At 72.5% G+C, this 50,138-nt stretch carries 24 protein-coding genes; 13 read left to right on the top strand and 11 right to left on the bottom strand.

Translation table 11 applies throughout. From position 1 onward, the window contains the following. The 3 genes from ACFYYR_RS25965 to thrS all read left to right on the top strand — a co-directional run. Positions 1-2,189, top strand: a 2,189-nt coding sequence (locus ACFYYR_RS25965; protein WP_388858182.1) for a beta-ketoacyl reductase, incomplete at its 5' end; no start/stop codon positions are given. A gap of 50 nt (positions 2,190-2,239) precedes the next feature. Then, on the top strand, positions 2,240-13,978 hold the full coding sequence (locus ACFYYR_RS25960; RefSeq protein ID WP_388858199.1) for a type I polyketide synthase: 11,739 nt from the start codon (positions 2,240-2,242) through the stop codon (positions 13,976-13,978). A gap of 335 nt (positions 13,979-14,313) precedes the next feature. Beyond that, positions 14,314-15,543, top strand: coding sequence for a threonine--tRNA ligase (thrS, locus tag ACFYYR_RS25955; protein ID WP_388858179.1), 1,230 nt, complete (start codon positions 14,314-14,316; stop codon positions 15,541-15,543). 39 nt (positions 15,544-15,582) lie between these two features. On the opposite strand, the gene ACFYYR_RS25950 is transcribed toward thrS, so the two are convergent. Continuing rightward, positions 15,583-16,356, bottom strand: a complete 774-nt coding sequence (locus ACFYYR_RS25950; protein WP_388858176.1) for a TetR/AcrR family transcriptional regulator — start codon at positions 16,354-16,356, stop codon at positions 15,583-15,585. 180 nt (positions 16,357-16,536) lie between these two features. Between ACFYYR_RS25950 and ACFYYR_RS25945 the strand changes: the two genes are divergently transcribed. Both ACFYYR_RS25945 and ACFYYR_RS25940 read left to right on the top strand, forming a co-directional pair. Then, positions 16,537-16,923, top strand: a complete 387-nt coding sequence (locus tag ACFYYR_RS25945) for a VOC family protein (RefSeq protein WP_388858173.1) — start codon at positions 16,537-16,539, stop codon at positions 16,921-16,923. A 54-nt stretch (positions 16,924-16,977) separates the two neighbouring features. Beyond that, entirely contained in the window at positions 16,978-19,263 is a 2,286-nt protein-coding gene (locus tag ACFYYR_RS25940; RefSeq protein ID WP_388858170.1) for an ATP-binding cassette domain-containing protein, read from the top strand. Positions 19,264-19,388: 125 nt separating this feature from the next. On the opposite strand, the gene ACFYYR_RS25935 is transcribed toward ACFYYR_RS25940, so the two are convergent. Then, the gene (locus ACFYYR_RS25935) at positions 19,389-20,624 is read right to left on the bottom strand and encodes an RNA polymerase sigma factor (RefSeq protein ID WP_388858167.1); all 1,236 of its coding nucleotides are present in this window, start codon (positions 20,622-20,624) and stop codon (positions 19,389-19,391) included. A 2-nt stretch (positions 20,625-20,626) separates the two neighbouring features. After that, positions 20,627-20,974 carry a YciI family protein gene (locus ACFYYR_RS25930; protein ID WP_388858164.1) on the bottom strand — a complete coding sequence of 116 codons (348 nt, stop codon included), beginning with the start codon at positions 20,972-20,974 and terminating at the stop codon, positions 20,627-20,629. A 911-nt stretch (positions 20,975-21,885) separates the two neighbouring features. Between ACFYYR_RS25930 and ACFYYR_RS25925 the strand changes: the two genes are divergently transcribed. Beyond that, the gene (locus tag ACFYYR_RS25925; protein ID WP_388858161.1) at positions 21,886-23,394 is read left to right on the top strand and encodes an FAD-binding oxidoreductase; all 1,509 of its coding nucleotides are present in this window, start codon (positions 21,886-21,888) and stop codon (positions 23,392-23,394) included. 91 nt (positions 23,395-23,485) lie between these two features. Here ACFYYR_RS25925 and ACFYYR_RS25920 read toward each other — a convergent pair whose 3' ends face one another. Both ACFYYR_RS25920 and ACFYYR_RS25915 read right to left on the bottom strand, forming a co-directional pair. Next, positions 23,486-24,211, bottom strand: coding sequence for a DUF2470 domain-containing protein (locus ACFYYR_RS25920; RefSeq protein ID WP_388858158.1), 726 nt, complete (start codon positions 24,209-24,211; stop codon positions 23,486-23,488). 185 nt (positions 24,212-24,396) lie between these two features. Next, entirely contained in the window at positions 24,397-35,658 is an 11,262-nt protein-coding gene (locus tag ACFYYR_RS25915; protein WP_388858155.1) for an Ig-like domain repeat protein, read from the bottom strand. Positions 35,659-36,921: 1,263 nt separating this feature from the next. On the opposite strand from ACFYYR_RS25915, the gene ACFYYR_RS25910 reads away from it, so the two are divergent. Then, positions 36,922-37,452 carry a transglycosylase SLT domain-containing protein gene (locus ACFYYR_RS25910; protein ID WP_388858152.1) on the top strand — a complete coding sequence of 177 codons (531 nt, stop codon included), beginning with the start codon at positions 36,922-36,924 and terminating at the stop codon, positions 37,450-37,452. A 240-nt stretch (positions 37,453-37,692) separates the two neighbouring features. Here the strand turns inward: ACFYYR_RS25910 and ACFYYR_RS25905 are convergent, their stop codons facing one another. Then, positions 37,693-38,346 (bottom strand): hypothetical protein, encoded by a 654-nt coding sequence (locus ACFYYR_RS25905; RefSeq protein WP_388858149.1) that lies wholly within the window; start codon positions 38,344-38,346, stop codon positions 37,693-37,695. 673 nt (positions 38,347-39,019) lie between these two features. Between ACFYYR_RS25905 and ACFYYR_RS25900 the strand changes: the two genes are divergently transcribed. Then, complete coding sequence (locus tag ACFYYR_RS25900) at positions 39,020-40,126, top strand: PleD family two-component system response regulator (protein WP_388858146.1); 1,107 nt, start codon at positions 39,020-39,022, stop codon at positions 40,124-40,126. A 245-nt stretch (positions 40,127-40,371) separates the two neighbouring features. Next, positions 40,372-40,608 (top strand): chaplin, encoded by a 237-nt coding sequence (locus ACFYYR_RS25895; RefSeq protein WP_388858143.1) that lies wholly within the window; start codon positions 40,372-40,374, stop codon positions 40,606-40,608. Positions 40,609-40,721: 113 nt separating this feature from the next. On the opposite strand, the gene ACFYYR_RS25890 is transcribed toward ACFYYR_RS25895, so the two are convergent. Next, a complete protein-coding gene (locus ACFYYR_RS25890) occupies positions 40,722-41,942 on the bottom strand; it encodes a phosphatidylserine/phosphatidylglycerophosphate/cardiolipin synthase family protein (RefSeq protein ID WP_388858140.1) in 1,221 nt (406 codons plus the stop codon). 288 nt (positions 41,943-42,230) lie between these two features. Between ACFYYR_RS25890 and ACFYYR_RS25885 the strand changes: the two genes are divergently transcribed. After that, positions 42,231-42,953 carry a restriction endonuclease gene (locus tag ACFYYR_RS25885; RefSeq protein WP_388858137.1) on the top strand — a complete coding sequence of 241 codons (723 nt, stop codon included), beginning with the start codon at positions 42,231-42,233 and terminating at the stop codon, positions 42,951-42,953. A 239-nt stretch (positions 42,954-43,192) separates the two neighbouring features. After that, the gene (locus ACFYYR_RS25880; RefSeq protein ID WP_388858196.1) at positions 43,193-43,543 is read left to right on the top strand and encodes a PRC-barrel domain containing protein; all 351 of its coding nucleotides are present in this window, start codon (positions 43,193-43,195) and stop codon (positions 43,541-43,543) included. Between the two features lie 240 nt (positions 43,544-43,783). Here the strand turns inward: ACFYYR_RS25880 and ACFYYR_RS25875 are convergent, their stop codons facing one another. Further along, complete coding sequence (locus tag ACFYYR_RS25875; protein WP_388858134.1) at positions 43,784-44,662, bottom strand: LysR family transcriptional regulator; 879 nt, start codon at positions 44,660-44,662, stop codon at positions 43,784-43,786. A 442-nt stretch (positions 44,663-45,104) separates the two neighbouring features. Here ACFYYR_RS25875 and ACFYYR_RS25870 point away from each other — a divergent pair, with 442 nt between their 5' ends. After that, the gene (locus ACFYYR_RS25870; protein WP_388858131.1) at positions 45,105-45,548 is read left to right on the top strand and encodes an NUDIX domain-containing protein; all 444 of its coding nucleotides are present in this window, start codon (positions 45,105-45,107) and stop codon (positions 45,546-45,548) included. Between the two features lie 249 nt (positions 45,549-45,797). Here the strand turns inward: ACFYYR_RS25870 and ACFYYR_RS25865 are convergent, their stop codons facing one another. Next, positions 45,798-47,369 (bottom strand): GMC family oxidoreductase, encoded by a 1,572-nt coding sequence (locus tag ACFYYR_RS25865; RefSeq protein WP_388858129.1) that lies wholly within the window; start codon positions 47,367-47,369, stop codon positions 45,798-45,800. A gap of 445 nt (positions 47,370-47,814) precedes the next feature. Here ACFYYR_RS25865 and ACFYYR_RS25860 point away from each other — a divergent pair, with 445 nt between their 5' ends. Next, the gene (locus tag ACFYYR_RS25860; RefSeq protein WP_370443954.1) at positions 47,815-47,892 is read left to right on the top strand and encodes a 50S ribosomal protein bL37; all 78 of its coding nucleotides are present in this window, start codon (positions 47,815-47,817) and stop codon (positions 47,890-47,892) included. Positions 47,893-48,254: 362 nt separating this feature from the next. Here the strand turns inward: ACFYYR_RS25860 and ACFYYR_RS25855 are convergent, their stop codons facing one another. After that, complete coding sequence (locus ACFYYR_RS25855; RefSeq protein WP_388858126.1) at positions 48,255-48,686, bottom strand: protein phosphatase; 432 nt, start codon at positions 48,684-48,686, stop codon at positions 48,255-48,257. Positions 48,687-48,806: 120 nt separating this feature from the next. Next, positions 48,807-49,700, bottom strand: a complete 894-nt coding sequence (locus tag ACFYYR_RS25850; RefSeq protein ID WP_388858123.1) for a D-alanyl-D-alanine carboxypeptidase family protein — start codon at positions 49,698-49,700, stop codon at positions 48,807-48,809. Positions 49,701-50,138 lie beyond the last annotated feature (438 nt).

Here is a 50,138-nt window from a genome sequence, read left to right as displayed (position 1 = left end):
TGTCGTTGCATGCTGCGGGTGCTTCGGTGCTGCGGGTGCGGTTGGCCCCGGTGGGGACGGACGCGGTCTCCCTCCACGCCGTCGACACCACGGGCCAACCCGTGCTGTCCGTCGAGTCGCTGACCATCCGTCCGATGTCCACCGAGCTCCTGCGTGCGGCCGACACCTTCCGGCGGGACGCGCTGTTCCGTCTCGACTGGCACGCACTGCCGCCATCGACGACCGCCGTTGCTGCCGATACGGACGCCTGGGCGGTACTGGGTACTGCGGAGCACCTCCCCACGGACCTGCTCGGCTCGTCCACCGAAGACCTCCGTGTGGTCCGTGACCTGGACGTACTCCGTGCCGACAACGAGGTGCCGAGCATCGTCGTCGTGCCGTGCGGCCTGTCCGCAACCGACACATCGACTACCGACACATCGACTACCGACACATCGACCACCGACGCACCATCGATCACCGACACCACAGTGCTCGCCAACACCTCGGTGAGCACAGCAGAAGCCGCACGGACCGCCACACATCGCATGCTCGACCTCCTGCAGTCGTGGTTGGCGGACGAACGGTTCGCGTCCTCGCGTCTCGTGGTGGTGACGCGTGGTGCGGTGGCGGTTGATCCGGACGAAGGTGTCGCGGATCTGGCGCATGCCGCGGTGTGGGGTCTGGTGCGCTCGGCGCAGTCGGAGAACCCCGACCGGTTCCTGCTGATCGACGTGGACCCCGACACCGGAGCCACCGCACCGGCGGACACGATGCAGGGGCTGCTGCCCTCGATGATCGCGTCGGGCGAACCACAGGCCACGGTGCGCGCCGGCACCGTACGAGTCCCCCGCCTGGTGCGTGCGGCAGTGCCTTCGAACCCAGAGCCTTCGATGGTCTGGGATGTTGCGGGTACGGTGCTGGTGACCGGTGGTACGGGTGCGTTGGGTGCGGTGGTGGCCCGGCATCTGGTGGTGGAGCACGGTATCCGTCACCTGGTGCTGACCAGCCGTCGTGGTGTTGATGCGCCGGGTGCTGTGGAGCTTCGGCAGGAGCTCGCCGGTCTCGGTGCGCAGGTGCGTATTGCCGCGTGTGATGCGGCGGACCGCACCGCCTTGGCAGCTCTCCTGGCGGACATTCCGGCGGAGGCTCCCCTCACTGGTGTGGTGCATACGGCGGGTGTTCTGGACGACGGTGTGGTGTCGGCTCTGACGCCGGAGCGGCTGGATGCGGTTCTGCGTCCGAAGGTGGATGCGGCGCTGAACCTGCACGAGCTGACGCGGGACATGGGCCTGTCGGCGTTCGTGTTGTTCTCCTCTGCTGCTGGTCTGCTGGGTGCGGCCGGGCAGGGCAACTACGCCGCCGCCAACGCGCTCCTCGACGCCCTCGCACAGCACCGTAGGTCCCAGGGGCTGCCCGGTCAGTCCCTCGCCTGGGGCCTGTGGGCCCAGAGCAGTGGCATGACCGGCGGCCTGTCGGAGGCCGACGTCTCGCGCATGGCGCGGGCCGGACTGCGCCCGCTGACGGAAGCCGAGGCCCTGGAGCTGCTGGACATGGCTCATGCCGCCGATGAGGCGGTGCTCGCCCCGGTGCATCTCAACGCCTCGGCCCTGGCTGCACGAGGAGCACTGCCCGCGTTGCTGCGCGCCCTGGTACGCGCCCCGGCCCGTCGCGCCGCGGCCGCCGGACGCGGGCCGGAATCCGTCCAGGACACCCTGCTCGCCACCCCGGAAGCCGACCGCGACCGGGTGCTCCTGGACCTCGTCCGTACCCACGCCGCGGCGGTCCTCGGGCACGCCGGACCGGACGCCGTGTCCGCGCGGTCGGGCTTCCTGGACGTCGGCTTCGACTCGCTCACCGCGGTCGAGCTGCGGAACTCCTTGGGGGCGGCCACCGGGCTGCGGCTGCCCTCGACCCTGATGTTCGACTACCCGACCCCGCAGGCACTCGCCGAATACCTGCGGGAACAGCTCTTCCCGTCCTCCGGCGCTGCCGCCGAGGCCGATCCGGAGGAGGCCGAACTCCGGGCGGCACTGGCGTCCATTCCGGTCAGTCGATTCAAGCAGGCAGGCCTGCTCGACGTACTGCTGCAACTCGCCCGACCCGACTCCGGAACCGAAGAGGTTCCCGAAGCGGATGAGTCGGACCTCATCGACGAACTGAACGTGGAAAGCCTGGTGCAGCGGGCACTCGGCGATGCCCAGTTCTGAAGACCACCAGGCCATTTGCGGAGGATGAAGTGAGCACTTCCACCGAGAAGATCGTCGAGGCTTTGCGGGCCTCTCTCAAAGAGAATGAGCGGCTCCGGCAGCAGAACCAGCAGCTGTCCAGAATATCGACGGAACCGATCGCCATTGTGGGGATGAGCTGCCGTTACCCGGGCGGGGTCGACTCTCCCGACGCCCTGTGGGAACTCCTCTCCGCCGGCCGTGACGGCGTCACGGAATTCCCCACGGACCGCGGTTGGGACCTGGCCGCACTCCGCGGCTCCGACCCGCAGAAGCCGGGCGCGAGCGACACCCACGAGGGCGGATTCCTCGAGGGTGCCGCGCAGTTCGATGCCGCCTTCTTCGGCATATCGCCCCGTGAAGCGATGGCCATGGACCCGCAGCAGCGCCTGATCCTGGAGGCGTCGTGGGAGGCCTTCGAGCGCGCGGGCATCGACCCGCAGGCGGTGCACGGCAGCCGCGTCGGTGTGTTCGCCGGGCTCATGTACCACGACTACGCCGGACTGGTGGAGCGTTCGCCCGGTGGCGGTGACGGCTTCCTGGGCAACGGCAGCGCCGGCAGCGTGCTCTCCGGCCGGGTCGCGTACACCCTCGGCCTGGAGGGACCCGCCGTCACGGTGGACACCGCGTGCTCCTCGTCCCTGGTCACCCTGCATCTCGCCTGCCAGGCGCTGCGCCGCGGCGACTGCTCGATGGCCCTGGCCGGCGGCGTCACCGTCATGGCCACTCCCGGTGCCTTCGTGGAGTTCAGCCGCCAGGGCGGCTTGGCGGGGGACGGTCGGTGTAAGTCCTTCGCGGATGCGGCGGATGGCACCGGTTGGGCTGAGGGTGTGGGGATGCTGTTGGTGGAGCGGCTGTCGGATGCCCGTCGGAATGGTCATCCGGTGCTGGCGGTGGTGCGGGGTTCGGCGGTGAATCAGGATGGTGCGTCGAGTGGGTTGACGGCGCCGAATGGTCCGTCGCAGCAGCGGGTGATCCGGCAGGCGTTGGAGAGTGCGGGGCTGTCCGCCGAGCAGGTGGACGCGGTGGAGGCGCACGGCACCGGGACTGCACTCGGTGATCCGATCGAGGCGCAGGCTCTGCTGGCGACCTATGGGCAGGGGCGTGCGGCGGGCCGTCCGTTGTGGCTGGGTTCGGTGAAGTCGAATCTGGGGCACACGCAGGCGGCTGCGGGTGTTGCGGGTGTCATCAAGATGGTCATGGCGATGCGGCACGGGGTGTTGCCCCGGACGCTCCATGTCGACCAGCCGTCGTCGAAGGTGGACTGGTCGGCCGGTGCGGTCGAACTGCTGACCGAGGCCGCCACCTGGCCCGAGACCGGCGAACCACGCCGAGCAGGCGTCTCGGGCTTCGGCGTCAGCGGCACCAACGCCCACGTCATCCTGGAACAGGCACCCGAGGCGACCGACGCTCCGGAAGCGACACCTGCCGGTGCGTCCGGTGCTTCCCCCTCGGTGGTGCCGTGGGTGTTGTCGGGGCGCAGCGTGGAAGCCCTGCGGGCGCAGGCGGGCCGGCTGGCGTCGCTGCTGAAGGACGAGCCGGGACTGTCTCTCGCCGATGTGGGCTATTCGCTGGCCACATCGCGGGCCGTGCTGGAGCACCGGGCCGCGGTCGTGGCGTCCGGGCGTGAGGCGGGCCTGGCCGCACTGACCGCTCTGGCGTCCGGGAGCACGGCTCCGGGGCTGGTGGAACACGGCGTGGTCGCCGGGAAGTCGGCGGTGCTGTTCACCGGCCAGGGTTCCCAGCGCCTGTCGATGGGCCGCGAACTCTACGCTGGTTATCCGGTGTTCGCGGAGGCGTTCGATGCGGTCTGTGGTGAGCTGGACCGGCATCTGGAGCGACCGCTGCGGGACCTGGTCTTCGGCTCCGACGCCGGGGTGCTGGACCGCACCGGTTTCACGCAGCCTGCACTGTTCGCCCTTGAGGTGGCTCTGTTCCGTTTGGTGGAGTCGTGGGGTGTGCGGCCGGAGTACGTGGCCGGTCATTCGGTGGGCGAGCTGAGCGCTGCCCACGTAGCGGGCGTACTGTCCCTGTCCGATGCCGCTGCCCTGGTGGCGGCGCGTGCACGGTTGATGCAGGCGCTGCCGGAGGGCGGGGCGATGGTGGCCGTCGCCGGCTCCGAAGACGAAGTGCGTGGCCGGCTCCGTGATGCGGTCGGCGTCTCGATCGCGGCTGTCAACGGCCCGCGGTCCGTGGTCATCTCCGGTGACCGCGACGCGGTCCTCGCGGTGGCCGAGCGCTTCACCGCGGCCGGAGTGAAGACCTCGCGTCTGCGGGTGAGCCATGCCTTCCACTCCGCTCACATGGACGGCATGCTCGACACGTTCCGCTCCGTGGCGGAGAAGCTGTCGTTCCGGGCGCCGCGGATCCCGGTGGTCTCCAACCTCACCGGCGCTCTCGCCACGCCGGAAGAGCTGTGTTCCCCCGAGTACTGGGTGCGGCACGTCCGTGAGGCCGTGCGGTTCGCCGACGGAATCCGAACCCTCCACGCCGAAGGCGTCTCGCGCTACCTGGAACTGGGCCCCGACGGCGTCCTCACCGCCATGGTCCGCGACTGCCTCCCCGACGACAGCCGGGCACTGCTCCTCCCGTCCCTCCGCCGCGACCGGCCCGAGGCGGAAACGCTGCTGAGCGCGGTCTCCGGCCTGCACGTCCACGGCGTGGACCTCGACTGGAAAGCCGTGTTCGCGGGCACCGGTGCGCGCCGCGTCGACCTGCCGACCTCCGCCTTCCAGCACGAGCACTACTGGCCGAAGCCGTCCGACCTCCGTCCCGAGGACGTGTCCTCCGCCGGCCTCGGCTCCGTGGACCACCCCCTCCTGGGAGCGGCCATCGTGCTCGCCGGGAGCGACGGAGCCGTTCTGACCGGACGGCTCTCCCTCGACGCTCAACCCTGGCTGGCCGACCACGCCATGGCCGGCGCCGCTCTGCTGCCCGGCACGGCGTTCGTCGAATGGGCCATCCGCGCGGGTGACGCGGTCGGCTGCGACCGGGTGGACGAACTCACCCTCGAATCCCCCCTCCTCCTGCCCGCCGACCGGGCGGTGCAGGTGCAGATCGCGGTCGGCCCTGCCGATGACACCGGCCGGCGAACGCTGGAGGTGTACGCCCGGCCGGCCGCGGACACTCCACAGCCCATGCTCGTCGACGCCTCCCAGGACGCCGCGTGGACGCGGCACGCCACCGGAGTCCTCGCTCCCGCGGACATGGGGGCGTACGAACAGGCCACCGCCGCTCCTGTCGCGTGGCCGCCGCAGGGATCCACGGCGGTGGACCTCGACGGGGCCTACACATCCCTCGCCGACAGCGGGTACGACTACGGCCCCGTGTTCCGCGGACTGCGCGGACTCTGGCGCCGGGGCAATGAAGTCCACGCCGAGGTCGCCCTGCCGGACGCGGCCGAGGCGGAAGCCCGTGCCTTCGGCATCCACCCGGCACTCCTCGACGCGGCCCTGCACGCGATCGGCCTGAGCGGACTGCTGCAAGCCCCCTCCGGCGCCGAACGTCAGGCATGGCTGCCGTTCTCCTGGCGCGGTGTGTCCTTGCGGACGGCCGGTGCCGCCGCCGTCCGCGTCCGGCTGTCCCTCACGGGTCCGAACGCCGTCTGCCTGGAGCTGACGGACCACGCCGGACGTCCGGTGGCCCGCGTCGACGAACTGATGATGCGCGCCGTGGCAGTGAACGAGCTGGGGGCCGGGCACGGCGCACCACGCGACTCACTGTTCCGGGTGGACTGGGCGAGCCTGCCCACGCCCCGGCACCCCACGGGCTCGGACGATCGCCTGATCGTGCTCGGGCACGCCACCGGCGAACGCGCCTCCGCGGCAACCGCCCTTCCGGAAGCCGGTGTCCAGCGGTATGCGGACCTGAGCGAGCTCGGGGCCCGTATCGACGCCGGTGAACTGCCGACCCCGGACGCCGTGTGGATGGAGATCACCGAACACGACCCGGACACGGCCACCCTGCCGTCCCATGTGCTCGAGGCCACCCAGCAGACCTTGACGCTGCTGCAGTCGTGGCTGGCGGACGAGCGGTTCGGGTCGTCGCGTCTGGTGGTGGTGACGCGTGGTGCGGTGGCGGTCGATCCGGACGAAGGTGTCGCGGATCTGGCGCATGCGGCGGTGTGGGGTCTGGTGCGGTCGGCGCAGTCGGAGAACCCCGACCGGTTCGTCCTGCTCGACCTGGACAACGGCTCCGAGGCGGACACCGCCGTCGAGCCGACCGGTCTGCCGGCGTGGCTGCCGGCCTCGGGCGAGCCGCAGGCCGCCCTTCGCGCGGGCACGGTACGGGTCCCGCGTCTGGCGCGTGCCGCCCTGTCCGCGGACCCGGAGTCCCCGGTCGCGTGGGATCCTGCGGGAACGGTCCTGATCACCGGTGGGACGGGCGCACTGGGTTCGGCGGTGGCCCGGCATCTGGTGGCCGAACACGGGGTGCGCCACCTGCTGCTGACCAGCCGTCGCGGCACCGACGCGCCGGGCGCTGCGGAGCTTCAGCAGGAGCTCGCCGGTCTCGGTGCGCAGGTCCGCATCGCCGCGTGCGATGCCGCGGACCGCACCGCCCTGGCCGCCGTCCTCGCGGACATCCCGGACGCGGCCCCCCTCACCGGAGTGGTGCACACAGCCGGCGTCCTGGACGACGGGGTCATCGGATCCCTGACCGCCGAGCGTCTCGCCACGGTGCTCCGCCCCAAGGCGGACGCCGCGCTCAACCTCCACGACCTGACACGGAACCTGGACCTGTCGGCATTCGTGCTGTTCTCCTCCGCCGCGGGCATCGTCGGCGCGGCCGGACAGGGCAACTACGCCGCCGCCAACACCTTCCTCGACGCCCTCGCACACCACCGCCGCGCGCTCGGCCTCGCCGGACAGTCGCTCGCCTGGGGGCTGTGGGATCAGTCCAGCGGCATCACCGGCGCGCTGACCGGCACGGACGTCGACCGGATGGTGCGAACCGGAGCCGAGGCGCTCTCCGATGAGGAGGGGCTCGCGCTCCTCGACACGGCGTGTGCCGCGCAGACGCCCCTGCTGGTTCCGATGCGTCTGACCACCGCACGACTGCGCGAGCAGGCACGGGCCGGACAGGTCCCGGCGCTGCTGCGCGGCCTGGCCGGCGCCTCGCCTCAGCGCAGGATCGCGCAGCGCGACGAACCCTCCGGGCCGCGTGGACTCGCCGGACTGACCCCGGCTCAGCGGGAACGCGCCCTACTCGACCTGGTGTGCGCCGATGTCGCGGGTGTGCTCGGACACGCCTCCGCCGGTGCGGTCGACGGCGAGCGCTCCTTCCGCGACCTGGGCTTCGACTCACTGACCGCGGTCGAGCTGCGCAACCGGCTCACCACCGCGACCGGCCTGCGGCTGCCCGCCACCCTCGTCTTCGACTACCCCTCACCGGCCGTCCTGGCCCGGCACCTGAGCACCGAACTGTCGGGGACCGACACCGCCGGATCCGCCCAGACGCCCGCCTCGGGCGCCACCGACGACGACCCGGTCGTCATCGTGGGAATGAGCTGCCGCTACCCGTCGGGTGTGCGGTCCCCCGAGGACCTGTGGCACCTGGTCGGCAGCGGAGGCGACGCCGTCACCCCGTTCCCCACCGACCGTGGATGGGATCTGGAGAACCTCTACGACCCGGACCCCGGCCACTCCGGAACGAGCTATGTGCGCCACGGCGGCTTTCTGCACGATGCCGCGGAGTTCGACGCCGCTTTCTTCGGCATCTCGCCGCGTGAGGCGCTGGCGATGGACCCGCAGCAGCGGCTGCTGCTCGAAGCCTCGTGGGAGGTCTTCGAACGGGCCGGCGTCGACCCGCTGTCCGTCCGGGGCCAGTCCGTGGGCGTGTTCGCCGGTGTGATGGGACAGGACTACGCCGCACGCTTCAACCGGTTCCCCGAATCCGTCGAGGGCCAGCTCGGCAGCGGCAACGCCGGGAGCGTCGTCTCGGGCCGCATCGCCTACACCCTCGGGCTGGAGGGGCCGGCGGTGTCGCTCGACACCGCGTGCTCGTCGTCGCTGGTGGCCCTGCACCTCGCGGCGCAGTCGCTGCGGCAGGGCGAGTGCACGATGGCCCTCGCCGGCGGCGTCACGGTGATGTCGACACCGGTCGCCTTCGTGGAGTTCAGCCGTCAGCGGGGTCTGGCCGCGGACGGCCGGTGCAAGGCGTTCGCGGGCGCCGCGGACGGTACGGCCTGGGCCGAGGGCGCCGGCATGCTGCTTCTGGAGCGGCTGTCGGACGCCCGCCGCAACGGCCACCCCGTACTGGCGGTGGTGCGGGGCTCGGCGGTGAACCAGGACGGTGCGTCGAACGGTCTCACCGCCCCCAACGGCCCCTCCCAGCAGCGCGTCATCCGGCAGGCGCTCACCAACGCACGGCTGTCCGCCGAGCAGGTGGACGCGGTCGAGGCCCACGGCACCGGAACCGCACTCGGTGACCCGATCGAGGCGCAGGCCCTGCTGGCCACCTACGGCCAGGGGCGCCCGGAGGACCGTCCGCTGCGCCTCGGCTCGGTGAAGTCGAACCTGGGCCATGCCCAGGCCGCCGCGGGTGTCGCCGGTGTCATCAAAATGGTCATGGCGATGCGCCACGGGGTCCTGCCGCAGACCCTGCACGTCGACGAACCGACCCCCCATGTGGACTGGTCGGCCGGCGCGGTGCAGTTGCTGACCGAGTCGGTGGCGTGGCCGGAGACCGGCGAGCCCCGCCGGGCCGCCGTGTCGGCCTTCGGCGTCAGCGGCACCAACGCCCACGTCATCCTCGAAGGCGCGCCGGTCGACACCTCGCGGACGACCGAACCGTCGGACCCGACGAGCGCGGCCCCCGACACGACTGCCGTCGAGTCGGGCACCGCTCCCGGCACCGAGATCGTCCCCTGGGTGCTCTCGGCGCGTGGCGCGGACGCACTGCGCGCACAGGCGGACCGCCTGCACACCCTGACCAGCGCCCAGGCCGAGCTGTCGCCGGTGGATGTGGGGTATTCGCTGGTGGGTGGTCGTGCGGGGCTGGAGCATCGTGCGGTGGTGCTGGGTGCTGGTCGTGCGGGGCTGGTTTCGGGTCTGTCGGTGGTGGCCGGTGGTGGGGCCGGTGCCGGTGTGGTGCGGGGTGTGGCCACGGCCGGTAGTGCTGGTGTGGTGTGGGTGTTCCCGGGTCAGGGTTCGCAGTGGGCGGGGATGGCCGAGCAGTTGTGGAATTCCTCCTTTGTGTTCCGGGGGCGTATGGCGCAGTGTGCTGCGGTGCTGGATCCGTTGACGGGTTGGTCGTTGACGGATGTGGTGCGGGGTGTTGAAGGCTGTGCGTCGTTGGATCGGGTGGATGTGGTCCAGCCGGTGTTGTGGGCGGTGATGGTCTCCCTTGCCGAGGTGTGGCGCTCGCACGGTGTGGAGCCTGCCGCGGTGGTGGGCCATTCCCAGGGCGAGATTGCCGCCGCCTGTGTTGCGGGGGTGTTGAGCTTGGAGGACGGCGCCCGTGTGGTGGCGTTGCGCAGTCGTCTGATCGCGGAGATGGCCGGTGACGGCGGGATGCTGTCCGTGGCACTCCCGGTGGATGAGGTCACTGGGGCTCTGGCGGACTTGGGTTCGGCGGTGTCGGTGGCGGCGGTGAATGGTCCGGCGTCGGTGGTGCTGTCGGGGGACCGTGAGGCCCTGGTGGCGTTGCAGGCGCGGTGGGAGGCCGAGGGCGCGCGGGTGCGGATGGTGCCGGTGGATTACGCGTCCCACTCGGTGCAGGTGGAGCAGATCGAGGACCGTCTGCGGGAGGTACTGGCCTCCATCCGTCCGGTGTCGGGGCAGGTGCCGTTCTATTCGGCGCTGACGGGCGACGTGGTTGATGGTGCGGAGTTGGATGGCGGGTACTGGTACCGGAATCTGCGGGAGACGGTGCGGTTCGATCAGGCCACCCGGGCTGTACTGGACGCGGGCTACCGCACGTTCGTCGAGGTCAGTGCGCATCCGGTGCTGTTGATGGGGGTGCAGGAGACGGCTGACGCAGCCGACCGTCAGGTGACGGCTGTGGGCACGTTGCGGCGTGGTGAGGGTGGTCCGGAGCGGTTGTTGACCTCCTTGGCGGAGGCCTGGTGCGCGGGTGTCGATGTCGACTGGCGCACTGTGTTCGAGGGCACGGGCGCACGCCGTGTGGACCTGCCCACCTATCCGTTCCAACGCCGCCGCTACTGGCTCGACGCAGTGCAGCGCGGTGGTGACGTCGAGTCGGCGGGTCTGATCCCGGCCGATCACCCGTTCCTGGACGTGGCGATCGGGGTCGCGGACGCGGACACGCACCTGTTCACCGGCCGGCTGAGCCTCGACGCCCACCCCTGGCTCGGCGACCACACCGTGACGGACACCGTGCTGCTGCCCGGTACGGCCTTCGTGGAGATGGCGATGCGGGCCGGTGCCGAGGTCGGGTGCGGTCGCGTCGAGGAACTCACCCTGGAGGCCCCGCTGATCCTGCCCGAGCGGGGCGGGGTTCCCCTCCAGATGTCCCTCGGCGCACCCGACGGCGCGGGCCGGCGCTCCCTCTCCGTCCATGCGCGAACGGAGGGGCGCGACGGAGCGGAATGGACCCGGCACGCCGCCGGTGTCGTCGCCCCCGCCACGGAGGAGGCCACGTACGACCTGAAGGTCTGGCCGCCCGAGGACGCCGTCGCCGTGGACCTGGACGGTCACTACGACCGTCTGGAGGAGACCGGGCTCGGCTACGGCCCGGCGTTCCGCGGGCTGCGGCGGGCCTGGACCGCGGACGGTGAGGTGTATGCCGAGATCGCCTTCGACGGCGAGGCGGCGGCACCCGGTGGCGCCTTCGCGCTGCACCCGGCGCTGCTCGACGCCTCCTTGCACGCGATCGGCCTCGGCGGACTCGTCGAGGACACCGGTCGGCCGCACTTGCCCTTCGTCTGGGCGGGTGTTCAGCTGCACGGCTCCGGCTCCGGTGCTGCGGTGCTGCGGGTCCGGCTGACCGCGGCCGACGGGGACGGCATCGCCCTGGAGGCCGCCGACGAGGACGGGCGGCCGGTGGCGTCCGTCGCCTCGCTGGCGCTCCGCCCGCTCGCGCCCGGTCGGCTCGCCGCCGCACAGCAGCAGTCACTCTTCGAGGTGGAGTGGCAGCCCGCCGCTCCGGCGTCCGGCACTGTGCCCTCCGGACGGTGGGCCGTGCTGGGTGACGGTTCGTCCGACGTGGTGTCGGCGCTCACGGCGACCGGGGCGACGCTCGACGGCTACCCCGGCCTGGCGGCGCTGGGTGACGCGATCGACGCCGGCGGCGACGTTCCGCAGGTGGTGCTGGCCCCGTGCGACGCCACGGGAGCCGGGCCCCTCGACGGACCCGTCACCACCGCGCAGGCCGCCCGGGCCGCCGCCCAGCGCACCCTGGCCCTGGTGCAGGCCTGGCTCCGGGATGAACGTCTCGCCTCCTCGCGCCTGGTGCTGGTCACCCGCGGTGGAGTGGCGGCCGCCGCCGACGAGGCCGTCCCGGGCCTGGCCGAGGCGACCGTGTGGGGGCTGGTGCGCTCCGCGCAGTCGGAGAACCCGGACCGGCTGGTGCTGCTCGACGTGGACGACCCGGACGGCCCCGGCGGCCCTGCCGGCACCGCGCGCGCCGTACGGGCCGCGGTGGACTCCGGCGAGCCGCAGCTCGCGGTGCGCGGCGGGGAGCTGCGGGTGCCCAGGCTGGCCCGCGCCCGCTCCCCGTATGGCGCCGGCGCCCCGTCCGCGCCCGCCGCCGGTCGCACATCCGGTGGCGGCACCGACCGGGCAGCCGGCCGGCTGCCGTTCGGCGAGCAGGGCACCGTTCTGATCACCGGTGGCACCGGGACACTCGGTGCGCTGATCGCCCGCCACCTGGTCACCGAGCACGGCGTACGGCAGCTGATCCTCACCGGCCGCCGTGGACCGGCGGCCGACGGCGCGACCGCCATCGCCGCCGAACTCACCGCACTGGGCGCCGAGGTGACCCTCGCGGCCTGCGACGCCGCCGACCGGGAGGCGCTCGCACAGCTCCTGGACACTGTCCCGGACGACCACCCGCTCACCGGTGTGGTCCACGCAGCCGGTGTCCTGGACGACGGTGTGCTGCCCGCGCTCACGCCCGAGCGTCTGGACGCGGTCCTGCGCCCGAAGGTGGACGCGGCGCTGCACCTGCACGACCTGACCCGCGACCGCGACCTGTCGGCCTTCGTGCTGTTCTCCTCCGCGGCCGGTGTCCTCGGCGGCGCCGGGCAGGCCAACTACGCGGCGGCCAACTCCTTCCTCGACGCCCTGGCCCAGCACCGGCGCGCCCAGGGCCTGCCCGGGGTCTCCCTGGCCTGGGGGGCGTGGGCGGAGACCAGCACCATGACCGGCGGGCTCGACGCCATCGACACCCGGCGGCTCTCCCGGGCGGGAATGGCGCCGCTCACCTCGGACGACGGACTGGCGCTGTTCGACGCCGCGCTCGCCGCCGACCGGGCCCTGCTCGTACCGGCGGGGCTGAACGTGCCGGCGCTGCGCCGCCAGTCCTGGCCCGCCGGGGTTCCCGCGCTGCTGCGCGGCCTGGTGCGGGTCCCGGAGCGGCCGGTGCAGGACGGCGGACCCGGCGACGCGGGGGCCCTGCGGACCCGTCTGGCCGCACTGCCCGCCACCGAGTGGGACACCGCGCTGCTGGAAACCGTCCGCACCCGGGCGGCGATCGTGCTCGGACACGCGTCCGCCGACGAGGTGCAGGCCGATGTGACGTTCCTGGAGTCCGGGTTCAACTCGCTGACCGCCGTGGAACTGCGCAACGCGCTGAACGCCGTCACCGGCCTGCGGCTGCCGCCCACGGTCGTCTTCGACCAGGCGACCCCCGGAGCGCTCGTGGCCTACATGGCGGCGCGGCTGGCGGAGGACGGCGTCGGTGACGGGGCCGAGACACCGTCACCGGCCGGCCCGGCACAGCCGACGGCCGCACCACCACGGGCCGTTGCGGTCGAGCCGGAGCCGGTCACCATTGCGTCGCTGTACCGGAAGGCCGGCGAGGACGGAAAGATCACCGAGGCGCTGCAACTGGGCATCGCGGCCGCCTCGATCAGCCCGACCTTCTCCTCGCCGGACGACGCGGACCCGCTTCCCGGCCCGATCCGGCTGTCCCGCGGCGAGCGGCACCCCCTGCTGCTCTGCCTGCCGTCCTTCAGCGCCACCTCCGGCTCGCACGAGTACGCCCACTTCGCCGCCGCCTTCCGCGACCGGCGCGAGGTGTACGTGCTGCCGGAACCGGGGTTCGCTCCCGGGGAACCCCTGCCGGCGACGGTCGAGGCGCTCACCCGGGTGCACGCCGAAGCGGCCCTCCGGTGCGCCGGCGACGACCCGTTCGTGGTCGTCGGCCGGTCGGCGGGCGGCTGGGTCGCCCACGCGGTGGCACACCGGCTGGAGGAGCTCGGGACTCCCGCGCAGGCGGTCGTCCTGGTCGACAGCTACGCCGCGACCAACGCGATGGGGACCGAGCTGGTGTCCGCCATGATGGGCGGGGTGCTGCTGCGCGACGGCACGTACTCCTCGATCACCGATACGACCGTCACCGCGATGGGCGGCTACAACCGCCTCTTCATGGACTGGTCGGCGCAGCCGATCAGCACGCCGACGCTCTTCCTGCAGGCCCAGGACCCGTTCTCGGAGGACCTGCGGGAACTGCCCGGCGAGGTCTGGCACGCCCGGTGGGATCTGCCGAGCACGGTCGTCGGGGTGCCCGGTGACCACTTCACGATCCTGGAGGAGCACTCGGGAACGACGGCACAGGCCGTCGAGACCTGGCTGGACACCCTGGAGTGACCGCCTGACCAGCGGCTCCGAGGACGACCGGCCCGCGCTCGTACGGCGCGGGCCGGTCGTCCTCGTTCGGCTGCCGAATTCCTGTGGCGGCCCGGCGGCCCGGCGGCCCGGCGGCCCCGGCGTCCCGCGGACCGCCACAGGGTGCCGGGCCCCGCGAAAACCCCTGGGGCCGGACGGTCCCTGCCTGCTAGCTTGCCGGTATGAAGCGCGCTGCGATGACGACGACGCCGGAGACCGTCCCGGCGCGCTGACCGTTGTTCCGTCCGAAGCCCCGGGGTGAGTGCCCCGGGGCTTCGCCGTGTGGTCACTCGCCTCCCGTCCGTGAGGAGACCACCATGCACGACCACCGCAGACTGGGCCGCGAACTGGGCCTGTTCGGCACCGACCCGCTGATCGGTGCCGGGCTCCCGTACTGGCTGCCCGACGGCGCGGCGCTGCGGCACACCCTGGAGGAGTACATCCGCGAAGCCGAGTGCCGCGCGGGCTACCGCCATGTGTCCTCACCGGTGCTGGGCAAACGCGAGCTGTACGAGATCTCGGGGCACTGGGACCACTACCGCGACGACATGTTCCCGCCGATGGACCTCGGGGGAGAACAGGTCGTCCTCCGCCCCAGTCTGTGCCCGCACCACGCCCTGATCTACCGCTCCCGCTCCCACAGCTACCGGGAACTGCCGTTGCGCATCGCGGAGTTGGGCGGCATGTACCGGTCCGAGCTCTCCGGCGTCCTCGGCGGGCTCACCCGGGTCCGCGCCATCCAGCTCAACGACGCGCACATCTTCTGCGCCGAGGAGCAGGTCGCCGACGAGGCCCGGGACGCCCTGGAGCTGATCAGCCGCGCGTACCGGGCCCTGGGCATCGTGCCCGTCCGCTACCGGCTCTCCCTCCCCGGGGCCGGCGGGAAGTACGTCGCCGACCCGGCGATGTGGGAGCGTGCGGCCACCGTGCTGCGGGACGTCCTGGACCGGTCCGGCGTGCCGTACGAGGCCGTCGCGGGGGAGGCCGCGTTCTACGGCCCCAAGATCGATGTCCAGATCGCCGACGGAGCCGGGCGCGAGGCCACCCTCTCCACCGTCCAGGTCGACTTCCACCAGCCCGAGCGGTTCGACCTGCACTACATCGGGGCCGATGGCGCCCGGCACCGGCCGGTCATGGTCCACCGCAGCGTCATCGGCAGCGTCGAACGGGCCGTCGCCCAGCTCCTCGAGGTGCACGGAGGTGCCTTCCCGGCCTGGCTGGCCCCCGTGCAACTGGCCGTGCTGCCCGTCTCCGAGGCCGAGGTGCCCGCGGCGGAGGCGTTCGCGCGCCGCTGCCGCGAACGGGGGCTGCGCGCGGAGCTCGCCGGGCCGCGGGAGGGCACCCTCGGAGCCCGGATCCGGGCCGCCCGCCTGGTGCCCTATCAGGCGGTGATCGGCGCCCGGGAAGCCGCCGACGACCGGGTCGCGCTCCGCCTACGGGACGGGCGACGCCTGGACGCCCGGCCCGCCACCGAGGTGCTGGACCGGGTCGCCGGCCTGGCCGGCGCGCACAGCACCAAGCTGTGGGACGACCCCGTCCCGGCCTGATGCCGGGGCGCCACCGGATCCGCTCGTCCGGCGCCGCGGTCAGCCCGAGCGGGACTCGATGAGCCGGGCGAAACCGTCCAGGACGCGCGCCAGCCCGAACGCGTACGCGTGCTCCGGGCTGGAGGGGGCGTTGTGGGCCTCGCCGGCCGCAGCTCCCACCCGAGTGGCGAGCGGGTAGCGGGAGGGGTCGAAGACCTGGCCCAGCAGTGGGGCGTTGGCGGCCCACCAGTCCGCGTCGGACAGGGCGGTGTCGCGGGCGACCGCCTGGGCGTCGATCGCGGCCCGGGCGGTGGACTGGACGAACGCGAGGAGATGCGCCAGCGAGGCGTCCATCTCGACGTCGTCCAGCCCGAGCCCCTCGAAGGCGCCCAGCTCGTGCTCGTACTTGTCCATCGAACCCGGCCCCAGGGGCGGGCGGGTGACGTTCAGCGCCGCTACCCAGGTGTGCTGCCGGAAGAGGGCGCGGTTCGCCTCGGCGACCGCCTCGACCCGGGCGCGCCAGGGTGTCGTCGCGGTGTGCTCGGGGCGGGGCATCCGCTGGTGGACGGTGTCCAGCATGAGGTCGAGGAGTTCGGCCTTGCCGGGGACATAGGTGTAGAGCGTCATCGGGGTGACGCCCAGCTCCTGGGCCAGGGCGCGCATGGTCACCGCGTCGATGCCCTCCCGGTCGGCGAGAGTGATCGCCGTGCCGACGATCGCGTCGACGGTGAGGCCCTGTTTCGGGCCGCGGCCCGCCCGGCCGTGCCCGGGCTTCCGCCACAGCAGTTCCAGCGTGCGGGCCGGGTCGCCCGTCCCGCTCCGGTTCTTCGCCATGCGCCCATCCTCTCCTGTCCGGCCCGGGCCCCCGCGCCGCGGGTGCCTCCGCTCCGCGCTCCGGAGGAGAAACTCCGCAAACTCTGTATGCTGTATAGAGTACGTTGTATAGAGTTTCACTGGGACGGGTCCGGCCGACGCGACGCCGACCGGCCGAACCCCCTTGCGGCAGGAGAATCCGTGCAGATCACCGCCACCTCCGTGGCTCTGACCGTCGACGACGTCAGGGCTTCCGCCACGTTCCTGACGGAGCACTTCGGCTTCAAGGAGGCCATGTCCGCCGACGGTTTCGTCTCCCTGGGCCGTGCGGGAGCCCCGCATGTGATCTTTCTGCGGCGCGGGCTGGACGTGCTTCCCGAGGGATTCCGCGACCGGCACGCCGGCGGCGTGATCCTGGCCTTCACCGTGGCCGACCTGGAGGGGGAGTACCGGCGGCTGCGGGACGCGGGCGTCGCCATCACCCTGCCGCTGCGCGAAGAGCCCTGGGGCGAGCGTCTCTTCCAGGTCACCGACCCGAACGGCGTGGTCGTCGAACTGCTCGACTGGAACGCCTCCGGTGACCGGTGAGCGGCGCTGGGCAGAGCCGTCAGCCGAGCAGTGCCCGACCCGAGGAGACCGGACATGACCACCCCGCCGCACGGCGATCGGCTCGTCCCCGCCGACAGCCACCACACGATCCAGGTCCGTGGAGCCCGGGAGAACAACCTGGCGGACATCTCGCTCGACCTGCCCAAGCGCCGGCTCACCGTCTTCACCGGGGTGTCCGGCTCCGGGAAGTCCTCGCTGGTCTTCGGCACCATCGCCGCGGAGTCCCAGCGCCTGATCAACGAGACGTACCCGGCCTTCGTCCAGTCCTTCATGCGGAGCCAGGCCCGTCCGGACGTCGACGGGCTGCACCATCTGAGCGCGGCCATCGTCGTCGACCAGGAGCGCATGGGGACCAACTCCCGGTCCACGGTGGGGACCGTCACCGATGCGTACACCATGCTGCGGATCGTCTTCAGCCGTCTCGGCGAGCCGCACATCGGAACCTCGACCGCTTTCAGCTTCAACAGCCCCGAGGGCATGTGCCCTCGATGCGAAGGGCTCGGCCAGGCGTCGAGGATCGACGTCGATCAGCTGGTGGACCGTGACCTCTCCCTGAACGACGGCGCGATCACCGTTCCCGGATTCGCCGTCGGCTCCTGGTACTGGCAGGTCATCGCCCGGTCCGGGCGCATCGACGCCGACCGGAAGCTGCGGGACTTCACGGCGCGGGAGTGGGAGGAGTTCCTCCACGGGGGCGCCACCAAGGTCAAGGTCGGCTCGAACACCCTCACCTACGAAGGGCTCGTCACCAAGATCCAGCGGATCCACCTGGCCAAGGACCGGGACGCCATGCAGCCCCACATCCGGGCCTTCGTGGACCGGGCCGTCGTCTTCACCGACTGCCCGGACTGCGGCGGCACCCGCCTGAACCCGGCCGCACTGTCCTCCAGGATCAACGGCGTCACCATCGCGGAGTGCTCCGCGATGCAGATCAGCGACCTCGCCGCGTTCCTCGCCGGCATCGGGGACCACTCCGTGGGACCGCTGCTGTCCGGTCTGCGCCGGCTGCTGGAGTCACTCGTCGAGATCGGCCTCGGCTATCTGAGCCTGGACCGCACCTCGTCCACGCTCTCCGGCGGCGAGGCGCAACGCGTGAAGATGGTGCGCCACCTCGGATCCAGCCTGACCGATGTGACCTATGTCTTCGACGAACCCACCACCGGGCTGCACCCGCACGACATCGAGCGCATGAACGGCCTGCTCCTGAGGCTCCGGGACAAGGGCAACACGGTCCTCGTCGTCGAGCACAAGCCGGAGGTCATCGCGATCGCCGACCACGTGGTCGACCTGGGCCCCGGGGCGGGCAGCGACGGAGGACGCGTCTGCTACACCGGGGACGTGCCCGGGCTGCGGGCCTCCGGGACCCTCACCGGACGGCACCTGGAGCACCGCGCGCGGCTGCGCGAGCGGACCCGGGAACCGCGGGGCGGGCTGACCGTCAAAGGCGCGGACCTGCACAACCTCCAGGACGTCGAGGTGGAGGTCCCGCTCGGGGTCCTGACCGTGGTCACCGGCGTCGCCGGATCCGGGAAGAGCTCCCTCGTCCACGGCTACCTGGCCCAGCGGGACGGCGTGGCCGTGGCCGACCAGTCACCGATCCGCGGATCCCGGCGCTCCAACCCGGCCACCTACACGGGGCTGCTGAGCCCGATCCGCACCGCCTTCGCCCGGGCCAATGGCGTCAAGGCCGCGCTGTTCAGCGCGAATTCGGCCGGTGCCTGTCCGAACTGCGGCGGCATCGGGCTCGTGTACACCGACCTGGCCATGATGGCCGGAGTGGCCTCGGTGTGCGAACAGTGCGACGGGCGGCGGTTCACGCCCGAGGTGCTGACCTACCGCCTGCACGGCAGGAACATCAGCGAGGTGCTGGCCATGTCCGTCGCCGAGGCCCACGACTTCTTCCCCTCGGGCCGGGCCCATGCGGTCCTTCGACGGCTCATGGATGTCGGCCTCGGCTACCTGCGGCTCGGCCAGCCACTCAACACCCTTTCGGGAGGCGAGCGGCAACGACTCAAACTCGCCGTTCACATGGCGGAGAAGTCCACGGTCTACATCCTGGACGAACCGACCGCCGGCCTGCACCCGGCGGACGTCGACCAGCTCCTCGCCCTGCTCGACCGCCTGGTCGACGCCGGCGACTCCGTCATCGTCATCGAACACCACCAGGCCGTGATGGCCCACGCCGACTGGCTCATCGACCTGGGACCGGGCGGCGGTCACGACGGCGGCCGTGTGGTCTTCACCGGAACGCCCGCCGATCTCGTCGCGCACGGGGACACCCTGACGGCGCGGCACCTGCGGGCGTACGTCTCGGGGTGACCGCGCCGGCACGGTGAGCCCACGGTCCGCTCCGCGGACTCGGGCTGCGCGCTGCCCGGCCTTCTCGATCACGCCGTGCGGCGGTACCGCCGCACGACGGCGCGAGAACGGCCGCCTGCCGGGGCTCACCCCGGCCCGAGCCCCGCCCGCCGCCGTTCCAGGAGGTCGCGCTCCGCCGCGTTGCCGGTGCGGTCGATCGCCGCCCCGTAGGCGGACGCGGCCTCGGCGTCCCGGCCCAGCCGCCGCAGCAGATCGGCGCGCACGGCGTGGAACAGGTGGTACCGGTCGAGGGCCAGGCCGTCGACGAGCGCCAGCGCCGCCTCCGGCCCGTCGACCTCGGCCACCACGACCGCCCGGTGCAGTGCCACCACCGGGCTCGGTGCGAGCGCCTGGAGCTGGTCGTACAGCCGCAGGATCTGCCGCCAGTCGGTGTCCTCGGCGCTCTCCGCGTCGCTGTGCACGGCGTTGATCGCCGCCTGGATCTGGTACGGACCGGGCCGGTCGCGCCGCAGACAGGCCCGCACGAGGGCCTGCCCCTCGGCGATCAGGGCGCGGTCCCACCGGCCGCGGTCCTGATCGGCCAGCAGCACCATCCCGCCGTCCGCGGTGCTGCGGGCGGGCCGGCGGGCATCGATCAGCAGCATCAGCGCGAGCAGGCCCAGTACCTCCGGCTCGTCGGGCATCAGGGCAGCGAGGAGCCGGCCGAGCCGGATCGCCTCGGCGGAGACGTCCGTCCGCACCAGCTCCTCGCCCGAACTCGCCGTGTAGCCCTCGTTGAAGACGAGGTAGACCACCGCCAGCACGTCCCGCAGACGGTCCGGCAGATCGGCGTCGGCCGGGACCCGGTACGGAATGCGCGCGTCCCGGATCTTCGCCTTGGCCCGCACCAGCCGCTGCGCCATGGTGGGCTCCGCCACCAGGAAGGCGCGGGCGATCTCCGCGGTGGTGAGCCCGCCCAGCAGCCGCAAGGTCAGGGCCACCCGGGCCGGTGCGGCGAGGGCCGGGTGGCAGCAGGTGAAGATCAGGCGGAGCCGGTCGTCGCGCACGGGTCCCTCCTCGACCGGTTCGTCGCGGGCGTGCAGCAGCGCCGCCTGGGCGTGCCGGTCCGCGCGGGACGCCTCCCGGCGGAGGCGGTCGATCGCCCGGTTCCGGGCGGTGGTGATGATCCACCCGGCGGGGCTCGGCGGCAGGCCGGTGCCGGGCCAGCGCTCCACCGCCGTGGTGAACGCGTCCTGGACCGCCTCCTCCGCGGCGTCGATGTCGCCGAGGACGCGGACCAGGACGGCGACCGAGCGGCCGTACTCCGCACGGAACACCCGCTCGATCTCCGCTGCGTCCACCTCCGGCCGGTCGGACGGCACCCTCAGGCTCCGTGCGACAGCGGCCTGACCTCGATCGGCAGCGTGGTGGCCCGGGCCAGCTTGCGCCCCCATTCGAGTGCCGCGTCGAGATCGGGCGCCCGGATGACCGTGAACCCGCCGATGTGCTCCTTGCCCTCGAGGTACGGGCCGTCGGTGGTGAGCACCTCCGACTCGCCCGGCCGCAGCACGGTCGCCGTGTCCGGAGGGTGCAGCCCGCCGGAGAAGACCCAGGCACCGGCCTCCTCGAGCTCGGCGTTCACGGCCCGGACATCCCGCATGATCGGGTCCAGCACCTCGGGCGGCGGAGGGTCACCGTCGGGCTGGTAGATGCTGAGCAGGTACTGCTGCATGACGTCCTCCATCGGTGGCGGTGCCGGCCCGGTGCCGGCCTCTCACCCCCTACACGAACGGGGACCGGCCGGAACGACAGGGAGCGCCGCCACTGTCCAGGATTCTTCCCGCATCGGCCTCTGGGGGCATCTTGCGGCCGGCTGGGCTGTTGACTGCCGTGCGCGGCACGGGTTACCAGCCGGACGCGGACCGGAGCGCAGTCCCGGCCGGAGGCCGGGCCGCCCCGTGTGGGAAGCGGCGAGAGTCGGGCTCGACCCCGTAGAGCAGGCAATGAGGCCGGTCCATCGGAGGCCGCTGCCGCGAAACGGGAAAGTTGAATCCCGGAATTGCTTCTGTGTGTCTGCGTATCCGGATGTGAAGGAACTCCCGCCATTTTGAGGAAGGTTCCTCCTGGTGTAAGCAATCCGGCTCGCGGAGGATCCGTCGATGAATTCCGAATGGGAAGCCGGACGCGCCTGCCGCGGATTTCTGTAACGGCATCACTTGCAGCCGTCGGACAGTGGGGCAGGGGGACTCCGCGATCACATTCGGGGGCGCGGTGACTCCTGCGCCCGGCCTGGCCCCGCCCCGAGCTCACCCTCGCGAGGTGACGGATCCCGGCGAATCCAGGGCGATCGCCGAAGTCGCGACGTCATGGCCACTCGTGCGGGCAACGCGACCGCCGAGCCGCCGAATAAACCCGGCCGGGCTAATGCACCGGCTCTCGGCCACGTCATTCCGCTGCGCCATTCCGCTGCGCCATTCCGCAGTAAAGTGGCGACCGCCTGCAATGGGCGTGTCGAAGAACAGCCTCACGATCACCCCTTGTTACTCTTCGGCCGGAAAATCCCCCACGAATTCGACGCGCCAGCCGGCGGACCAGATCTGCCCCGGCCGCACACTGGCGTATCCGGTCGAGAGGATACGGACCATGCACGACTTTTCCCGTCGCGGCCTGATCAAGGCATCGGCGGCCGCCGGTGTCGGCTCCGTCGTTCTTCCGGGCGTGACGGCCGCCGGCGCCCCGGCTGCGAGCGCCGCGAGCACGGCGCCTGCGAGCGCGGCGGCTGACAGCGCGGCAGGCGGGCAGGCGCGGCTGACCGGCCGTATCGTCCGCCCCGACGACCCCGGGTACGCGGATGCGAGCCTCGGCTGGGACGAGCTCTTCGTTCACTATCCGCTGGTCATCGTCTACGCCCAGCGGACCCAGGACGTGGTCAACGCCCTTGCGTGGTCGCGGCAGCACGATGTCGCCCTGCGGGTGCGGAGCGGGGGCCACAGCCTCGAGGGCTGGTCGAACGTGGACAACGGCATCGTGATCGACGTCAGCGAACTGAAGTCGGTCCGCATCGACACCGCCTCGCGCGTCGCGACGGTCGGAGCCGGGCTCAACCAGCTGGAAGCGGTGACCACGCTCGCGAAGAAGAACCTCGCGGTGACGACCGGAACGGAGGGCAGCGTCGGCCTGTCCGGCGCGACGCTCGGCGGCGGCTTCGGATTCCTGACCCGCTACCTCGGCATGGCCTGCGACGGCCTGATCGGTGCCGAGGTCGTCGTCGCGAAGGGCGCGGACCGCGCCGAGGTGATCAAGGCGGACCTGAGGAACAACGCCGACCTGCTCTGGGCCCTCCGCGGGGCGGGGAACGGCAACTTCGGGATCGTCACCTCACTCACCTACCAGGCGTCCCCGCTGAGGAGCGTCGCCTACGTGCAGGCGACCTGGGACGGTATCGGGAACCTGCGCGGGATCTTCGACGCCTGGCAGCGCACGGCACCGAGCGCCGACAAGCGCCTCGGAACCCAGCTCGAGATCCACCGGAACCAGATCCTGCTGTTCGGCGTTCTCGCGGAAGGGACGGAGGCGGAGGCGAAGAAGCTGCTGGCCCCGATCCTGTCGGTCGGCACGCCCGAGGTCTCGGCGGAGACCGGCAACTGGGGCGACATCTACACGGGATTCCAGATTCCGACCGAGGACGAGCCCGCGAACTGGAAGTTCTTCTCGCAGTTCACCACCGAGCCGTTCCCGAGGAAGGCGATCGACGTGATCGCCTCCTTCATGCGGGACGCCCCCACGGACGACAGTAACTTCTTCACCCAGGCCTTCGGCGGCGCGGTCAGGAGACCGCCCCGCGGCGGCACGGCGTTCCCGCACCGCGACGCGCTCTTCTACTCCGAGCCCGGCGCCGGCTGGGGGACGCGTGGAGAACCGGACAGCGGCGACGAACTCACCCCGGTCGCCCAGGCCTGGATCGCCGAGTTCAGCCAGGCGCTGCGGCCCTATGTCAACGGCGCCTACGTCAACGTGCCGAACGTCGGCATGCAGGAATGGGAAACCGCCTACTGGGGGCGGAACGTCGACCGGCTGCGCAGGATCAAGCAGAAGTACGACCCCCACAACGTCTTCCAGTACGAGCAGAGCATTCCGCCCGCGTCCTGCTGACCGGTCAGCCCCCGGGACACCGGTCCCGGGGGCTGACCGCCGCCCTTCGCGGGGCTTCCGGCCGGAGCGGGTCCCGGACCGCCGGCCGCGTTCACGAGTCGTGCAGCAGGCGCCCGCGGTGCGAGCAGCGGCGCGCGATGTTCAGCAGTGCGTGGATCCGAACGCCCGCCTGGTCGGCGTCGGTCAGCGGCGACGGGAAGGGGAGCCGGACGTCCTGGTGGCTCCGGGCGTACTCCAGCCGCAAGGTGATGCCGTACCGGTCGATGGCCAGCGGCACGGCGCGCAGGACGTGCTGGACCAGGCCCGGGTCGACCAGGCGCATCAGCAGCATCACCAGGTCGCTGTGATCGTCGGCCATATGGGTGAGCATCCCGGCCTCGCAGGTGGCGAGCGGATCCGCCGCGGCCGCCATGAGCTCGTCCAGCCCCACCGTGGCGCGCCCGTTCGCGGTCTCCAGAGCCGCCTCGGCGAACTCCATGCAGTGACTGCCGTCCGGGGAGGGCCCCTCGGTGGCCTTCAGCCACCCCGACACGGTGACCCGGGCCCGCACCCGGTCCCGTACCGGAATCGGGGCGATGTCGGTGAACTCCAGGGTGGCGGGGACCAGTTCGGGTGGGACGGGCGCCCCTGCGGTGAGGGAGTCGCCGGGCATCAGCGGATGGAGGTGGATGTGTTCCGCCGCGCCCGGACCGGCGAGCCGGGTGACCTCGGTCCGGTACCCCTCGGTGACCATGGTCATCGAGGTGGCGGTGGTGAGAACGGTGCGAATCCGTTCGGCGCTCGTCGGCAGCCCGGGAGGAGTGGTGAAGAGGCGCATCCGGATCTCCATCGGTTGGTTAGGTATGCCTAACCTAACCTAGTCTTGGGGGTCAGTGCCAGTGCGCGACCGGCCGGAACCGGAACGGAAACCGGTGGTCGCGAGCGGGTGGCGGCGGCACCCGGGGGTGCCGCCGCCGGAGGAGAACGGCTGCGGGACGCGGACGCTTCGGCGCCCCGCCCGGGTCAGCCGGCCGACACCACGGTGTGGGTGTCGACCCCGGTCGAGGGACTGAAGTCGGCGTTGCCGCTGTAGGTGGCGGTGACCGAGTGGGTGCCGACGCTCAGCGGCTGGGTGGTGATCGTGGCCGTGCCCCCGACGAGGGGCGCGACCTCGGGAGCCTTCCCGCTGATGACGAAGGAGACGGTGCCGGTGGGCGTTCCGGTCGTCGGCGGGACCGGTGCGACCGTGGCGGTGAACGTGATGTCCCGTCCGGACCGTGACGGGTCCGGCGAAGAGACCACCGTCGTCCTGCTGGCGGCCCGGCTCAGCGTCTGGGTGTCCGTTCCGGTGGAGGGGGAGAAGCTCGAACTCCCGCTGTAGGAGACGCTGATGGTGTACGAGCCGGTGGCGGCCGCGGCGTAGGTGTGCGGCACGGTGGCCACGCCGCCGGAGAGGGTGGCCGTCACCGGTGCGCTGCCGTCGCCGAAGGTGAAGGTGACCGTGCCGTCCGGGGTGCCGGCGCCGGGGGAGACCGGGGTCACCGTGGCCGTGACGGTCACCGACTGCCCGGCCTGGGACGGGTCCGGAGCGGAGGTCACCGCGGTGCCGGTCGCGGCCCGGCCGACCGTCTGGGTGTCCGAGCCGGTCGAGGAAGCGAAGCTCGCGGTGCCGTTGTACGTGGCGGTGACCGCGTAGGGGGCGGCACTCGCGGCACTGTAGGTGCGGGCGACGGTGGCCACGCCGCCGGAGAGGGTGGCCGTCACGGGTGCGCCGCCGTTGCCGAAGGTGAAGGTGACGCTGCCTGTCGGAGTGCCGGCGCCCGGGGAGACCGGGGCCACCGTGGCCGTGAAGGTGACCGACTGGCCCGCCACCGACGGGTCCGGCGACGAGGTCACCGTGGTGGTGGTGGCCGCCGCGTTGACGGTGTGGGGGTCGGTCCCGGAGGACGGACCGAAGTTGGTGCTGCCGGTGAAGGCGGCGCTGACCGCGTAGGGGCTGGTGCCCGCCGCCGTGTAGGTGTGCGCGACGGTGGCCACACCGCCGGAGAGCGGGGCGGTCACCGTCGGGGTGCCGTCCCCGAAATCGAGGACGACCGTGCCGGTCGGTGTGCCGGCGCCCGGGGCGGCCGTCGTCACCGCCACCGCGAAGGTCACCGGCTGCCCGGCCACCGACGGGTCCGGCGACGACGAGACCGTGGTGGCCGTCGGCGCCTGGGTGACCGTCTGGGTGTCCGTCCCGGCGGACGACGCGAGATCGGCGTTGCCGCCGTACGTCGCGGTGACGCTGTACGGGCTGCCGGCCGTGCTGGTGTAGGTGTGCGTCACGGTGGCCGTGCCGCCCGACACGGCGGCGCTCGAGGGCGGTGTGCCGTCCCCGAAGGTGAAGGTGACGGTGCCGCTCGGAACCCCCGCCTCGGGCGTCACCGGCGCCACGGTCGCGGTGAAGGTGACCGGCCCGCCCACCGTGGAGGGGTCGGGCGAGGAGGTCACCAGGGTCGTGGTGGCCGCCCGGCCGACGGTCTGGGTGTCCGTACCGGTGGACGGGCCGTAGCTGACGTCGCCGGCGTAGGTCGCGGTGACGGTGTACGGGCTGCCTGCGGTGCCCGCGAAGACGTGCGAGGCCGTCGCCACTCCCCCCGACAGCGAGGCCGTCACCGGTGCGCTGCCGTCCCCGAAGTCGAGGGCGACCGTGCCGGTGGGTGTGCCGGTGCCGGGCGCCTGCGGCGCCACGGTCGCGGTGAAGGTCACCGGCTGTCCGGTCACCGACGGGTCCGGCGACGACGTCACCGTGGTGGTCGTCGGCGCCCGGTGCACCGTGTGCGTCTCGGTGGCGGTCGAGGCGCTGAAGTCCTGACTGCCGTTGTAGGTGGCCACCACGGTGAACGGACTTCCCGCGGCGCTGTCGTAGGTGTGGACCACGGTGGCCACGCTGCCCGACAGCGGGGCGGTGACGGCCGGTGTTCCGTCGCCGAAGGTGAAGGTGACCGCGCCGTCCGGCGCGCCGATGATCGCTCCGTCGGCCGTCACCGTGGCGGTGAACGTCACCGGCTGGCCCGCGACCGACGGGTCCGGCGAGGAGGACACCGACGTCGTCGTCGATGCCGGGGCCACCGTGTGGGTGTCCGTGCCGGCCGAGGAGGTGAAGTCCGCGGTGCCGCCGTAGGTGGCCACCACGGTGAACGGGCTGCCCGCCGAACTGGCGTAGGCATGGGCGACGGTGGCCACGCCGCCGGAGAGGGCCGCGGTCACCGGTGCGCTGCCGTCGCCGAAGGCGAAGGTGACCGTGCCGTCCGGGGTACCGGCGCCCGGCGCTTCGGCGGTCACCGTGGCGGTGAGGGTCACCGGCTCGCCGGCCACGGACGGGTCCGGGGAGGACGCCACCCGCGTGGTGGTGGAGGCGGGCCGCACCAGGTGTGCGGTGGTCGCGGTGGACGGTTCGAAGTTGATGTCGCCCTCGTAGCCGGCGGCGACCGTGAACGGGCTGCCGGCCGCGGAGCCGTAGGTGTGGGTGATGGTCGCGACCCCGTCCACGAGAGCCGCGGAGACCGGCGCGGAGCCGTCGCCGAGGGTGAAGGTGACGTTCCCGGTCAGCACCCCCGCGCCCGGAGCCACCGGCGCCACCGTGGCCGTCACGGTCACCGGCTGTCCCGTGACCGACGGCTCCGGAGAGACCGTCACCGCGGTCGCGGTGGCCGCCCGGTTCACCGTGTGGCTGTCCGTGCCGGTGGAGGCGCTGAAGTCCGCGTCGCCGCTGTAGGTGGCGACGAGGGACCACGGGCTCCCCGCCGCGGAGGGCGGGAGATGGGTGACCGACGCCGTCCCGCCGCTGAGCACCGCCGTCACCGGCGCAGTGCCGTCACCGAAGAGGAAGGTGACCGTGCCGGTCGGCGTACCGGCGCCGGGGGTGTTCGGCGTGACGGTCGCGGTGAACGTCACCGCCTGGCCCACCACCGACGGGTCCGGCGACGACACCACCGTGGTGGTGGTGGCGACGAACTCCGGCTCCTGGACATGGGTGTCGGTCCCGGCCGAGGGAGTGAAGTCCGCGGTCCCGCCGTAGGTGGCCGTCACCGTGAAGCTTCCGCCCTCGGAGGGGTAGGTGTGCGTGAGTGTCGCCACGCCCCCGGAGAGCGCGGTGGTGACCGGCGGGCTGCCGTCCCCGAAGTCCACCGTGACCGTGCCGTTCGGTGTTCCCGCCTCGGCGCTTCCCGGCGTCACCACCGTGATCACGGTGACCGCTTCGCCGAACTCGGAGGGATCGGGCGAGGTCGTCACCGTGGTCGACGTGGACGCCCGGGTCACCGTCTGGGTGTCCGCACCCGTGGACGGGGCGAACCCGGCGTCGCCCTGGTAGCCGGCGGTGACCGTGAACGGGCTGCCGGCCGCGGAGGCGTAGGTGTGGGCCGCGGTCGCCACCCCGTCGGAGACCGCCGCGGTCACCGGCGGGGTGCCGTCCCCGAAGTCGAACACCACACGGCCCGTCGGGGACCCCGCGCCGGGAGCCTCCGGCGTGACCGTCGCGGTGAACGACACCGCGTCGCCGACCACCGACGGGTCGGGTGCGGAGCCGATGGTGGTGATGGTGGTTGCGGTGGCGACGGTGTGGGTGTCGGTGCCGGTGGAGGAGCTGAAGTCGGGGTCGCCGTGGTAGGTGGCGGTGATGGTGTAGGGGGTGTCGGAGGCTGAGGTGTAGGTGTGGTCGGTGGTTGCGGTGCCGCCGGTGAGGGGGGTGGTGACGGGGGGTGTGCCGTCGCCGAAGACGAAGGTGACGGATCCGGTGGGGGATCCGGCCCCGGGAGCCTGCGCCGCCACCGTCGCCGTGACGGTCACGCTCTCACCGGCCACCGAGGGATCCGGCGCCGAGACGACCGTGGTGGCCGTGGCCGCGTGGTCCACGGCATGGGTGTCGCTGCCGGTCGACGGGGCGAACCCGGCGTCCCCTTCATAGGTGGCGGTCACGGTGTACGGGCTGCCGGAGGTGCCGGCGTAGGCGTGGGTCACCGTCGCGGCACCGCCGGAGACGGCCGCCGTCTTCGGCACCGAGCCGTCCCCGAAGTCGAAGAGCACATTGCCGGTCGGTGAGCCGGCGCCGGGTGCCTGCGGTGTCACCGTCGCGGTGAACGAGACCTCCTGGCCCGCCACGGACGGGTCCGGCGAGGAGACCACCGACGTCACCGTCGACGCCTGCGTCACCACCTGGGTGTCGGTCCCGGTCGACGAGGCGTAACCGATGGCGCCGCCGTAGGCCGCGGTGACCGTGAACGGGCTGCCCGCCGCGGTGTCGTACACATGGGTCACCGTCGCGGTTCCGCCGGAGAGGGGCACGGTCACCGGTGCGCTGCCGTCGCCGAGGACGAACGTCAGGGTGCCCGTCGGCGTTCCGGAACCCGGCGCGTCGGCGGTCACCGTCGCGGTGAAGGTCACCGGCTGCCCGGTCACCGACGGGTCCGGCGAGGACGTCACCGACGTCGTGGTGGTCGCCGCAACGAGGGTGTGCGTGTCCGTCCCGGTGGACGAGGTGAAGTCGGTGCTCCCGCCGTAGACGGCGCTGACGGTGAACGGGCTGCCGTCCGCGCTCGGATAGGTGTGCGTGACGGTGGCGACGCCGTCGGCCAGCGGCGCGGTGACGGACGGTGTGCCGTCGCCGAAGACGAACGTCACCGCGCCGGGCGGCGTGCCGGCCTCGGCCCGGTCCGGGACCACCGTCGCCGTGACGACGACCGCCTGTCCCGTCGCCGACGGGTCCGGTGCCGTGGTCACCGTGGTCACGGTGGCCGCCCGGTTCACCGTCTGCGGCTCGGTGCCCGTGGACGGGGCGAAGTCGGCGTCGCCGTCGTAGGTCGCGCCGGCGGTGTAGGGGCTGCCCGCCGTACCGGTGTAGGTGTGCTCGACGGTCGCCACGCCGCCCGCGAGGACCGCGGAGCGGGCCGGGGAGCCGTCGCCGAAGTCGAAGGTGACCGTGCCGGTGGGGGTGCCGGCTCCGGGGGCGTCCGGGGCGACCGCCGCGGTGAACGACACCACCTGCCCCACCGAGGACGGGTCCGGGGACGACGTCAGGACCGTGGTGGTGGCCGCCCGCCCGACGGTCTGGGTGTCGGTAGCGGTGGACGGGACGAACCCGGTGTCGCCGTTGTAGACCGCCGTCACCGTGAACGGGCTTCCCGACACCTGCGCGTAGGTGTGGGGAAGCGTCGCGGACCCGTCGGAGACCGCGGCCGTGACGGCCGGGGAGCCGTCACCGAAGAAGAAGGTGACCGTGCCCGTCGGGGTGCCGGCCCCCGGCGCCAGGGTGGTGACCGACGCCGTGAACAGCACCGGTTGTCCCACCACGGAGGGGTCGGGGGAGGAGGTGACGGTTGTGGTGGTGGAGGCGGGGCCGACGGTGTGGCTGTCGGTGCCGGTGGAGGTGGTGTAGTCGGTGTCGCCGTCGTAGGTGGCGGTGACGGTGAACGGGCTGCCGAGTGCGGTGGTGTAGGTGTGGGTGACGGTGGTGGTGCCGCCGGTGAGGGGTGTGGTGGTGGGGGGTGTGTTGTCGCCGTAGGTGAGGGTGACGGTGCCGGTGGGTGTTCCGGCGCCGGGCTCGTTGGCGGCGACGGTGATGGTGAAGGTGACGGGTTGTCCCACCACGGAGGGGTCGGGCGAGGAATTGACCGTGGTCGTGGTGGCCGCCCGGTTCACCGTCTGGGTGTCGGTGCCGGTCGAGGAGGCGAATCCGGTGTCGCCGTCGTACGTCGCGATGACGGTGAACGGGCTGCCTGCCGCGCCGGCGTAGGGGTGCTCGACCGTTGCCGCACCGTTCGAGAGGGCCGCGGAGACGGCGGGGAAGCCGTCCCCGAAGTCGAACGTCACGTTCCCGGTCGGCACCCCCGCACCGGGGGCGACCGGGGCGACCGTGGCCGTGAACGCCACCGGCTGCCCCGTCACCGACGGGTCCGGCGACGACACCGGCGTGGTCGTGGTGGCCGCCCGGTTCACCGTGTGGGTGTCGAGCCCGGTGGACGCGCTGAACTCGTCGTCACCGCTGTACGTCGCGACGACCGTGTGCGGACTGCCCACCGCGGAGGTGAAAGTGTGGCTGACCGTCGCCACCCCGCCGACGAGCGGGGCCGTGACCGACGGAGTGCTGTCCCCGAAGAGGAAGGTGACGGTACCGGTCGGGGTCCCGCCGGACGTCAGCGGCGTCACCGTCGCGGTGAACGTCACCGACTGCCCGGTGACCGAGGGATCCGGCGACGACACCAGCGAGGTCGTCGTGGTCACGATGTCGTCCTGCTGGGTGTGTGTGTCCGTGCCCACCGACGGGGTGAAGTCCTCGGTGCCGCCGTACGTCGCCGTGATGGTGAACGGGCCGCCGACCGCGGGGTAGTTGTGCACGACGGTCGCCACACCACCCGACAGCGGCAGCACGACCGGCGGCGACCCGTCGCCGAAGTTCACGGTGACGGTGCCGTCCGGGGCGCCCGCGGCCGCGGTGCCCGACGTCACCACACTGATCACGGTGACCGCCTGGCCGGGCGCGGACGGATGCGGTGAGGTCGTCACCGTCGTCGCCGTGGTGGCCCGGCTGACGGTCTGGGTGTCCGTGCCTGTCGAGGCGGCGAAGTTGACGTCCCCCTCATAGGTCGCCACCACGGGGAACGGGTCCTCCGCGGCCGTCGCGTAGACATGGTTCGCCGTCGCCACGCCCCCGGACACCGCCGCGGTGACCGTCGGCGAACCGTCCCCGAACTCGAAGACCACACTGCCGCTCGGCGTACCCGCACCGGGCGCCTCCGGCGTGACGGTCGCGGTGAGCGTCACCGCCTGGCCCACCACCGACGGATCCGGCGACGACACCACCGATGTCGACGTCGTCGCGGCGCCCACCACATGGGTGTCGGTGCCGGTGGAGGAGGCGAAGCCCTCGTCGCCCTCGAAGGCGGCCGCGACCGTGAACGGGCTGCCGGCCGCGTTCTCATAGGTGTGGGTGACCGTCGCCGTGCCGCCGGCCACCGGCACCGTCACCGGCGCCAGGCCGTCCCCGAAGAGGAACGTCACCGTGCCGGACGGCGTGCCCGCTTCGGGCACCTCCGGCGCGACCGTCGCGGTGAAGGTCACCGGCTCGCCAACCACGGACGGTTCCGGCGACTCCACCGACGTGGTGGTCGCCGCGTCACTCACCTCGTGCTCGTCGGTGCCCACCGACCCGGCGAAGTCGCTGTCCCCGCCGTACGTGGCGGTCACCGTGAACGGGCTGCCGGCCGACGCCGTGTAGGTGTGCGTGACGGTCGCCAGGCCGTCCGCCGGCGCGACCGTGACCGGAGCGGTGCCGTCGCCGAAGTCGAAGACGACGCTCCCCGTGGGCGAGGCGGTGACTGAGTCCGCGACGACGGTTGCCGTGAACAGGACCGCCTGCCCGGCGGGCGCCGGATCCGGCGAAGAGGTCACCGTGGTGGTCGTGGCCGCTTCCACCAGGGTCTGGGTGTCCGTGCTGGTGGACGGGGCGAAGCCGGCATCGCCGCCGTAGGTGACGGTGACCGTGTACGGGCTGCCGGTCGCTGCGGCGTAGCTGTGGTTCACCGTTGCCGCGCCCCCGCTGAGCACCGTCGCGACCGGGGTGGAACCGTCCCCGAAGTCGAACGTCACCTGGCCGGTCGGAGTGCCGGTTCCGCTGCCCGGTGCCACCGTCGCGGTGAACGAGATCCCCTGGCCCGCGACCGACGGGTCCGGCGAGGACGTCACGGCGGTGGTGGTGGCGACCCGGTCCACCGACTGGGGGTCCGTCCCGGTGGATCCGGCGAAGCCGTCGTCACCGTGGTACGTCGCGGTGACCTGGTAGGGGCTCCCGGACGCGTCGGCGTACGCATGCGTCACCGCGGCCACGCCGCCCGCCAGCGGCACGGCCTGGGGCGGGCTGCCGTCGCCGAACGCGAACGTCACCGTGCCGCTCGGGACTCCGGCTCCGGACGACTGCGGCGTCACCGTCGCGGTGAACGTCACCGGTTGGTCCACCGCCGACGGATCCGGCGAGGAGGTGACCGAGGTCGTCGTCGCCACCGCGTCGACGGTGTGCGTGTCGCTGCCGGTGGACGCGGAGAAGTCGGCGTTCCCGCCGTAGGTGGCGGTGACGGCATACGGGCTGCCCGACGCGTCCGCGTAGACATGAGTGATGGTCGCGACACCACCGTTGAGAACCGCGCTCACCACCGGCGAGCCGTCGCCGAAGTCGAACGTGACCGTGCCCGACGGCGATCCGGCGCCGGGCGCCACCGACGCGACCACGGCGGTGAAGGTCACCGGCTGCCCCGCCGCCGACGGATCGGGGGACGACGTCACCGTGGTGGCCGTGGCCGCAGCGGCGACGGCATGGGTGTCCGTGCCGGTGGACGGGGCGAACGCCGCGTCACCCGCGTAGGCCGCGGTGACGGTGAACGGGCTCCCCGACGCTCCGGCGTAGGCGTGGCTCACGGTGGCGACGCCCCCGGACAGGGACACCGTGACCGGTGCGGTCCCGTCACCGAAGTCGAAGGTGACCCGCCCGGCCGGCTCGCCCGCGCCTCCGGACAGCGGAGCCACCGTGGCGGTGAACGTCGCCGGCTCACCGACGACCGACGGGTCCGGCGACGAGACCACCGCGGTCGTGGTCGCCGCCCGGCCCACCGTGTGCGTGTCGGTGCCGGTGGACGCGGAGAAGTCGGCGTTCCCGCCGTAGGTGGCGGTGACGGTGAACGGGCTGCCGTCCGCGTCCGCGTAGACATGCGTGGTGGTGGCGACGCCGCCGGAGACCGCCGCGGTCACCGACGGGGTGCCGTCACCGAAGGAGAACGTCACCGTGCCCGTCGGCGTACCGGCCCCCGGGGAGGTGGTGGTCACCGTCGCGGTGACGGTCACCGCCGCTCCGGCCACCGAGGGGTCGGGGGAGGTGGCCACGGCCGTCGCGGTGGCCGCCTGGTTCACGGTGTGCGTCTCGGTGCCGGTGGAGCCGGCGAAGTCGGCGGACCCGCCGTAGGCCGCGGTGACCGTGAGCGGACCGGCCGGTGCGGCGCCGTACGCATGGGTGACCGTCGCGATGCCGCCGGAGACCGGTGCTCCCACGGTGGGCGAACCGTCGCCGAAGTCGAACGTGACCGTGCCCGACGGCGATCCGGCGCCGGGCGCCACCGGTGCCACCACGGCGGTGAACGTCACCGGCTGGCCCGTCATCGACGGATCGGGGGAACCGGTCACCGTGGTCGTCGTGACGGCCGGGTTCACCGTGTGGGTGTCGGTGCCGGTCGAGGCCGTGAACACCGTGTCCCCGCCGTAGGCGGCCGTGACGGTGAACGGGCTGCCCGCCGCGCCGGTGTACGTGTGGCCGACGGTGGCGACGCCGCCCGACAGCCGGGCCTCCACGGCCGGTGAGCCGTCGCCGAAGGAGAACGTCACCGTGCCCGTCGGCAGACCCGTCCCGGACGGGCCGGGGACGACGGTGGCGGTGAACGTCGCCGGCTGGCCGACCGCGGACGGGTCGGGGGAGGAGAGGACCGTGGTGGTGGTCGTGGCCCGGCCGACGGTGTGGGTGTCCGTACTGGTCGAGGTCCCGAAGCCGGTGTCCCCGCCGTAGGTGGCGGTGACGGTGAACGGGCTGCCCGATGAGTCGGCGTAGACATGCGTGGTGGTGGCGATGCCGCCGGACAGTGTCGCGGTCACCGACGGAGTGCCGTCCCCGAACTGGAAGGTGACCGTGCCGGTCGGCGTACCGGCTCCCGGCGGCAGGGGTGCGACCGAGGCGGTGACGTTGACCGGCTGTCCCGGGACGGACGGGTCGGGGGAGGTGGCCACGGAGGTGGTGGTGGCGGCCCGTTGCACGGTCTGGGTGTCCGTACCGGTCGAGGGTCCGGAGTCGGCGGACCCGCCGTAGGCGGCGGTGACCGTGTAGGGGCTGCCCGACGCACTGGTGTAGGTGTGGGTGGCCGTGGCCACGCCGCCGGAGAGCGCGGCGGTGACGGTGGGAGTCCCGTCGCCGAACGAGAAGGTGACGGTGCCGGCGGGGGCGCCGCGCCCGCCCGGGCCGGCCACGGTGGCGGTGAACGTCACCGGTTGGCCGACCGCGGACGGGTCGGGGGAGGAGGCGACCGATGTGGTCGTCGTCGCCCGCCCCACGGTGTGGGTGTCCGTACCGGTCGACGGCCCGAAGGCGGTGTCCCCGCCGTAGGTCGCGGTGACCGTGAACGGGCTGGCCGCCGCGCTCGCGTACGGATGCGCCACCGTCGCGACACCCCCGGAGAGCGCCGCGGTCACCGACGGAGTGCCGTCCCCGAACGAGAAGGTGACGGTGCCCGTCGGAGTACCGCCGCCTCCGGCCGCGGGTGCGACCGAGGCGGTGACGTTGACCGGCTGCCCCGGGACGGACGGGTCGGGGGAGGTGGCCACGGAGGTGGTGGTGGCGGCCCGTTGCACCGTCTGGGTGTCCGTACCGGTCGACGACCCGAAACTGCTGTCGCCGCCGTAGGCCGCCGTGACGGTGTACGGGCTGCCCGCCGCGGTCGCGTACGGATGCGTCACCCGCGCGACACCGCCGGAGAGCGAGACGGTCACCGAGGGGGTGCCGTCGCCGAAGGAGAACGTCACCGTGCCCGTCGGCGTCCCCGAACCTGGGGACAGCGGAGCCACCGTGGCGGTGAACTGCACGGGCTGCCCCACGCTCGACGGGTCCGGCGCCGAGGTCACCGTGGTCAGTGTGGCGGCGGATCTGATCCGCACCGTATGGGTGTGGGTGCCCGTGGAGGGAAGGAAGTTGATGTCCCCGCTGTAGATGGCCACCACCACGTGCAGGCCCGGGCCCAGAGCGCCGGTCGTGATCCGTGCCGTGCCGTCCACCAGCGGTGCCGTCAGACTGGGCCCTGTGCTGATGAAGAACGTCACCATGCCGGTCGGCGTCCCGGCTCCGGGAGGAACCGGGGCGACGGACGCGGTGAAGGTCACCGGCTGGCCGAACGTCGAGGGCTCGGGCGACGACGACACAGAGGTGGTCGTCAGCGCCTTCAGAACGGGGTGTGCGCTGGCCCCCGTCGACGAGGTGAAGCGGGAGTCGCCACTGTAGAACGCGGTGACACTGTAGGTGCCCGGGCTCAGGCCGTTGGTGGAGACGGTCGCCCGGCCGGCGACCACGGGGGCGGTCAGCGTGGGCCCGCCGCGGATGACGAAGGTGACCGTACCGGTCGGAGTCCCGGGGCCGAGCGGAACGACGGTGGCGGTGAACGACACGGGTTGCCCGTGGACCGTCGAGTTCGGCGACGAACTGACCAGAGTGATCGTGGAAGCCATGCTGTGGCCCTCCCGGTGTGTGGCTGATCGGCCCGCTCATCGACCGGTTGCGCCGTGGCTGCACCGGGGGCCCGGAAGCGACCGGCCGATGGCGGGGCGCACATCGCCGCGCTGCCGACCCGTCACGGGGACGGCAGGCCATCGGCCGGTATCCCCAGTAAGCGCGGCTCGGTCGCCGCCACGCCATGGCCGGGACCGCCTTTCCCCTGGACGAGGGAGCGCTGAAGCGGCGCACACAGCGCTCGGCACGCGTACGGCACCGTCGCACGACGACGGCGATTCCCGCCCCCTGCACCACGGTTGGCCCGGGGCCGGGCGGCCCGCTGCTCCTCGCCCCGCCCGGCTCATCGCGCGGGGAGGGAGGGGCGAGCGGGGCGGCCCGAACCAGGGGCGGGCCCGGCGCCGGGACACCCGGGCCGCCCGCCTCCGGTCCGGGGGTGAACGGGGCTGACGGAGCGGGCCGCGTGGCGTCACCCCGGTTCCCCGCCCCGGGGCGGTCGCCGGTCGGCTTCTCGAACACGACGTGACGAGGAGTGCGGGCGGGCAGTGGATCCATGGGTCCTCCCGAGGCGCGTGCCGGACGTACAGGTGCTCGGACAACGCCCGCGATCAAGGACCCGTCACGGGGAATGCGGGACGAAAGCCCGTACGACAGTTCGGATAGGCGGGTAAGCCCAAGGGGTGTCGCGGGGTGACGCGGGCGGGTCGCGTTCGATTCCCTCGTGAGGGGGCGCCGCACCCCTGAGGGGGATAGCCGGAGCCCCGTGCGGGCATGCTCGCAGGCCCGCCACCGCCCGCGGAAGACCGCGCGCTGCCGTCCGGGCCACCCCCCGGGCGGTCCCGCAGCTCCGCCCCGGCAGCACCGCCCGCGGCCCACGCGGAGCGTGAGGAGCTACGGACCGTGGGTGATGCGCGAGCCCTCCGCGGGCCCCGGATCGAGCCCCGGCTGTGAGCCCCCGCACAGGAGCTGCGTCACGTTCCAACCCCGGTAGTAGGCACCCGAGCCGCTCCCCCTCCCAGGGCAATGCCTCCCCGGCCGAGATCGTGGGGGCTTTGCTGCGTAGTGGGGTAGTACGTCACACCATTGCATCCCGCTCCGGGCCGCCCTAACCATGGCTGACGTTCCGGGGAGCCGAGTGCCGGACGGGTGGTCCCCACCCGCTTCCGACCGCTCCGGCCCACACGCGGAGTCCCGCTCCGCACTCGCCGAACCGACCCCCCGGTCGGCCTCCCCACACGTCCCCTCTGGAGAGGTGCTTCTGCATGACCGCCCACATTCGGACCAGCAACAGCCGCATCGCCCGTTTCCGTAAGCTCTCCGTCGCCGGTATCGCCACCGCCGGTGCCGCGGCCGCGGCTCTCACGCTGGCCCCTTCGCCCGCCCACGCCGCTGAGCCGGCGTCCGCGAGCGCCCCGGCGGCCACGGTCCAGGCGGCCGATGCTCCGGCCCCCAAGAAGGCCAAGAAGACGTACCCCGACAACCTCGACGGCTGGATCAAGCAGTCGCTCGACATCATGAAGGACAAGGGCATCCCCGGCACCTACGAGGGCCTGCACCGCAACATCATGCGGGAGTCCGGCGGTGACCCGAACGCCCAGAACGACTGGGACGTCAACGCGCAGAACGGCACCCCGTCCAAGGGTCTGCTCCAGGTCATTCAGCCGACCTTCGACGCCTACCACGTCGCCGGCACCGCGAACGACCCGACCGACCCGGTCGCCAACATCACCGCTGCCGCCAACTACGCGGCGGACAAGTACGGCTCCATCGACAACGTCGACTCCGCCTACTGAGCCGCAACAGCGCGACAACCGGATCAGGAGCAGCAGCGCCACCAGCTGTCACTCCGACGGTGCTGAACAAGCAGCCCGCCCCCGAGGACTCTCTCCTCGGGGGCGGGCTGTTGGCGCCGTGCGGGACCGGACCGTGCCCCGGTGTCGGCGGACCGGGCACCGTTCCCGGCCCACTGGGCGGAACCGGTGGATGCCCCGGCAGCGCGGGACCACCGTTCGGGCACCCCGCGGGGGCGCCGCTCAACTCGGCTGCGCCGCCGTCTCGGCGGGCTGCTCCGCGGCGGTCTCGTTCCGGATCGGGGCGTAGTACACCGACTTCTGCTGCCGGATGCGCTCCGACGCACCCTGTGCGGCGAGCGTCTCCAGGGCGGTGCGCACCGCGGTGGGGTGGAAGGTGCGCTCCGGGTGCTGCTTCTCCAGCGCCGACGTCACCTCGGCGACCGAGCTCGGCTCGCTCCGCCCGCGCAGGTGGCCGTGGACGAGCTCGCGCAGCGTGGGTCCGGTGCGCTTCCCGCCCTTCGCCGGTGCCTTGGTGCCCGCCGGGGCCTTGGCCTTCGTGGGGGCCTTGGCCGTCTTCCGGCTGCCGGCCTTGGCCTTGACCGCCCGCGGCGCGGTGTCCTTGGCCCGCCGCGCCTTGGGCACCGCGGCGGCCTTCGGCGTCGCCGCACCCGACGACTTCTTCGCGCCGGAAGCCTGTGCCGCTCGCTCGGACCCCAGCGCACCGCGCATCGTCTGCAGCAGCTTGTGGTCCTCCTTGAGCCCGGCGAGCTGGGTCTGCAGCGCGGACAGCTCGGAGTTGATGCGCTCCTGCTCTTCCTCGTTGCGCTCCAGATCGGCGTCGACCCGGGAGGCGTACTCTTCCTTGAGGTTGCTGTGTTCCGGCTGCTCCGGCATGGGTGACCACTCTCCTCGTACTGCCGTTGGTGCCCGGATGCTACTCACCTTTTGTGGCCTGTGAAGGCACAGATCACATATCTACGCCGCGACGGCGTAGTGCGGTGGCAGTCCTCCTACCCCGTCGATGCCTGCCTCAACTGTGGCTGAACAGCACCGATGTCCTCCTCCGGGGCGTGCGACGGCACCGGTCGGGTGGCCGCACCGGGCCGTGCACGTTCCCCCGAACAGGACGGCCCGGGGATGTATGTGCCCATCCACCGCTGTGGTTCCGGTGGTGGTGACCGGTGGTTCCCACCGCTCCTTCCTGCCAGGCTCCCGTCGCCCTGCCCTGGATGTGCCGACGGCGTTGTTGCCGCGGGGGCGTTGAGCGACGGTGTTGCGCGGGGGGTGTTGCCACCGGCAACGGCGCCGGCCCGTGGGACCGGCGAGAACGGCGTTGCCGCGGCGGGCGCAACACCACGGTGCGGGAGGCGGAGTTGCCAGTATCGCCGTTGCCGGGCGCAACACTCCCCGGACGACCCATGCTGTGCCCCATCGCCGGACGGCCGTCCGACGACGAGAGCGGCCGGTGGGCCGGCCGCGAGCCCGGAGAGGGAACTGGTGGAGCGATCACTGTTGTCGCCGAGAGCGGCACGGGTGCCGTCAGGGACGTTGCGGACCGGAGGCCGTCATGGGTGAACTGCGTCCGCTGGCCGACGATCTGGACCACGAGGCGAGGGCCCTGGCACAGGCGCTGCGCGAGCTGTTCGTCGGCCTGGAGGTGTCGGTGCGCCGCTACGCGGCACGACGGCTCCGGGACGCGGGCACCTTCTCGCGGTACCTGAGCGGCACCCGCATCCCGCCCTGGGACGTGGTCATGGACCTCTTCACCGACCTGGCCGAGCACCGCGGGACGGCGGCGACCCCGGAGGCGATCGAACTGGTCCGGGGCCTGCACCGGTCCGCCGTGCAGCACAGCGGATCACCCCGGCACGCCGTGGAACTGCTGGAGCAGCAGCTCGCCGACGCCGACCGGGTGGCCCGGCGGTCCACGGCCCACGGCGACGTCCTGGGCGAGGCACTTCTGGACCGTCGGCACCGCATCGCGGACCTGGAGGTGCGGCTGAGCCAACTGGAGGCGGAGTGGGGCGCGGAGCGGGCACGGGCGGACGCCCTGGCCGCGGCCGCACCGGACCTGGACGGTCTGCTGCGGGAACGCGACACCCTGGAGGTGGAGGTGGGACGGCTGTCACAGGAGCTGAGCGAGGCCCGGCGGCGGCGTGACGCGGCGGAGGAGCGCTGCGAACTGCTCGAACGGCAACTGGAGACCATCGAAGCACCCCAGCAGGCAGCCGGCCACCACGCCCTCGTCCCCGTGCCCGAGTCCGCGCCGCAGACCGTGCCCCGGGTGCTGATCGTGGACGATCAGCCGGACAACCTGCTGGCGATGACCGCGGTGCTGTCCACGCTGGACCAGGAGCTGGTGGCGGTCTCCTCCGGCCGCGAGGCCCTCAAGGCCCTGCTGGACCACGACGACTTCGCCGTGATCATCATGGATGTGCAGATGCCCGGGATGGACGGCTACGAGACAGCGGCGCACATCAAACGCCGCAGCCGCAACCGGGACGTCCCGATCATCTTCCTCACCGCCATGGGCACCGATGCCGAGCACTCGGCCCGGGGCTATGCGGCCGGCGCGGTCGACTACATCGGCAAGCCCTTCGACCCCTGGGTGCTGCGTGCCAAGGTGGCGGTGTTCACCGGCATCTTCCTCGAACGCCGGCTCCACACCCGCTGACCGCGGCTCTCCGATGGCCGGATGCACGTGGCGGCCGGACCCGCAGGCCACGCAAGCATGTTCACCGCGCCCGCGAATACCCCGTCGTGCAGCAGGCGCGAACGGACATGGCGCGACAGTCACCCGAAGGTGTGGAGCGGCGTCCCCAGATCGTGGCCGGGGCGTTTCCTCCGTCGCCACCGGGTGAAAGTGGCTGTTGCTCAAGTGATCCAAATTTCCAGCGTTTCCTGCGTCAGGAGAACGTCATGCATGCTCGAACTTTCCTCAGCGCCGGTGTTCTGGCCACCCTGACCGTCCTCGGCAGCGGCGCCGCCGCCACCGCCGACTCCGGCGCTCAGGGGGCCGCGGCCGGGTCACCCGGCCTCCTCTCGGGCAATGCCGTGCAGGCCCCTGTCTCTGTGCCGGTCAACCTCTGCGGCAATACGGTCGACGTCCTCGCCGGCTGGAACGAGGCAGCGGACAACACCTGCGGCAGCGACTGATCCGCCGTCCCCGGTACCCGATCCGCGCTGTGGCGGGCCCCCGTGACGGGGGCCCGCCACAGTGGTGTCGGCCCCGGTCTCCTGATGCCGCCCTCGCCTGCCGCTTCGCCGTGTCAGAGGAACCGGCGGATCGGCGCCACGGCCGCCTCCCGCACCCGCTGCAGCGCCGGGCGCCGCCGCCACCGGCCCGCGTCGATCGGTTCACTGACCGTCAGGTCCTCGTCGAAATGACGGTCCAGGGTGCCGGTGAACCCTTCGTCCAGGGCGGTGAGCATGACCTCCTCGTCGTGGTCGAGCGACCGGCGGTTGAAGTTGGTCGAGCCGATCAGCGAGGCGACCCCGTCGACGGTGATGACCTTGGCGTGCATCATCGTCGGCCCGTACTCGTGGATCCTGACGCCACTGGCCACCAGCTCCTCGTAGTGGTTCTGGCCGGCGAGCCGGCAGACGCGCTTGTCGGTGTGCGGGCCCGGCAGCAGGATCTCCACCCGCACACCACGCCGGGCGGTCGCGCACAGCAGCTCGATGAAGTAGACGTCCGGCGCGAAGTAGGCGGTGGCGATCCGCACCCGTTCCTCCGCGGACTCCAGCATGACGCGGATCAGCGTCTCCATGTCCTGCCAGCCCACGCTCGCCGAACCGCGCACCACCTGAACGATCGCATCCCCCTGCGGGCGGTGCTCGACGAACCGGTCCCGCTCGTCGAAGAGTTCTTCGTGGCACTCGGCCCAGTTCTGGGCGAACGCGGCGGCGAGCCCGTCCACCGCTGGGCCGCGGACCTGCACGTGCGTGTCGCGCCACTCGTTCTCGTCGCGGGCGTCCCCGCACCATTCCTCGGCGATCCCCACCCCGCCGGTGAACGCCGTCTCCTCGTCGAGCACGAGCACCTTGCGGTGGCAGCGGTGATTCTGCTTGAACGGCGAGAGATGGAGAGGCTTGCGGAACCACGACACCTGCACGCCGGACCGCTCCATCGCCGCCAGCTGCTCCTCCTCGATCAGCCGGCTGCCGAAGCCGTCGAGCAGCAGCCGTACCCGCAGACCGGCGCGGGCCCGCTCGGAGAGGGCCTCGGCGAACCGGCAGGCGATGTCCCCGCGCCAGTACACGAACGTCATCATGTCCACCGTGTGCCGGGCGGAGCGGATGCCGTCCAGCATGGCCGCGAAGATCTCGTCGCCGTTCCGGAGCGGAGTCAGCAGATTCCCCTCGGTCGCGGCTATCCCGATCAGTCGCTCCAGGCGTCGACGTATGCGCTGGATCCGCTCCGCCCCCGGTCTCCCGCTCCGGGTGTCGACAGGGGCGGTCTGCTGCGGAGCTTCAGGGGTCGCGGTCATTCTCGTCACCGTTCGGTCCGGGGTGGGCGGCGCCGCGCGGCCGGTGGGCCGCTGTGACAGCGCGCTGACCCTGAAGGGGATACCCCCGGCCGGACGAATCATCGCTGCGGCCCGCGCCGCACCGCCCCGACCACGGCCACGACCGGGGCGGACGATGGGATCGATCATGGACGGGAGCGACCGGGGCAGTAGTTGATCACCGTGTCGACCATCAGCCGGACGAGAGGCCCTGCCGTGACCGTTCCCGTCACTCCCGAACCCGCCGCCGAGGTCCGTCCGGTCCGCTCGATGCGACAGACCCTGATCCTGCTCGCCCTCTTCGGATGCCTCGCCTGCGGCGCCTGGCTCGCGGTCCGGCGCGGGATGCAGTGGTCGGCGGCGCATCCCGTCCTGGCCGGGGTGCTGCTCCTGGTGGCTCTGCCCGTCCTGGCCGTCTTCGTCCGCGCCATGCCGCGCCCCGGAGCCCTGCGCAGAGCGGCCCGCGCCGGCATGGCCGACGCAGCGGCGGCCGAGTGCGTTCCCGCCGCCTCGCCGGCCGCCGGGCCCGCCGAAGGGCGGGACGGAGCGCTGCGCGGAGCCACCGTCGAGCTGCCCCGCGACGGTGCGGCCGATGCGGAAGCCGTCGGGGCCGTGGACTTCGAGTGCCTGGACGCGGACGCCTTCGAGGAGGCCATAGCCGGGCTCTGTGAGCGTGACGGCTGCCGCGACGTGACGGTGGTGGGCGGCGCCGGTGACCTCGGCGCGGACGTCGTCGCGACCACCCCCGACGGTCGGCGCCTGGTGATCCAGTGCAAGCGGTACTGCGCGACGAACAAGGTCGGTTCGCAGGACCTGCAGCGGTTCGGCGGCACCTGCTACACGGTCCACGAAGCGGACGTCGCGGCCGTCGTCACCACCAGCACCTTCACCGAGCCGGCCGCCGAGTACGCCGGGACCTGCGGCATCCTCTGCGTCGACGCCGCCCTCCTCGCCGCCTGGAGCGACGGCAGTGGAACGGCGCCCTGGCACTGAGGCCCGGCAACCGGGGCTGGCCGGGTCTTCTCGCCCGGGCGCCCAGGGCCCGCGGCCGAAGCTGCGATGCGCCCGTTGCGTACGGCCCCGAACGATGGCGAGCGCATGGCGTGCCGCCCACGGGTCCGGCCGGATCGGCACGGTTTGCGGGGCATGAGTCCGGCCGTCCGAGGCAGGAGAGGGGGAGCGCCCGGTATGCGGGCGATCGATGCGCAGGGGAGGAGACCGTGGACCACACGATGTGGGAGTACCGGCCGGAGTGCGGCACCGCACTGGAGCAGTCGCTGGTGGGATTCACCGTGCACGCGGCCGACGGCGTGATCGGGCAGGTGGACCGTCAGGACACCCGGCCCGGCATCCAGCATGTGATCGTGGACACCGGAATGTGGGTGTTCGGCAAGAGCGTACTGATCCCCGCCGGGGCCGTGGTGCGCATCGACCGCCACGCCCGCACCGTGACCATCGGGAACACCCGCCAGGAGATCAAGGCCGCGCCCCGGTTCACGGTGGACCGCGAGACCACCGATCTCTCGTACCTCTCCGACGTCGGCCACTACTATCTCTCGCTGAACTCCACCTCCGCGCTCTGAGCGGTTCCCGACCGCTCGGAGCGGCCGGCCCGACCGCGGTGACCGCACCGTGGCCGCGGCGCACGCGTGGATGCACGAGGATGTGGCCGCCCGGTGGAGAGGCGGCACGGACACCTCGCGTGCGGACCGCACCCGGCAACGGGTGCGGTCCGCACCATCCGTTCATCCGCGGCCCCGTCCCGGCCCGCACGCGTTCCGTCGGCCGGCCCTTCCGTCCGGCCGCCCGGTCCGGCGGTGCGGTCAGCTCGTCGAGGTCCGCAGTGTGCTGACGAAGTCCCTGATCTTGGCGCTCTCATGTGCGGTGCGCCAACTGACCACCGCCCGGGCCGGGGGCAGCCCGGTCAGCGGGACGAACGCCACGTCGGGGTGGCGGTAGTACTGGGTCAGCGCGGTCGAGGTGGCACAGACATCGCTGCTCGACGCCACCCGGCTGAGCATCTCGTGCTGGGTCTTGACCAGCCGCCCCCGGCGGATGGGCCGTCCGGCCGGAGTCCGCTGGGGCAGGAACCCGTCGCGGATCGCCTTCGGAGCCGACTGCGGCATCTCGACCATGGTGAGTCGGCTCAGTTCCTCGGCGTCGACCGACGCCCGCGCCGCCAGCGGATGGTCGGCCGCCACGGCGAGTACCCGGGGGTACTCGGCGATCACCGGGCCGCTCGTCAGGTCGGGCTCCTCGACGGGCCAGATGGTGACCTGCAGGTCCACTTCCGCCCGGCGCAGCGGTCCGAAATAGTCGCCCCAGCGCGTCTCGGTCATGCTGATCGCCCACTCCGGATGGGTCCGGCGGAAGCCGGCCACCGAGGCGTTCACGGCGCCCGCGAACGGCCCCATGAACCCGATGCGCAGCTCGCGCGCGAAGGCCCGGGTCTCCTCGATGGACTGTTGCAGCCCCTCGAAGCTCGGCTTCGCCCGCTCCAAAAGAAAGTTGCCGGTCGGCGTGAGGGTCACCCGGCGGCTCGTGCGGTCGAACAGCTTGCCGTCGACGCGCCGCTCCAGTGACTGGATGAGCTGGCTCACCCGTGGCCGGGACAGGCCGAGCCGGTCCGCTGCCCGGCCGAAGTGCAGCTCCTCGGCGAGCGTCAGGAACGCTTGTATCTCTCCCAGTTCGGTAAACGTCACTTACCGATCGTACAGAAGATGGGCCTTGATGAGGACGGACCGCTTGGGAACGATGGGATCGCTCCGGTAGGCCCTCCCCACGGGGGAGGGAGGGTCTGCCGACAACTGCGTCGTCCCAGGCCGCGGCAGGTGTTCGCACCGCGTTGCCGAGGGGCGGGGACGGACTCCGGTCCGTTCCGGTCAGGGGCAGGGTCGCCGGATCCCGGTCGAGCGGCCGGTGCCGTGGGGCACCGCGGCGGTGTCCGTCGCGTCGGATTCCTCACCGGACGTCCCGGAGCCGGCCCGGACGCCTTACCGGTCCCGCGGGCCGGGCCGGCCGGTCGCGGCCGGGTGTGCCGGAGCCGGTCCGGAGGGGTCCGGCCCTGCGGCCCGGCACCAGGTGCTGCCGGGCCGGCAACAAACGGGATGCCCAACGGGCCCCGCACCTGCAAGGGTTGGATGTATGACACATGAACCTGTGCGGACGGCGCCGCGGACCGGCGAGGACGGCGCGCCGCTGACCGTCGCCGCTGCCGCGATCGTCCAGGACGGCCGTCTCCTTGTGGTGAGCAAGAAGGCCGCGCCCCACGTCTTCTATCTGCCGGGCGGGAAGCCCGAACAGGGGGAGACCCCGCTCGAGGCGTTGGTCCGGGAGCTGGGGGAGGAACTCGGAGCGGAACCCGTGGAGCCGTCCCTCCTCGCCGAGATCGACGCGATGGCCGCTCTGGAGGAAGTGCCGATGCGGCTGACGGTCTTTCGGGCCGGTCTCAGCCGGCCGCCCGTCCTTGCCGCCGAACTGGCGGACCTGCGATGGATCTCCGGCCACGACAGCGGCCTGACACTCGCGCCTGCCCTCCGTGACCACGTCCTGCCGCTGCTGTACGGCGTCGGCGCCCTCACCGCCTGACCGGTCCGCTCCGGTCCCCGGCCCGTACGGCGCCGCCGCCCTGCACAGCGGGGGAGAGGCGGCTCCGGCAGGCCGGGAGCCGGCCGGAGCCGTGGAGAAACCCGTGCCGCGGGCCCCGCCGGACGGCGCCGCGGGCCGGCGTCGCGGCGGGACGTCCTTCCTCTCGGGGCACGCGCCATGCTCCGCCCTCCTGTCGCGTGCGGCGGAGGTCCCGGCCCAGTCGGCCTACGCCCCGTTCCCTGGCTTGATTTATGCGGTGGAGCGGGAGTCGTCGAGGATCAGGTCGGCCGCCTTCTCCGCGATCATGATCGTGGGCGCGTTGGTGTTGCCCCGCACCAGCGTCGGCATCACCGAAGCGTCGGCCACCCGCAGTCCGCTCACCCCGTGCACCCGCAGCGCGGAGTCGACCACCGGACCCATGGCGCACGTTCCGGCGGGGTGGTAGAGCGTGTGCAGTTCACGCCGGGCGAAGGCGAGCAGGTCGTGGTCGCTGTCCGAGGCCGGCACGCGGTCGTCCGCCCGGCGGTGTGCGCGCAGCGCGGGCCGGCCGGCGATGTCGAGCAGCACCCGCAGCGCCCGCACCGCCGCCGCCCGGTCCTCCTCGGTGGAGAGGTAGCGGTGCAGGATGCGCGGCTTGGCACTCGGCATCGCGGACCGCAGGGAGACTGTGCCGCGGCTGGTGGTGTCCAGCAGGACCGCGCCGTGGTGGAAGGCGTGCCCCGTCGGCCGGCCGAGGCCTTCCTCGTGGAACTGCACCGGCAGCGCGTGGAGTTGGATGTCCGGGGCGTCCAGGCCGTCGCGGGTCCGGAGGAAGCCGCCGACCTCGCCGCCGTTCGAGGTGAGCGGCCCGCGCCCCTCGGACTCCAGCAGGGCGATGTTCTCCGGTGTCTCCGCGGTCCACAGCGACGGGGTGTCGGTGAAGTGGACGAGCGGCAGATGCGGATGGTCCTGGAGGTTCTCGCCGACGGGGAGGTCGGCGCGCGGGGTGATGCCGAGGGCCCGGAGCTCATCGGCGTTGCCGATCCCGGACAGCATCAGCAGCTGCGGGGAGTTGTAGGCGCCGGCCGCCAGCACGACCTCCCGGTCGGCGTGCCACTCCTCCAGCACGCCGTGCCGTTCCGCCTCGACCCCGACGGCCCGTTCCCCGGAGAACAGCAGCCGGGTGCAGTGCGCCCCGGTCAGCACGGTCAGGTTCGGCCGCTCCAGGGCGGGGCGCAGATACGCCTCGGCGGTGCTGCACCGCAGCCCGTTCCGCTGGGTGAGCTCGTAGGGGCCGACGCCGTCCTGCTCGGGCCCGTTGAAGTCGGGGTTGAACGGATGCCCCGCCTCCTGGGCCGCCTCCAGATACGCGGCCATCAGGGGGCTGCGGGAGCGGCCCTCGCTGACGGTGAGCGGCCCGCCGGTGGCGTGCCAGTCGGACGGCCCGGCGTGGTGGTCCTCCGCCCGCAGGAAGTAGGGGAAGACCTCGTCCCAGCTCCACCCCTTGGCCCCGGCGTCGGACCAGGCGTCGTAGTCCCGGTGGTTGCCGCGGATGTAGATCATGGCGTTCATGGACGACGAGCCCCCGAGTGTCCGGCCGCGCGGGAGGTACCGCCGCCGGTCGTCCAGCCCGGGCTCGGGCTCCGAGGTGTAGTCCCAGTCGTACTTGGTGCGGAACAGCCGGCCGAAGGCCACCGGGATGCGGATCTCCGGGGCGTCGTCGGGCGGTCCCGCTTCCAGGAGCAGGACGCGAACGCCCGGGTCCGCACTCAGCCGTGCGGCCAGCACACAGCCGGCCGATCCCGCTCCGACCACGATGTAGTCATGGCTCGCTTCGTGCATCGGGCTTCCCCTCCCGGGTCGATGATGTACCGCGCGGTGTGCCGGCGGTGACAGGCCGACGGTGACGGGGGTGCGGGGCCGGCGCCCCTCCCGTCGTCCGTCCCGGTGCACGGCCGGGCACGAGCCGTGTCCGGTACGGCCCGGTGGCACGACCGCCCATCATGGAGGGCGCCGCCTCGGCGCGGCAGACGGACCGTCGATGTTCGGACACCGGAGCTGTCCCGTTCCCCCCCCGGTCGATCGGCCCGCAGAGCACCGGAGCCCTCTCCGTTTCCGCTGCCCGGCGCGTGCCTCCGGCCACCGGTCGGAAGATCGCGGGCGTGAGGTGCTTCACGGAGGGTATGGGTGGCGGCGGACGGGGTACGCGACCGTCCACTGCCGGGTGTGATACCAAGAACAATGGGTGCAAACCCAGCAGAAACGCATGGTTGAGAAAGGAGGCGACATGTCGTCGAAGCGACGTCGTAAGAAGAAGGCACGTCGTAAGAACGGAGCCAACCACGGTAGTCGCCCCCAGTCCTGAGTGACGGGTTCGACGGGCCCCGGGTCTCCTGCAGGCGCCGCCCGGCGCAGCGGCAGGGACCGGGACCGGACCGGGCAGCGCTGTCCCCGCCACGGTGGAGAGCCGCCCGGCGGGAGCCCCGCGTACGTGGTGTGACGGAGCGGCCGTGCCGACGGATTCTCGTCGGCGCGGCCGCTCCGTGCTGTCGTGCCCACCCGCCGCTCGTGCGGGCGGAAGCGGTCCCGAGCCTCTCCGTCTCGCCGCCCGCAGTGCAGAGGCCCGGCGGGGCGGGACGCGCGTGGCGGGGCCGCATCGGCCCGCCACCGGCCGCGCCGCACCGGAAGTCCGGATCAGCCGGGCGGGTCCGGTCCGCCGGGTGCCGCTCAGGGGGTGAAACGGCGGACGAAGCGTCGCTGCCACGGGGTTTCCACCGCGTGCCGGTCGTAGTTCCGGCGGACGAAGTCCACCGCCTCCCGGGCCGGCACCCCGTCGAGGACGGCCAGGCAGGCCAGCCCCGTACCCGTTCGTCCGCGGCCGCCGCCGCAGGCGATCTCCACGCGCTCCGTCGCGGCGCGGGACCAGGCTTCGTGCAGCACGGCGCGGGCCCGTTCGGGGTCGCTGGGCAGCCAGAAGTCCGGCCAGCGCAGCCAGACCGAGTCCCAGGGAACCTCCGGGGGCCGGGTGCCGAGCAGGTGGACGGCATGGCCGGGAACCGGGCCCTCCGGCAGCGGGCGGCGCAGACCGCGCCCCCGCACCAGGCGGCCGGAGGGCAGCCGCAGGACACCGGCGTCGGAGGCGTTCCAGGTCTCGGTCATGCATCTCACCGTAGTCGCACCGGCCACCCGGTGGCGGGCTGTTCGGCCGGTCCGGCGCAGACGAAGGGGCCTGCCCCCGACCCTCGGGTCACGGGCAGGCCCCACACCGTACCGGGACGGCTACCGCCGGAAGCCGTAGTCCATCAGCTTCTTGGCGTCCGACGTGCGGTTGGCCACCGAGGAGGAGGCGAGGACGGTGCCGATGACCGTCTTGCCGCCCCGGGTCGCGGCGAAGACCAGGCAGTACTTGGCCTCCGGGCCGGAGCCCGTCTTCACCCCGATGGTGCCCGAGTAGCTGCCGAGCAGGTTGTTGGTGTTCGACCACGACATGTAGCGGTAACCGCCGTTGCGCGTGGTGACCTTCTGCTTGGTCGACTTCGTCTTCACGACCGTGCGGAAGGTGGAGTACTTCATCGCGTTGCTCGCGAGCTTGGTGATGTCGCGCGGCGTCGAGTAGTTCGAGCCGTTGCCGATGCCGTCGAACGAATCGAAGTGCGTATTCGTCAGACCGAGGCCCCGGGCAGTGGAGTTCATCTTGCCGATGAACGACTTCACCCGGGCGGACCGGGTGGAACCGCTGCCGAACTTGTCCGCCAGGGCGTAGGCCGCGTCGCAGCCGGACGGGAGCATGAGCCCGTACAGCAGCTGGCGGACCGTGACCTTGTCGCCGACGATCAGATGGGCCGACGAGGCGGTGTTCGCGACGATGTAGTCGCTGTACGCCTTCTGGATCGTGACCTTGGAGTCCAGGTTGAGGTTGGGCTGCGCGAGCACCACCCGGGCGGTCATGATCTTGGTGGTGGAGCCGGTGGAACGACGGGTGTCGGCGCCCTTGGTGAAGAGGGTCTTGCCGGTGCCGTTGTTCATCACGTAGCCGCCCTTGGCGGCGATGGTGGGTGTCGCCAGCGTGGCGGCGGCCTGCGCCGGGGCGGCGAATGCCCCGGCCGACAGGACTGCTCCTGCCGTGACGGCGGCCACGGACACGCCTCTTGTGCCCTTAATGCCGGTTTTCAAGATAAATACTCCAAATGACCCTTTGGAGCGGCACCATGGAATGCCGCTTGCACAGGAGACGCTTGAGACACCCCGAAGGATGTGCTCTCGACGCGGAATTCTTCGGGAATTCCGTGGCGCCGGACCGGTGGTGGCGGAATGCGTACTCCGGCCGCCCGGTCCGGCTCCTCTCCCACCCGGATCACACCATGGTGAACGGGGCTGCCGCGAGAGGCCCGTTCACCATGCGGGGCGCCCGGCGCGTGCGGCCGTGGTCAGCGGCGGGGAACCGTGCGCCCGTCGCGGGCGCGCCGCGGCCGCGTCGGGAGTGCCCCGCGGCGGGGGGGGGGGCCCCCCCCCCCGCCCCCGCGCCCCCCCCCCCCCCCCCCCCGCGGCCGTCGGAGGCCCCCCCCCCCCGGGGGGGGCCGGGGGGGGGGGCCCCCCCGCGGGCGGAAGACC

This window comes from Streptomyces sp. NPDC001922, from assembly GCF_042891165.1.
Lineage (GTDB): Bacteria > Actinomycetota > Actinomycetes > Streptomycetales > Streptomycetaceae > Streptomyces.
Note: the sequence above shows the minus strand (reverse complement) of the source record. Positions and strands in the feature narration are given on the sequence as shown.

Excerpts from the sequence above, each read along its gene's own strand:
- ACFYYR_RS25920 (WP_388858158.1), bottom strand. The coding sequence starts at position 24,211 with ATGCGCCTCTTCACCACTCCTCCCGGGCTGCCGACGAGCGCCGAACGG.
- ACFYYR_RS25890 (WP_388858140.1), bottom strand. The coding sequence starts at position 41,942 with ATGACCGCGACCCCTGAAGCTCCGCAGCAGACCGCCCCTGTCGACACC.
- thrS (WP_388858179.1), top strand. The coding sequence starts at position 14,314 with ATGCACGACCACCGCAGACTGGGCCGCGAACTGGGCCTGTTCGGCACC.
- ACFYYR_RS25910 (WP_388858152.1), top strand. The coding sequence starts at position 36,922 with ATGACCGCCCACATTCGGACCAGCAACAGCCGCATCGCCCGTTTCCGT.
- ACFYYR_RS25860 (WP_370443954.1), top strand. The coding sequence starts at position 47,815 with ATGTCGTCGAAGCGACGTCGTAAGAAGAAGGCACGTCGTAAGAACGGA.
- ACFYYR_RS25870 (WP_388858131.1), top strand. The coding sequence starts at position 45,105 with ATGACACATGAACCTGTGCGGACGGCGCCGCGGACCGGCGAGGACGGC.
- ACFYYR_RS25950 (WP_388858176.1), bottom strand. The coding sequence starts at position 16,356 with ATGGCGAAGAACCGGAGCGGGACGGGCGACCCGGCCCGCACGCTGGAA.
- ACFYYR_RS25880 (WP_388858196.1), top strand. The coding sequence starts at position 43,193 with ATGTGGGAGTACCGGCCGGAGTGCGGCACCGCACTGGAGCAGTCGCTG.
- ACFYYR_RS25925 (WP_388858161.1), top strand. The coding sequence starts at position 21,886 with ATGCACGACTTTTCCCGTCGCGGCCTGATCAAGGCATCGGCGGCCGCC.
- ACFYYR_RS25865 (WP_388858129.1), bottom strand. The coding sequence starts at position 47,369 with ATGCACGAAGCGAGCCATGACTACATCGTGGTCGGAGCGGGATCGGCC.
- ACFYYR_RS25940 (WP_388858170.1), top strand. The coding sequence starts at position 16,978 with ATGACCACCCCGCCGCACGGCGATCGGCTCGTCCCCGCCGACAGCCAC.
- ACFYYR_RS25900 (WP_388858146.1), top strand. The coding sequence starts at position 39,020 with ATGGGTGAACTGCGTCCGCTGGCCGACGATCTGGACCACGAGGCGAGG.
- ACFYYR_RS25915 (WP_388858155.1), bottom strand. The coding sequence starts at position 35,658 with ATGGCTTCCACGATCACTCTGGTCAGTTCGTCGCCGAACTCGACGGTC.
- ACFYYR_RS25895 (WP_388858143.1), top strand. The coding sequence starts at position 40,372 with ATGCATGCTCGAACTTTCCTCAGCGCCGGTGTTCTGGCCACCCTGACC.
- ACFYYR_RS25885 (WP_388858137.1), top strand. The coding sequence starts at position 42,231 with ATGCGACAGACCCTGATCCTGCTCGCCCTCTTCGGATGCCTCGCCTGC.
- ACFYYR_RS25930 (WP_388858164.1), bottom strand. The coding sequence starts at position 20,974 with ATGCAGCAGTACCTGCTCAGCATCTACCAGCCCGACGGTGACCCTCCG.
- ACFYYR_RS25905 (WP_388858149.1), bottom strand. The coding sequence starts at position 38,346 with ATGCCGGAGCAGCCGGAACACAGCAACCTCAAGGAAGAGTACGCCTCC.
- ACFYYR_RS25855 (WP_388858126.1), bottom strand. The coding sequence starts at position 48,686 with ATGACCGAGACCTGGAACGCCTCCGACGCCGGTGTCCTGCGGCTGCCC.